General features: G+C 67.8%; 55 protein-coding genes (1 of these 55 cut by a window edge). 21 read left to right on the top strand and 34 right to left on the bottom strand.

The window, feature by feature from the left end; genetic code table 11:
* Positions 1–2179 (top strand): tetratricopeptide repeat protein (locus CW348_RS02215; protein ID WP_287462599.1); only part of this gene is annotated, 2179 nt, incomplete at its 5' end.
* Positions 2180–2384: 205 nt separating this feature from the next.
* Here CW348_RS02215 and CW348_RS02220 read toward each other — a convergent pair.
* The 13 genes from CW348_RS02220 to CW348_RS02280 all read right to left on the bottom strand — a co-directional run bounded on the left by CW348_RS02220 (position 2385) and on the right by CW348_RS02280 (position 15239).
* Complete coding sequence (locus CW348_RS02220) at positions 2385–2987, bottom strand: hypothetical protein (RefSeq protein ID WP_287462601.1); 603 nt, start codon at positions 2985–2987, stop codon at positions 2385–2387.
* A complete protein-coding gene (locus CW348_RS02225) occupies positions 2984–3640 on the bottom strand; it encodes a YcaO-like family protein (protein ID WP_287462603.1) in 657 nt (218 codons plus the stop codon). The genes CW348_RS02220 and CW348_RS02225 overlap by 4 nt, the downstream gene beginning before the upstream one ends.
* Positions 3637–6204, bottom strand: a complete 2568-nt coding sequence (gene lanKC, locus CW348_RS02230; protein ID WP_082797714.1) for a class III lanthionine synthetase LanKC — start codon at positions 6202–6204, stop codon at positions 3637–3639. Before lanKC ends, CW348_RS02225 begins: the two co-directional genes overlap by 4 nt.
* Positions 6205–6257: 53 nt before the next feature.
* Entirely contained in the window at positions 6258–7925 is a 1668-nt protein-coding gene (mpaP, locus tag CW348_RS02235; RefSeq protein ID WP_061783870.1) for a daptide biosynthesis intramembrane metalloprotease, read from the bottom strand.
* Positions 7922–8668, bottom strand: coding sequence for an ABC transporter permease (locus CW348_RS02240; protein WP_278459558.1), 747 nt, complete (start codon positions 8666–8668; stop codon positions 7922–7924). Before CW348_RS02240 ends, mpaP begins: the two co-directional genes overlap by 4 nt.
* A complete protein-coding gene (locus CW348_RS02245; RefSeq protein ID WP_061783872.1) occupies positions 8661–9395 on the bottom strand; it encodes an ABC transporter ATP-binding protein in 735 nt (244 codons plus the stop codon). Before CW348_RS02245 ends, CW348_RS02240 begins: the two co-directional genes overlap by 8 nt.
* On the bottom strand, positions 9392–9574 hold the full coding sequence (locus CW348_RS02250; RefSeq protein WP_061783873.1) for a hypothetical protein: 183 nt from the start codon (positions 9572–9574) through the stop codon (positions 9392–9394). Before CW348_RS02250 ends, CW348_RS02245 begins: the two co-directional genes overlap by 4 nt.
* Before the next feature lie 150 nt (positions 9575–9724).
* Positions 9725–9868 carry a daptide-type RiPP gene (locus CW348_RS02255; RefSeq protein WP_278459844.1) on the bottom strand — a complete coding sequence of 48 codons (144 nt, stop codon included), beginning with the start codon at positions 9866–9868 and terminating at the stop codon, positions 9725–9727.
* 48 nt (positions 9869–9916) lie between these two features.
* On the bottom strand, positions 9917–11134 hold the full coding sequence (gene mpaC, locus CW348_RS02260) for a daptide-type RiPP biosynthesis dehydogenase (protein WP_278459845.1): 1218 nt from the start codon (positions 11132–11134) through the stop codon (positions 9917–9919).
* Entirely contained in the window at positions 11131–12423 is a 1293-nt protein-coding gene (gene mpaD / locus CW348_RS02265) for a daptide-type RiPP biosynthesis aminotransferase (RefSeq protein WP_104613140.1), read from the bottom strand. The genes mpaC and mpaD overlap by 4 nt, the downstream gene beginning before the upstream one ends.
* Entirely contained in the window at positions 12420–13223 is an 804-nt protein-coding gene (gene mpaM, locus CW348_RS02270) for a daptide-type RiPP biosynthesis methyltransferase (protein WP_287462611.1), read from the bottom strand. Before mpaM ends, mpaD begins: the two co-directional genes overlap by 4 nt.
* 133 nt (positions 13224–13356) lie before the next feature.
* On the bottom strand, positions 13357–14280 hold the full coding sequence (gene mpaB / locus CW348_RS02275; protein WP_234351652.1) for a daptide biosynthesis RiPP recognition protein: 924 nt from the start codon (positions 14278–14280) through the stop codon (positions 13357–13359).
* Positions 14277–15239: an LLM class flavin-dependent oxidoreductase gene (locus tag CW348_RS02280; protein WP_011290650.1), complete on the bottom strand. Its 963-nt coding sequence runs from the start codon at positions 15237–15239 to the stop codon at positions 14277–14279. The genes mpaB and CW348_RS02280 overlap by 4 nt, the downstream gene beginning before the upstream one ends.
* Before the next feature lie 336 nt (positions 15240–15575).
* Between CW348_RS02280 and CW348_RS02285 the strand changes: the two genes are divergently transcribed.
* On the top strand, positions 15576–16139 hold the full coding sequence (locus tag CW348_RS02285; protein ID WP_011290649.1) for a hypothetical protein: 564 nt from the start codon (positions 15576–15578) through the stop codon (positions 16137–16139).
* A gap of 254 nt (positions 16140–16393) precedes the next feature.
* On the opposite strand, the gene CW348_RS02290 is transcribed toward CW348_RS02285, so the two are convergent.
* The 6 genes from CW348_RS02290 to dnaK all read right to left on the bottom strand — a co-directional run bounded on the left by CW348_RS02290 (position 16394) and on the right by dnaK (position 23925).
* Positions 16394–16588 (bottom strand): hypothetical protein, encoded by a 195-nt coding sequence (locus CW348_RS02290; protein WP_011290648.1) that lies wholly within the window; start codon positions 16586–16588, stop codon positions 16394–16396.
* Between the two features lie 283 nt (positions 16589–16871).
* Positions 16872–19475: an ATP-dependent chaperone ClpB gene (gene clpB / locus CW348_RS02295; RefSeq protein WP_011290647.1), complete on the bottom strand. Its 2604-nt coding sequence runs from the start codon at positions 19473–19475 to the stop codon at positions 16872–16874.
* A 96-nt stretch (positions 19476–19571) separates the two neighbouring features.
* Complete coding sequence (locus CW348_RS02300; protein ID WP_104613121.1) at positions 19572–20015, bottom strand: heat shock protein transcriptional repressor HspR; 444 nt, start codon at positions 20013–20015, stop codon at positions 19572–19574.
* 5 nt (positions 20016–20020) lie between these two features.
* Positions 20021–21157: a molecular chaperone DnaJ gene (gene dnaJ, locus CW348_RS02305; protein ID WP_016188055.1), complete on the bottom strand. Its 1137-nt coding sequence runs from the start codon at positions 21155–21157 to the stop codon at positions 20021–20023.
* A gap of 98 nt (positions 21158–21255) precedes the next feature.
* Complete coding sequence (gene grpE / locus CW348_RS02310; RefSeq protein WP_104613122.1) at positions 21256–22050, bottom strand: nucleotide exchange factor GrpE; 795 nt, start codon at positions 22048–22050, stop codon at positions 21256–21258.
* 33 nt (positions 22051–22083) lie between these two features.
* Entirely contained in the window at positions 22084–23925 is a 1842-nt protein-coding gene (gene dnaK, locus CW348_RS02315) for a molecular chaperone DnaK (RefSeq protein ID WP_011290643.1), read from the bottom strand.
* 440 nt (positions 23926–24365) lie between these two features.
* Between dnaK and CW348_RS02320 the strand changes: the two genes are divergently transcribed.
* A complete protein-coding gene (locus tag CW348_RS02320) occupies positions 24366–26516 on the top strand; it encodes a (Fe-S)-binding protein (protein WP_016188054.1) in 2151 nt (716 codons plus the stop codon).
* A 438-nt stretch (positions 26517–26954) separates the two neighbouring features.
* Here the strand turns inward: CW348_RS02320 and CW348_RS02325 are convergent, their stop codons facing one another.
* A complete protein-coding gene (locus tag CW348_RS02325; RefSeq protein ID WP_011290641.1) occupies positions 26955–27179 on the bottom strand; it encodes a hypothetical protein in 225 nt (74 codons plus the stop codon).
* Between the two features lie 1636 nt (positions 27180–28815).
* Positions 28816–29355: a gamma carbonic anhydrase family protein gene (locus CW348_RS02330; RefSeq protein ID WP_016188053.1), complete on the bottom strand. Its 540-nt coding sequence runs from the start codon at positions 29353–29355 to the stop codon at positions 28816–28818.
* Positions 29356–29694: 339 nt separating this feature from the next.
* Here CW348_RS02330 and CW348_RS02335 point away from each other — a divergent pair, with 339 nt between their 5' ends.
* Positions 29695–30861 (top strand): hypothetical protein, encoded by a 1167-nt coding sequence (locus CW348_RS02335; protein WP_011290639.1) that lies wholly within the window; start codon positions 29695–29697, stop codon positions 30859–30861.
* A gap of 74 nt (positions 30862–30935) precedes the next feature.
* On the opposite strand, the gene CW348_RS02340 is transcribed toward CW348_RS02335, so the two are convergent.
* Complete coding sequence (locus tag CW348_RS02340) at positions 30936–31385, bottom strand: GNAT family N-acetyltransferase (RefSeq protein WP_016188052.1); 450 nt, start codon at positions 31383–31385, stop codon at positions 30936–30938.
* 892 nt (positions 31386–32277) lie between these two features.
* Between CW348_RS02340 and CW348_RS02345 the strand changes: the two genes are divergently transcribed.
* The 3 genes from CW348_RS02345 (at position 32278) to CW348_RS02355 (ending at position 34675) form a co-directional block, all read left to right on the top strand.
* A complete protein-coding gene (locus CW348_RS02345) occupies positions 32278–32856 on the top strand; it encodes a C40 family peptidase (RefSeq protein ID WP_016188051.1) in 579 nt (192 codons plus the stop codon).
* Positions 32857–33018: 162 nt separating this feature from the next.
* On the top strand, positions 33019–34038 hold the full coding sequence (locus CW348_RS02350) for a sugar kinase (protein WP_011290636.1): 1020 nt from the start codon (positions 33019–33021) through the stop codon (positions 34036–34038).
* Positions 34039–34042: 4 nt separating this feature from the next.
* A complete protein-coding gene (locus tag CW348_RS02355; RefSeq protein WP_011290635.1) occupies positions 34043–34675 on the top strand; it encodes a bifunctional 4-hydroxy-2-oxoglutarate aldolase/2-dehydro-3-deoxy-phosphogluconate aldolase in 633 nt (210 codons plus the stop codon).
* On the opposite strand, the gene CW348_RS02360 is transcribed toward CW348_RS02355, so the two are convergent.
* Positions 34672–35034 carry a hypothetical protein gene (locus CW348_RS02360; RefSeq protein ID WP_016188049.1) on the bottom strand — a complete coding sequence of 121 codons (363 nt, stop codon included), beginning with the start codon at positions 35032–35034 and terminating at the stop codon, positions 34672–34674. The genes CW348_RS02355 and CW348_RS02360 overlap by 4 nt on opposite strands.
* Positions 35035–35275: 241 nt before the next feature.
* Between CW348_RS02360 and CW348_RS02365 the strand changes: the two genes are divergently transcribed.
* A complete protein-coding gene (locus tag CW348_RS02365) occupies positions 35276–35563 on the top strand; it encodes a DUF6412 domain-containing protein (protein WP_016188048.1) in 288 nt (95 codons plus the stop codon).
* A 108-nt stretch (positions 35564–35671) separates the two neighbouring features.
* Positions 35672–36397, top strand: a complete 726-nt coding sequence (locus tag CW348_RS02370; protein ID WP_011290632.1) for a membrane protein insertase YidC — start codon at positions 35672–35674, stop codon at positions 36395–36397.
* A 55-nt stretch (positions 36398–36452) separates the two neighbouring features.
* Here CW348_RS02370 and CW348_RS02375 read toward each other — a convergent pair whose 3' ends face one another.
* On the bottom strand, positions 36453–38213 hold the full coding sequence (locus tag CW348_RS02375; protein WP_104612989.1) for a BCCT family transporter: 1761 nt from the start codon (positions 38211–38213) through the stop codon (positions 36453–36455).
* A 116-nt stretch (positions 38214–38329) separates the two neighbouring features.
* Positions 38330–39082, bottom strand: a complete 753-nt coding sequence (locus CW348_RS02380) for a 3'-5' exonuclease (RefSeq protein ID WP_011290630.1) — start codon at positions 39080–39082, stop codon at positions 38330–38332.
* 124 nt (positions 39083–39206) lie between these two features.
* On the opposite strand from CW348_RS02380, the gene CW348_RS02385 reads away from it, so the two are divergent.
* Positions 39207–39425 (top strand): hypothetical protein, encoded by a 219-nt coding sequence (locus CW348_RS02385; RefSeq protein WP_016188046.1) that lies wholly within the window; start codon positions 39207–39209, stop codon positions 39423–39425.
* A gap of 89 nt (positions 39426–39514) precedes the next feature.
* Here the strand turns inward: CW348_RS02385 and CW348_RS02390 are convergent, their stop codons facing one another.
* The 4 genes from CW348_RS02390 to CW348_RS02405 all read right to left on the bottom strand — a co-directional run bounded on the left by CW348_RS02390 (position 39515) and on the right by CW348_RS02405 (position 43930).
* Entirely contained in the window at positions 39515–40855 is a 1341-nt protein-coding gene (locus tag CW348_RS02390) for a dihydrolipoamide acetyltransferase family protein (protein WP_016188045.1), read from the bottom strand.
* Between the two features lie 10 nt (positions 40856–40865).
* Positions 40866–41849 carry an alpha-ketoacid dehydrogenase subunit beta gene (locus tag CW348_RS02395; protein WP_011290628.1) on the bottom strand — a complete coding sequence of 328 codons (984 nt, stop codon included), beginning with the start codon at positions 41847–41849 and terminating at the stop codon, positions 40866–40868.
* The gene (pdhA, locus tag CW348_RS02400) at positions 41846–42958 is read right to left on the bottom strand and encodes a pyruvate dehydrogenase (acetyl-transferring) E1 component subunit alpha (RefSeq protein ID WP_016188044.1); all 1113 of its coding nucleotides are present in this window, start codon (positions 42956–42958) and stop codon (positions 41846–41848) included. The genes CW348_RS02395 and pdhA overlap by 4 nt, the downstream gene beginning before the upstream one ends.
* Before the next feature lie 372 nt (positions 42959–43330).
* Positions 43331–43930, bottom strand: coding sequence for a sigma-70 family RNA polymerase sigma factor (locus CW348_RS02405; RefSeq protein ID WP_011290626.1), 600 nt, complete (start codon positions 43928–43930; stop codon positions 43331–43333).
* Positions 43931–44383: 453 nt separating this feature from the next.
* Between CW348_RS02405 and purS the strand changes: the two genes are divergently transcribed.
* The 6 genes from purS (at position 44384) to CW348_RS02435 (ending at position 48136) form a co-directional block, all read left to right on the top strand.
* The gene (gene purS / locus CW348_RS02410; RefSeq protein ID WP_011290625.1) at positions 44384–44626 is read left to right on the top strand and encodes a phosphoribosylformylglycinamidine synthase subunit PurS; all 243 of its coding nucleotides are present in this window, start codon (positions 44384–44386) and stop codon (positions 44624–44626) included.
* A gap of 109 nt (positions 44627–44735) precedes the next feature.
* A complete protein-coding gene (locus CW348_RS02415; protein ID WP_038043097.1) occupies positions 44736–45179 on the top strand; it encodes an ATP-binding protein in 444 nt (147 codons plus the stop codon).
* 84 nt (positions 45180–45263) lie between these two features.
* On the top strand, positions 45264–46091 hold the full coding sequence (locus CW348_RS02420; protein ID WP_016188042.1) for an SDR family oxidoreductase: 828 nt from the start codon (positions 45264–45266) through the stop codon (positions 46089–46091).
* A gap of 121 nt (positions 46092–46212) precedes the next feature.
* Entirely contained in the window at positions 46213–46476 is a 264-nt protein-coding gene (locus CW348_RS02425) for a phosphoribosyl-ATP diphosphatase (protein ID WP_011290622.1), read from the top strand.
* A gap of 82 nt (positions 46477–46558) precedes the next feature.
* Entirely contained in the window at positions 46559–47413 is an 855-nt protein-coding gene (hisG, locus tag CW348_RS02430; RefSeq protein WP_011290621.1) for an ATP phosphoribosyltransferase, read from the top strand.
* Between the two features lie 6 nt (positions 47414–47419).
* Positions 47420–48136, top strand: coding sequence for a spermidine synthase (locus CW348_RS02435; RefSeq protein ID WP_011290620.1), 717 nt, complete (start codon positions 47420–47422; stop codon positions 48134–48136).
* 109 nt (positions 48137–48245) lie between these two features.
* Here the strand turns inward: CW348_RS02435 and trxA are convergent, their stop codons facing one another.
* Positions 48246–48626 (bottom strand): thioredoxin, encoded by a 381-nt coding sequence (gene trxA, locus CW348_RS02440; RefSeq protein ID WP_016188041.1) that lies wholly within the window; start codon positions 48624–48626, stop codon positions 48246–48248.
* Between the two features lie 201 nt (positions 48627–48827).
* On the opposite strand from trxA, the gene CW348_RS02445 reads away from it, so the two are divergent.
* Together CW348_RS02445 and CW348_RS02450 are read left to right on the top strand one after the other, a co-directional pair.
* Positions 48828–49202 carry a YidH family protein gene (locus CW348_RS02445; RefSeq protein ID WP_011290618.1) on the top strand — a complete coding sequence of 125 codons (375 nt, stop codon included), beginning with the start codon at positions 48828–48830 and terminating at the stop codon, positions 49200–49202.
* Complete coding sequence (locus CW348_RS02450) at positions 49199–49552, top strand: DUF202 domain-containing protein (RefSeq protein ID WP_011290617.1); 354 nt, start codon at positions 49199–49201, stop codon at positions 49550–49552. The genes CW348_RS02445 and CW348_RS02450 overlap by 4 nt, the downstream gene beginning before the upstream one ends.
* Before the next feature lie 48 nt (positions 49553–49600).
* Here the strand turns inward: CW348_RS02450 and CW348_RS02455 are convergent, their stop codons facing one another.
* The 3 genes from CW348_RS02455 to CW348_RS02465 form a co-directional block, all read right to left on the bottom strand.
* On the bottom strand, positions 49601–50560 hold the full coding sequence (locus CW348_RS02455) for an NAD(P)-dependent oxidoreductase (RefSeq protein ID WP_287462638.1): 960 nt from the start codon (positions 50558–50560) through the stop codon (positions 49601–49603).
* 82 nt (positions 50561–50642) lie between these two features.
* Positions 50643–51356: a PIG-L deacetylase family protein gene (locus CW348_RS02460; protein WP_011290615.1), complete on the bottom strand. Its 714-nt coding sequence runs from the start codon at positions 51354–51356 to the stop codon at positions 50643–50645.
* Between the two features lie 93 nt (positions 51357–51449).
* On the bottom strand, positions 51450–52157 hold the full coding sequence (locus CW348_RS02465; protein ID WP_038043096.1) for a WbqC family protein: 708 nt from the start codon (positions 52155–52157) through the stop codon (positions 51450–51452).
* Positions 52158–52526: 369 nt separating this feature from the next.
* Here CW348_RS02465 and CW348_RS02470 point away from each other — a divergent pair, with 369 nt between their 5' ends.
* Both CW348_RS02470 and CW348_RS02475 read left to right on the top strand, forming a co-directional pair.
* Entirely contained in the window at positions 52527–54068 is a 1542-nt protein-coding gene (locus tag CW348_RS02470; RefSeq protein ID WP_011290613.1) for a glycosyltransferase family 2 protein, read from the top strand.
* A gap of 160 nt (positions 54069–54228) precedes the next feature.
* A complete protein-coding gene (locus CW348_RS02475) occupies positions 54229–54654 on the top strand; it encodes a DUF3817 domain-containing protein (protein WP_011290612.1) in 426 nt (141 codons plus the stop codon).
* Here CW348_RS02475 and CW348_RS02480 read toward each other — a convergent pair.
* A complete protein-coding gene (locus CW348_RS02480) occupies positions 54624–55454 on the bottom strand; it encodes an SURF1 family protein (RefSeq protein ID WP_011290611.1) in 831 nt (276 codons plus the stop codon). The genes CW348_RS02475 and CW348_RS02480 overlap by 31 nt on opposite strands.
* 621 nt (positions 55455–56075) lie before the next feature.
* Between CW348_RS02480 and CW348_RS02485 the strand changes: the two genes are divergently transcribed.
* Positions 56076–56617, top strand: partial view of a serine/threonine-protein kinase gene (locus CW348_RS02485; protein WP_011290610.1) — the start only. It continues 1168 nt past the right edge of the window; only the first 542 of its 1710 coding nucleotides appear in the window; its start codon is at positions 56076–56078; its stop codon lies beyond the right edge, outside the window.

The raw sequence follows: 56617 nt of genomic DNA on the forward strand, positions 1-56617 counted from the left end.
CCTCGGCTGCGACCCCGGAGACGCACAGCGCCCCCCCGACGCACCCACCCCCCCGGGCCCCCCGGCCCTGCGCCCCGCCGCCCCCCCGGCCCCCGCTGCCCCGCCCGAACCCCCGCCGTCCTCCCCCTCCCGCGGCGTCACCCCCTACCAGCTCCCCACCGACACCGCCGACTTCGTGGGCCGCACCGAAGCCCTTGAAACCATCCGGACGACCCTGCTGAACAGCGACGGCGCCGTCGGCGTCGCTGTCCTGCTGGGCCGGCCCGGCGTCGGCAAAAGCGCCACCGCCGTGCACGCCGCCCACCAACTCGCCGCCGACCACTACCCGGACGGCCAGCTCTACTGCGACCTGCGGGCCAGCCGCGGCGCCCCGCTCCCGCCCTCCGACATCCTCGGCCGGTTCCTGCGCGCCCTCGGCGTCCCCGGTCAAGCCATCCCCGACGACCCCGACGAGCGGGCCGCAATGTACCGCGGGCTGCTCGCCACCCGCCGCGTCCTCGTCGTCCTCGACGACGCCGTCTCCGAAAGCCAAGTCCTCCCGCTCATCCCCGGCGGCCGCGGCTGCGGAGTCATCATCACCTCCCGCTCCCGGCTCACCGGCATCCCCGGAGCCACCCTGGTGGAACTCGACATCCTCAGCGGCGACCAGTCCCTGGAACTCCTCTCCCGGGTCGTGGGCGCGAAGCGGATCAACGCCGAACCCGAAGCCGCCCGGGCCCTCGTCCGCTCCGTGGGACGGCTGCCGCTCGCCCTGCGGATCGTGGCGGCCCGTCTCGCCGCCCGCCCTCACTGGACCCTCGCCTCCATGGTCGGGCGGCTCGCCGACGAACGCCACAACCTCGACGAACTCGAACACGGCGACATGACCGTGCGGGCCAGCCTGTCCCTGACCTACGACGGGCTCGACCCGCGCAGCGCCCGCGTCTTCCGGCTGCTCGGCCTCGTCGACGGGCCGACCATCCCCTGCTGTACCGCCGGAGCACTCCTCGACGATGCCCGCCCGTTCCCCTCCGACCTGGTCGACCCACTGGTCGACGCGCAGATGCTCGACGTGACCGGGGTCGACACTGCAGGGGAACCCACCTACCGGTTCCACGACCTGACCCGCGGCTTCTCCTGGGAACGGCTGGTCGCGGAAGAAGACGACGCCGACCGCCGCGCCGCCAGCGAGCGCCTGGCAGGCGGCTGGCTGGCCCTGGTCGACGAAGCCAACCGGCGGATGATGGGCGGCACCTTCCTCCAGCTGCGCGGGGACGCGCTGCGCTGGCACCTGCCGCGCCACTACCGCGACCGGCTGCTCTCCGACCCCGCCGCCTGGCTGGAGAGCGAACGCGCGAACCTGGGTTCGGCCGTCGCCCAAGCAGCAGAAGCGGGACTGGACGGCCACTGCTGGGAACTGGTGACCGGGTTCGCCATGTTCCTGGAACGCCGCGGCTACTTCGACGACTTCGACGAACTCCACTCCCGCGCGGTGCGCGCGGTGCAGGCAGCGGGTAACCGGCGGGGCGCCGCAGCCCTCGCCTACTCCTCAGTCACCCGGCTGCTCCACCAGCGCCGCCACAAGGAAGCGCGCACCGTCCTGAACCGTACGCTCGCCGAGTTCATCGACCTGGGCGACGGCTTGGGGCAGGCGCTGTGCCAGCGCCACCTGGCCTACCTGGCGTCCCTGTCCGGCGACGACCAGACCGCCCGCGAACTGTGCGAAAAAGCGCTGGCCGGCTTCTCGGCAGCCGACGACCTGGGCGGCCGGTGGCGCACCCTCATGCTCCTCGGCCATCTGCGGATCCGCGCAGGGGAAACGGAGGCCGGACTCGCAGACCTGGATGCGGCCCGCCACTACGCGGAACTGACGGGAGACCCGCGCGCCCGGGCCCAAGTGCTGCGCCGGCTTGCCCAAGCGGCGCTGCACCGGGGCGAACGGGACGCCGCACTGGACCAGTTGCAGACCGCTTTGGAGCTGGTCAGCGGCTTGGACGATCCGATCGGTGAAGCTCTCCTGCTGTACGAGTTGGGCCTGCTCCACCTCGCCGAAGGGAAACGGGACGCGGCACGCGGCCTGCTGGAGCGGGCCTTGCGCATCCGCGAACAGCTCAACGACAGCGCCGGTATCCGCGAGATTGCCTCGGTGCTGGACACGCTGCGGGACCAGGCTCCGGTGCCGGACCGCGCCGCCCGGTAGCGCCCCAGGCGCGGCCGGGTCAGCAGACTTCCCACGGGTCGCTGGAGCGGGCACCGGTAGCGACGATGACGGCCGGGTTCGTGGTCAGCATGGGAACCTCCTCACCAGGTGTTCCGCTTTGCGGTGGTGATTCCACTGTGGAATAACCGGCCGTCACCGGGCTATCGCCGGGCTATCCCCACCCTTCTCTGCGGTCCGGCGCTGGTCACGGCAGCGGATGCGGCGGCGCGTCGTCGTCCGCCGTGCGGCGGGCGGCCAGTCCGGTGCGCTCCACCGCTGAGGCCAGCCGCGCCCGATTCCAACTCCACGTGTGGCGTTCATCCATGCGCAACTGCTGGTAGCCCACCGGGACGACCTTGAGGGCGTGCCACCCCATGGCGCGCAGCGGCTCGGGCAGGCGCGCCGCCAAGTCCACGACCAGCGGGTCGCCGCCGTCAGCGAGAACCGCCGCGACCAGCTCCTCGGTGCCCACCCCTGGCGTCCACGCGACCTGTGCCGCGTCCCCGTCGCAGCCGGCCAGCCACTCGCGTACCGCCGCAGCCCCGGCAGGCGAAGCGAGGTAGGCGATCCGGTCGTCCTCGTCCACGATCTCCTCGGCCGCGACCGGGCGTACCCCGGATTCCCGTGCCCGGAGCAGCACGGAGCGCACCTGCCAGGCTTCCTGGAACGCGCCGAGCGCCGCCTCCCAGGGGCGGTCGGACGCTTTGCAGCCGATCGCGGCCAGGTCGCCGTCCGCGTCGTCCAGCCCGCCCACACAGCACCACACCGCGGGATGGGCGGTGGGCAGTACGACCAGGAACGGGGTCATCCCCTCACGGCGCGCCCGCTGCCACAACTCTCCCAGGGCCCGGCGGGAGCGCTCACCATCCCCGCCGGGTCGGCGACCCGGTAGGCCCGCAGACCGCGCTGCCAGGCCACCATCACCGCGTCGCGTTCCACCACTTCCAGCAGCGCGGCGCGCAACGCCATCTCCCAGCCGAGCCCGGAAGCAGCCCCCGAAGGCCCCGGGTCGAAGTAGGCGCTTTCCCGCGGATCGCACGGCCAGTCCACGAGCGGAGCAGGAACCATCACCTTGGCGCCGTCGCGCAGCCGCCGTGCCGGATACCAGTGCAGTTCCAGGTCGGCGGCGTGCGGCGCGCCGAGCGCAACCTCGGGACGGTGGAACTCCACGGCCGGCGCGGGCAAGCCGGTGCGGCGCCCCCGCACTGGTCCGGCGGCGCGCCCCGGGTGCAGGGCGAACCGTTCCACTGCTTCGCCTGCGCCGCGGACCAGCGCGTCGTTCCGGGCCAGCCCGCACGCACCCACCATCCGGGCGGACAAGGGCAGGCTGTTGTCGTCGGGGCCGGGGGAACGCAACTCCACTCCCGCAGTCCACAGCGGGTCGCGGGGGGTGGGCGGTTGCAGTCCGAAAACGCGGGCGATCCCCCCGGCCGGCCCTAGGGTCCGAGTGACGTCGATCATGCCGGGACCAGTCCTTTCTGCTCGGACACGCCGCCTCCTGCGAGCGCGGGCGCCGAATCGTCGAGGAACGGCAGCGGGCACGGACGGCCTTCCACCACCGTGTGCAGGGCCAGCACCACCCCGGAGGTTCCCGTGGCCAAGTCGGTGGAGAGCCGCAGACTCTGGTCACCGAGCAGCAGCAGGCCGGAGCCGACCCGCACCGCGTCCCACCCGAAAGCCGACAGGTGCTGGTCGATCAAGGCCACCGGCCGGTCGGACGGCCACTGGTCGACCAGGGCCAGCAGGGTCCCGGCACGTCCGTTGAACAGTCCGGGGAAGGACGACAGCTGCCGGGCAGCGGACCGCAGCAGCATCCGCCGCATCCGGTCAAGCTCCGGGTCGGGGCGGTGCCGCAGCAGGACCCGCAGCGCCAAAGCCATTCCGGGGCCGCCGCTCAGCCCGGCAGGACAGGCCAGCGCGCCCTCATCGACACCGGGCGGGATCACGGCCGCCACGTCGGCGCGGAGAGCCCGTTCGGCGGCGTCGAGCAGCTCCTCGCCTCCCCCGCCCTGCTCGTACAGCCGGGTCAGGAACAGCGCCTGCCCTGCCCCGCCGTGCAACAGTCCGACACGCCGCGCCGGGGTGCCTTCCACCAGCCACGGCCGGGCCACGTGGACACCGAGTTCCGCGGCACGCTCCAGAGCCCCGTCGCAGTCAGAGAAGTGCAGCAGTGCGAGGCCCAGTCCGGACAGACCGTCCAGCAGGCTGGCGTTGACGTGGTCGCGCGGACAGTCCCAGGCTGCGGCGAGCAGTTCGCGGGCCGTTTCCGGGCGGCCGATCCGGTCCAGGGCGTAAGCGATACCGCTGAGACCGTCGTAGAAGCCGGGCCCCATGCCCTCAACGTCGCGGACCCGGTCCACCAGCCAGCGCACATGCTCCTCCGGGACAGGCTGGCCGACCGTGTCCAGCGCCCACAGCACTCCTGCTGCGCCGTAGCCGAAGCCCAGTCCGGCACCGGGGGTGAGGAACTGGCGGATGTCCCCGGGGTAGAGCCGGTCCTCCCGTCCGGGGGTGGCAGCCTCTCGGATCCCGGACGTCAACGCGGTGGCAAGGGTCGGCCACGTCTGCCGGGTCGGGGCAGGCCACAGCGGTTCCGCGGGCCGCTTCACCGGCGGGGCGGACGGTCCCAGCCCTTCGCGGATCCGCGCCACATAGTCGTCCGGCAGCGGGAAACGCTCAGTCACCAAGCCGATGATCTGCTGGTATTTGTCTTCTCCCCAGCTGATGACATGGGTGAAGGGGACGAAGAGGCCGAGCCGCAGGCAGGCCAGCGCGAACAGGTCGACGTCGGGTCCGGCCATGTCCGGGGGTGCGGAGTAGCCGAGGGCGCCCATGGCCTGGCGCGCGCCAGAGTCGGCCGGGGAGGCGGTTTCCAAGTCGATGAAGACGATCGAATCGTCGGGGCGGACCAGGATGTTGCCGGGATGCAGGTCACCGAAGGCGATACCCCGGTCGTGCATGCCGCGGACTCCCTGTTCCACCTGGTCCATGATGTGCAGCGCCCACCGGGTGTAGTCGGCGTACCGTGTCGGGTCCGTGTCGCCTACGAGCAGGGGGTTGCGCTGCGCCACGACATGGTTGAGCGGAATACCGGGCACGTACTCGCGGGCCAGGAAGAGGTGCTCGTGCCCGCGGCGGTAGTCGATCAGCCGAGGCACGTGGGGCAGGTCGGCCAGCGTCTCCAGCGCCCACCGCTCCTGTTCCAAGCGGGTAGCGGCGTCCACCCTGTTGTTGTCCAGTCCGGCCATGGGCCGGGCCTCTTTGAGGAGCACGTCCTCGCCAGTGCGGATGTCGCGGGCCAGGTAGACCCCGCCACCGTTGGAGAAGTGCAGGGCCTTGTAGGGGCGGAACGGGAAGTCGCGAAGGGTTCCGGCCCGGCGCTGTGCGAGCGCCTCGTCCAGGAAGGAAGGCACTTCCACCCAGTCGGGGACCCGGAATCCGGGGCGGCGCTCGTCGGGGACGAGATTCCCGTCCGGGTCGCGTAGGCACGGCACCAGTTCCCCCGTGGGGGACGGGCCCATCATGAGGGTGAACCCTCCGTAGCGCACGTACAGCGGACCGGACCGCCACCGCAGGTCGCTGAGGATGTAGGGGCCGGGCGCGCCGCCGATCAGCTCGTCCAGTTCGCAGAGGATGCGTTCCAAGTGCGCCTCGTCGCGCGGGTAGATGGTGATGAACTTGCCGCTGGCGCTGCGGTCCCCGTACTTGCTGTTGCGGCGCTGCAGGACACGGAGGCTGCGGATGAACTTAAACATGATGCGCCGTTCCACGCAGTAGTCGAAGACAGTCCGCAGCAGCTCTTCCGCGTTGTCGAGGGTGGCTGAGACGTGCACCTTCCACCCCTGTTCGGGTATTCCGGGGTCCGGTGGGGTGAACACCGCCCACTCGCTGCCCAGGCTCCGCTCCCACCCTTCGGGGAGGTCGCCGTGGACCAGGGAAAAGTCGTTCTCGGAAGATTCGGCCGGCGGTTTCTCGTAGAAGTGGCCTGCGGTCAGGCAGAACTCGAGGTAGCGGAAATCGAGCACGGAGGTCTCCTCGTCGATCGGGGGTGGGGGTCTCGGGAAGGGGGACAGCAGAGTCACCAGTCCAGGAGCGGAACGAGATAGCTGCGGTAGAGGAACTCCCACAGCGGCAGGTCGGCAAGGTGGACGCGGGCGATCCCGAACTGGTGCGGGGGAAGGTCGGTGACGCGGATCTCGTAGCCGACGGCGGGCACGCGGACCTCAGGATCGAGGGTGATGGGGACGAACGCGGCGAGGGGAGCGGTGGTCTCCGCCCCGGTGGAGGACTCCACTACGGCCGCGCCGACCTGTGTTTCCACGACCATGCCGCCTTGGATGAGCTCGACCTGCTGCCCTGCGGCCACCTCGCCCGTCGCGGGGTCGGTGAGCAGCACCAGTTCAGCGCGGTCACCGTCCACGACGTAGGCGCCGGTCGCACTGCACGGGACGGGAAGCAGCAAAGCCAGTGCTGCGGCACCGCCGAGCAGGACGCTGCCTAAGGCGATCCGCCAAGGCCGGGCGCCGGTGCGACGAGCCTGACGGATGAGCCGCCGCACCCCGCGGAACACGGCGTAGCCCAAGAAGCCCAGGCCGCACACCACCAGGGTGATGCCCACGGCCCCGACCCGGTGGAACAGGTCAAACCAGAGAGCCAGCGCAGTGGTCACCAGATAGACGGGGAAGGCCATGCAGGCCAGGCCGAACGGGACCGACCACCAGCGGCCCAGCCCCGGCTCGCGCCGCCCGCCGAAGAGGATCCGGGCCAGGAACGCCCGGGCCTCAGCCATGGCCCGGTCCCGCAGGTAGGGCAGGTCGAGGTGGCTCATCAGGGCGAGGTAGCCGTCCAGTTTCACAAACGGGATGAGGTTGAGCAGCCCGGCTGCGTAGGCGACCACGGAGAACACCAGGATTCCAGCGCGGACGTCGGGGTGGTCGACGACGAAAGCGGTGAACGCTGCTGCCCCCGCGATCACGGCCTGCGTGGCTATACCGGCGAGGGCTACCCGCACCCGGTGTTCGCGGCGCAGCCGCCAGCCGTCGGAGACGTCGCAGAAGAACGCGGGCGCCAGATAGAACAGCATCACCCCGATCCGGGTGGGACGGCCGCCGTAGTAGGTGAGGGTCACCCCGTGCCCGAGCTCGTGCAGGGAGGTGGAGGCGAGGAACGCTGCCACCACGCCCGCGTAGACGCCGAGCGGCAGCGGCTCGCCCATGGCTCGACCGAGGTCGGCGGCCTGGGCTGCGAGGGCGAGCACGCCGCCCAGCGCGACCGCGGCTGCCAGGGTGGCGGTGACCCGGTTGGCCGCGGCGACGATGAGCGGGCGCAGCCACTGCAGCAGCCGCTCCGGCCGGACCAGGGTGAACTGGACGGTCATCGGGGGGACGAACACGACCCAGGGGGTCCGCCGCAGGACGCGGCCGTCGTCCAGCAGGCCGCGTTCGTGGAGGCTGCGGACAGCGGAGTGGACGTTCTCGGCGGTCCACGGGCGGCCGAGCCGGTCAGCGAGCCCTGCCGCGTCGGTCTGCCCGTCCAGGGCCTGCATCAGGCGGGCCACGTCGGCACCGATCCGGAAGTAGCGGCTGCCGCGCTGGACCACCCAGTGGGCTTCGCCGTCGGCGGGCGGGTGGACGACCACGTCCTCGGCGAGGCGCGGCCGCTCCGGAACGGACTGGGAGGTGTCGGACGGGGCCGGGCGGGTAGCGGCGGTGCGCCGGCCGGCCCCAGGGAGGGTGTGCGTCGTCATGTGATGTCCCTCGTACGGAGAAGCTGGTAGCCGGCCGCGCCCGTCGCCACGATCCATCCACAGATCACGGCCAGGGCAGCGGGCACGGAGAGCAGTTCAGGTTTGCCATCCAGGTAGACCGAGCTCATCGCGATGGTGAGCAGGTACTTGGCCACTTCGGGGACCGCGCGCAGCAGGTAGGGCTCCAGCCCCAGGGTGAGCAGGACGATGATGAGGACCGAAGCGACCTGGTGGCGGACAACCCAGCCGAGGGCCACTCCCCAGCAGGTACCGAGAGCGGTTACCGCGAACACGCCCAGCGCGGTCTGCCAGCCCACCGTGGTCCACTCGGGGGAGAAGTCAGCGAACGTCGGGATGAAGACGAGGGGGGAGAGCAGGGCCGCTCCGGCAGCGACCAGGCCGAACAGCACCCCCATAACGGTGCCGACGATCATCTTGGCGGCGAACAGGCGCCCTCGGCCGCCGCTGAGCAGGACCGAGCGGCTGATCGTACCGGTGTGGTATTCGCCTGCCACGAACACCGCGCCGAACAAGGTGGAGAACAGGTGCATGGTCATCCAGGCCCTGATGACCTCTTCGGTGACCGAAGCGCGGACTTGGGTGGTGACGGCCGCGGTGTCCTCCACGCTGGTGGCGTATCCGTACGCCACGGTCACGCCGAACAGGATGCCGCCGCCTAGCAGGTAGAGCCAGCTCCGCCCGGTGAGGGCCTTCCTCCCTTCAGCGAGCAGTACGTTAAACATGGACTACTCCCTTCGTTTCAGTGCCGATCAGCTCGAAGAAGCGCTCCTCCAGGCGGTCGCCGCTCTCGCGGACCAGGTCCTTAAGCGGACCGGCGTAACGCAGGGTGCGCTGGATAATCACGACGTCGTCGACGGTCTGCTCAACTTCGGAGAGCAGGTGGCTGGAGATGAGGATGGTGCGCCCTTCGTCGGCGAGAGAGCGGAGGAAGCCGCGCAGCCAGCGGATACCGTCCGGGTCGAGGCCGTTGACGGGCTCGTCGAGGATGAGGAACTCAGGGTCGGCCAGCAGAGCGCAGGCGAGGGCGTGCCGCTGCCGCATCCCCGTGGAGTAGTCCTTCACCCGCCGGTTGGAGCGGCCGTCCAAGCCCACCAGTTCCAGCACTTCGTCCACCCGGGAGTCGGGAAGTCCGAGCATCCGTGCCCAGATCCGCAGGTCGCGGTGGCCGCGCACAGTGGGGAACGAGTTGACGCCGTCCATGCTGACCCCGACCCGGTGGGCTGCCCGGTCGAGGCGGTGGTAGGGGGCGCCGAAGACTGTGGCTTCGCCTTCGGTGGGTCGGACCAGGCCGAGCAGGATGCGCATCGACGTGGTCTTGCCTGCCCCGTTGCTGCCGAGGAGGCCGGTGATGCGGCCGGGGCGGACGTCGAAAGTGAGGTCTTCGACTGCCGTGGTGGAGCCGAACCGCTTGGTGACTCCGCGGAATCGGGCAACAGCGTCCTGGCTCACTGCTGCCCCCTCTGGAGGTTGGTGCGGAACTTGGCTCCGATGAGGGCGGCAGCCACCGTGGTGACGGCGATGGCGGCGATCCGCGCGGTGCCGTCCAGGAACAGGACGCTGGCCGCGGTGAGTCCAGCGCAGACGGCGAGGATTCCGGTCAGGTTGGTGTTCGAGTCGAACCAGGACATGGTCTCTCCGTTTCGTCGTGGGGGTCGTCGGGGGTGAGGGGGCCGCCCCGGCCCCACGTCCCGACGCTGGTGCATCGGGGAAGTGTGGGGCCGGTGAAGGCGGCTACCTGGGGGGCGGAACTGTGTCCGCTGTTGGATGGGTGGACGGTTTTAGGTGAGGGTGGTGGCGAAGGAGGCGCTGATCACGGCGCTGAGAGCGGCTCCGGTCCAGAAGCCGGGCGCCTCCATCGCTTCCAGCTCCTGCATCTCCAGCTCCAGCGCAACCTCGTTGGGCTGCGGAGTGATGTCCTGCATCCGTGCTCCTTTCGTGTTTCTCGGTTTTCTCGGTGGTCCGCCGCCCGGTCAGGCGACGGAAGTCTGTGGTGTGCCGGGCGCGAGGGCTCTGTCGGCCACGGCGTCGGCAAGCAGTTGGCGGATCTCGGCTTGGGTAAGGCCCCCGAGCACGGGGAGTCCTGCACCCCACGCGTGGACGGCGCGGGCCGCCACCGTGTCGAGCTGGGCGGGGTCGGCGGTGATCCGGTGGTCGATCTGCCAGCGTTCGATGAGCGCAGCGATCCCTTCCGCCGGGTCGTCAGGCAGGCCGGGCGAGTTCTCTGCCAACCGCTGCCAGATCCGGACCAGCCGCGGAGCGGAGCCGATCCTGTGGTCCCCGTCAGCGATACGGCGCCACAGCGGCGGCAGCAGGGCGGCGATGGCGGGCATCTTGCGCAGCGACAGCTCCCAGGAGAGTTCGTTGGCGATCGCCCAGCCTTTGACCGCGTAGGGTTTGCGGCCCGCGTGGAGGTCTCCGAGCTGGCTGCGGCCGCTCAGTTCAGCGATCCGCAGCCGTATCTGAGGGCTGATCGGCTCGCCGCGGCGGCGCAGGCGGTTCACTTCGTCGCCGAGCCGCACCAGTTCGGCGGCGACAGCTTCGACCAGGGCGTCCTGTTCCGGCAGGTCGGCGTGGTCCCCGATGTAGGGGCTCACGGTGCGGAAGAGGGCTTCGAGCGTGCCTTCCGCGACCAGCTCGACCGGCAGGGTCTCGGTCGCCAACGGGTCGAGCACTGCCGCGTCTGGGCGGAGGCACAGTCCGCTGATGATCCGTTTGCCTTCGGGGTAGACCAGGCAGGCCACTGCGCTCAGCTCGGTGCCGGTGCCCAGCGTGGTGGGGATGGCGAGCAGCGGTGTCCTCCGCTCGACCGTGACCGGGAGGATGATGGTGCCGCTGCGCTGCGCGACGGTCAGCCGACCGCGGGCCTTGGGGTTGCCGCACAGGGTCGCGGCCAGTTTCACCTGGTCGATGACGGACCCACCGCCCACTCCGACCACCAGGTCGCAGTCGGCGAACCGGTCTGCGAGTCGGAGGACGGAGTCGAGGTTTCCGGCGTCGGGGAGGACGAAGAACCGGACCTGCACGCCTGCCGCGACGATCCGTGCCCGCACGGTGGCGAGGATCGGGGTGTCGGTGAGGGTCTGGTCGGTGACCAGGGCGACCGTTGTGGCGCCCTTCTGCCGCAGCCATTCGGTCAGGTGGCCGCAGCCGTACATGGGCCGGGGCGGGGCGGTGGGCAGGAGAGTCATGCGATCGTCTCCGCGGGGGTCGCGGCCTGTTCGGCCTCGTGGTGGGCAAGGATTCCGCGGCGGACGCAGTCCAGCAGTTCAGCCAGTTCAGCGTCGCTGTAGGTGAGTGCCGGGACGAGCTGCACCCCTGAGGGGCCGGGGTGGACGATCGCTCCTGCGTCGCGGATTGCGGCGACGAGGGCGGGCACCCGGTGCTGCGGGAGCGGTGCGCCGGAGGCGTCCGCGATGCGCAGCGAGCGGAAGCAGCCGACCCCGGTGGTGCCGATGATCTGCGGCATTTCTGCCATGAGCTCCGCGATACCGGCACCCAGTTTTTCGCCGAGCGCTTGGCCTGCGGCGACAGCGTCCAGTCGGCGCATTTCAGCGATGGTTGCGCTGATCGCCGCACAGGTGAGGGGGGTGGCGCCTTGGGTCTCGGCGTGGGAGAGCACCGCGTCGTGTTCGGTGAAGGCGTCCGCGACACGCTGGGAGACGATGACGGCCGAGGCCGGGCAGGTGCCGTTGGTGAGCCCTTTCGAAGTGATCAGCAGGTCAGGCTGTTCCGGCCAGCGCTGGGAGGCAAAGAAGCTGCCGGTCCGGCCGAACCCGGTGGCCACCTCGTCGGCGATGAGGAGGAAGCCGTGCTCGGCACGCAGCCGCAGGAGTTCCGCCACGTACTCGTCAGTGAGGGGGATCGTTCCCGTGCCTACGACCGGTTCGACGACCACGGCGGCGATCTGCTTGGCGGCGCGGGAGACCAGGGCGTTCAGTTCAGCGGTGTCGTTGGGCCGCACGTGGCGGACCAGCCGCTGGTCGACCCCGTAGAGCCGCTGCCCCAGGTCTTCGCCGGTGAGCGCGAAGCCGCCGAAGGTGAGGCCGTGGTAGCTGCCTCGCAGGCTGACGACGAGGGAGCGGCGGGTGCGGCCGAGGAGGGCGTGGTAGTGCCGGGCCACTTTCATGGCCGCGTCGTTGGCGGCGCCACCGGAGGAGGAGAACAGGACCCGGGAGTAGTGCTCGGGTCCGCTCACCTCGATCAGGTCGGCGGCGGCGCGGCGGGCGTAGACGTTCTCGTACCGGAAGGCGCTCAGGTAGGAGGCGTCGTGGAGGGCTTGGGCTACTGCTTGCGCGATCGCCGGGTTCCCGTAGCCGAGGTTGGCGTTCCACAGTCCGCTCGCCCCGCACAGCAGTTCGCGTCCGTCGGCGAAGCGCACCCGGTGGCCGCGGGCGGAGACCGCGCAGATGCTGTCGTCTCCGTGGGCGCTCGGCGGCAGCAGGTAGGGCCAGAGCGCGGTGCTGGTGGTGTGGCTCATCGCTGGATCTCCGCTTCGATCAGGGTCACCCGGTGCCGGCCTGCGTCTTCGAGCGGCGTGCGCCGCTGCTGGACGGTGAACCCGGCCTGGGTGAGCTCGGCGGCAAGGCGGTCTGGGGGGAGCACCCGTACGTGGCCGGTGCACACGGGCACTGGGCCGTCGGGCAGCTCGCTGGGGAGCACGGTGATGGTGCGGACGTCGGCACCGGCGGGCCAGTGTTCGTAGAGGCGGTAGGCGGTCCCGCTGGCCCCGGTTGCGGTGATCTCGACTTCCTCTTCGGGGGAGTCCGCGCCTCGGTCGAGGGTGGTGAGGAAGAACCGTCCGCCGTCGGCGAGGTGTTCGGCGACGCAGCGGTACAGTCCGGCGCGGCCCGCCCGGTCCAGCAGCGAGATCGAGGTGGTGCCGAGGACGATGACGGCGTGGCGGCGGGGGAGCCGGAAGTCCGCCATGTCGGCTTGGACCACCGTGCAGCGTTCCCGCAGGTGGGCGGGGGCGCGGTCGAGTTGCTGCCGGAGCAGCGCCAGCATGTCCGCGGACAGGTCCAACGCGGTGACCTCGCGGCCCAGGGCCAGGAGGGGCAGGGTGATCCGCCCCGATCCGGCGGCGAGGTCCAGCACCGGGCCCGGGTGGGGGCGGACCAGTCCAACCAGGTGGCGGACTTCGCCGGTGTCGCGGAGGGACATGTCGTGGTAGATGGGGGCCCCGTGCGGCCCGTACAGGTCGCACAGGCGGGCGCGGTCGCCGAGTTCGGCTACGAGCTGCCCGGCCCGGCCAGGGGGCAGGAGGGTGGTTGCAGCCATCACACAGCCACCTCCGATCCGATTCCGGTCAAGGTCACGCCGGATTCGGTGAAGAAGCGGTCCACGGCGGCCAGGCTGCGGGGCGACGCGTATTCGCTCGCCTGCTCTGCCGACCCGGTGACCAGGAGGGCTTCTACTGCTGTGGCGGCGGCCAGGTTGACCTGGAAGGTGCGTCCGCTGGCGGGTTCGTAGACGTATCCGCTCTCGTCGTTCCAGAACAGCAGGGGCGTGGCAGCGTCAGCCGAGTCGGGGTGGTGGTCGAGGGCGGGGTTGAGCCGCTGGCCGAACCCGGAGACGCGGAGTCCGACGATTTCGCGGGTGGCGAGCATCCGCAGGCCGTCGACAGCGGCCAGGTAGCGGCCGAGCCAGGGGCGGGCGAGCAGTTCCCGTGTGCGGTGCTTGCCGCGTTGCGCCGGTCCCAGTTCGCTCGCAGGGAGGCGAGCGTGTCGCCGACACGTCCGAGGCTGCAGCCACCGATCGAGGTGGAGATTTCGCCTTCGGCGTTGACGTAGAGGCGTAGCTGAGGACCGTCGACTCCCGGGCCTGCTCCCAGCCCGGGGAGGTCTGCGATGCGGACTGCGGGCACGACAGCGATGTCGGGAAAGACGCCTTCTTCGCGGGCCCGGTCGGCGTCGGCGAGGAAGAGTTCCAGGTCGTCGGGCCCGGTCACCCGGACCAGGGTCGGACCGAGGACCGACATGAACGGGCTGGTGGCGTAGTCCTGGGTTTGGAGGAAGAAGTCGTAGCCGATGGACATCTCGGCGTTGGGTTCGTCGAGCGTGCCCGCGAAGCCGACGACGCGGGAGGGGTCTGCTCCGTGCCCTTCGGGGGCGAGCACGACGGTGTTGTCGCCGACGAGGTCGGTGTCCAGGAGGTCTGCGAGGTGGGCCGGGTCGGCCACCACGATGGTCGAGCAGGAGTCCTGGTTGGCGGGGCCGACCTCGAACTGGCCGGTGCTCCAGGACATCAGGTGCCGCTTGATCCGCCGCAACTCGGTCTTGTCCATCATCGTGTTTCCCGTCGCTGTCGTGGGGTGGGTCGTCTGTGGGGTGGTCATCGCGTTACCGCCGCGAGGATCTGCTTGAGGTCGTCCATGGCTGCCTGGTGGCCGCACGCCTTGTACACGCCGGTCACGTTGAGGACGACCTCGTCCACGCCGGCTTCGCGGTAGCGGTCGAGTTCGGCGCAGACGGTGTCCAGGTCGCCGCTGACGAAGGCCCCGCCTTTGATCAGGGCGCGGGCGGCGTCCTGCGGGCTGCTGCCGTGGACGTGGACTCCGGCGCGGCGCAGCATGTCGAGGTAGTGGGGTCCTTGCAGGTGCGCGGCGTTGCTGGCGAGAGCTACCTCGGCGGGATCGGTGCCGGGCCGCTCCAAGGCCACCGGGACGATCGCGGTGACGGTCGGTGCGGGACGTCCGGCCTCCACCGCGCTCTTGCGGATGGCGGGCAGGAGGGTGTCCCTGATGTAGGCGGCGGGAGTGAGCCAGGTGATCGCCACGTCGGCGAGTTCTCCGGCGACTCCGGCCATTCCCGGCCGCAGCACGCCGAGGCCGAGCTTGACCTCGGGAGCTGCCGCGGGGGGCAGTTGGGCGTGGACGGTGAAGTATTCGCCGTCGAGCCGGACCACTTTCCCGGAGAGGAGAGCGCGGACCGCGGTGAGGTATTCGCGTGCCGCGGTCAGCGGACTGCGGTAGGGGGCGCCCAGGATGCCCTGCTGGAGGCTGCGCGCTCCCGGTCCGAAGCCGGCGATGGCGGGGTGCCCGGTGGCCATGGCCAGGGATCGGGCTTGGAGGGCCGCCTCGTAGGGGTGGCGGAAGGGCATCAGGGTGACGCCTAATCCGGCGGGGACGCGGAAGCCTGCCCCGGCCGCGTAGGCGAATCCCTGGTGGGGTTCGATCAGCAGGGCCTGCCCTTGCCACAGGCGCTCCGCACGGGTCCAGTTCACCAGCGCGGCGTAGGGCAGCAGTTGCTCCGGGCGGCGTGGGAGGAACGGGACGAGTACCGAATAGTCGGTCATGCGAGGCTCCTTGGTGTGGGCGGGCTGCCATAGCCCCGGGTTTCGTGGATCCGGTTGTGTGCCGTCTCCGGTGGACGGCACTGAATCTGTCAGTCGGCGATCGCCCGGGCTTCACACCGCTGTCGCACCCGCAGAATTTTTTGCTTTTCTCCGTTGTGCCAGGTCAAAGGGGGACTATCCGGGCGATGTCCTGTGGGGCTGGTGGTGCAGGCGGGAGTGATAGCCCGTGGATAGGCAGTGGATGCTGCTGCGCGGCACCGTGGTCCGTGGAGCCGACTTCGAGTGGCCTTCGCCGGGGCTGTGTCCCGGCGGCTTCCACGGATGCGAGGTGTGACGATGAACGATGCACGCGTAGTGGAGACGCTTGGCGGATGCCGGGTGGACGGGGTCCCGGTACGGCACGGCCGGGCGTTGGAGCTCGTGGCGGTGCTGGCGTTGGCGAAGGGGTCGGCGCCGCGGGACTGGCTGCTGTCCACTCTGTTCGAAGGCGACCCCGCCCCGTCGAGTTTGCCGACGCTGGCGCTGCGGGCCCGCAAACTCGGCATCGACGTGCGCTACGACCGCGACCGCTGCTGCTATCTGCTGGCGGGTGAGGTGCGCTGCGACGTTGTCGAAGTGCTGGAGCTGGTGGAAGAGGGCCGGCTGGCTGAGGCGGTCGCCCGTTACCGGGGGCCGTTCCTGCCGAAAAGCTACAGCCCGTTCGCGGTGCAGATGCGGGCGAGTCTGGAGGAGCGGCTGGTCCGCGCGGCTCTGCTCAGCGACGATGTCGCGTTGATGGCGTCGGTGGACCGGGTGGTCAAGCACCCGGAGCTCAGCCAGGAGCTGGTGCGCCGGGGAGGCGACGCCGTGGTGGTCTCGCTCAGCCGGTCGTGGCTGGCCGGTCTCGAAGCCGCGATCTAGGGGGGATGGCTGTGACGGCGCGGAGCCGTCCCCTACGCCGCGAGGGCGGCCGGAGCACTCCGGCCGCCCTCGCGGCGTAGGGGCTGGTGAAGGAAGCGGACGGTTTTTTCGGAAATCTGGAAAAGACTTCGGCCGCTCAGGTCCGCGGCGTGATCTTGTTCCGGGTTCTCGGCATTGCTGAGTACGGCCGCTTCCTGCAGAAAGGGATTCCGCGGGATCCAGTGGCTGGAGTCCGCGAAGGCTCCGCTGTGCGCTCAGGCGCGTCCGGCCTTCTTATTGGACGCCATCTGGTAGACGGCCCATCCGACAATGATCACGGTCAGCACGAGGACGACGATTTTGACGGTGTCGCCGAAAAAGAGACCGGCAACACCGTTGGCCACGGCAACAAAGCCGAGGAGACCTGCGAGGTTGGTGTTGTTGTGGTGCCAGGAACCGTTCTTCGCCATCACTATCCCCTTCGTATCACTCCGGCGTTCTCACAACAGAAAAGACTGTATTCAATTTATCACTTTCCGTGTCCTTACAGAGATATGTCCGATGATCCCCTGAAAATGGGTTTTCGGCCCCATCCGAAGGAAAATGCGACGTCACAGCTATTTCGGATTCCTTGGCGCCGAATATCTCCCCTGCACAAACCGCGCCGCGGTGGGCCGTTCTGGAAACCGGGGCAGAAAAAACAACCGGGGGCGGTGACAACGGCATGTCACCGCCCCCGGTTACGGTCACCGCTTATGCGGCGGACGCGGGCTCCTTCACCGGACCCACTGTCAACGAATCCTTGGACTCGTCCACATCCACGCGGACTGTGTCGCCCTCAACGAGGTTGCCCGCCAGCAGTTCCCGGGCCAGCGGGTCGCCGATCGCGGTCTGCACCAGCCGCCGCAGCGGACGCGCACCGTAGACCGGGTCGTAGCCGGCCAGCGCCAGCCACTCGCGGGCAGCCGGAGTGACCTCCAGCTTGAGCCTCCGGTCCGCCAGCCGCCGGGCCAGCCGATCCACCTGCAGGTCGACGATCTTGGTCAGGTCGTCGGTGGACAGCGCGTCGAACACGATCACGTCGTCCAACCGGTTCAAGAACTCCGGTTTGAAGGTGTTCCGCACCACCTGCATGACCTTCTCGTGCCGCTGGGCGTCGTCCAGCGTGGGGTCGATGAGGAACTGCGACCCCAGGTTGGAGGTCAGGATCAGCAGCGTGTTGCGGAAGTCCACCTGGCGGCCCTGCCCGTCGGTGAGCCGCCCGTCGTCCAAGACCTGCAGCAGGGTGTCGAAGACCTCGATGTGGGCCTTCTCCACCTCGTCGAGCAGCACCACCGTGTAGGGGCGCCGCCGCACCGCCTCGGTGAGCTGGCCGCCCTCCTCGTAGCCGACGTAGCCGGGGGGCGCACCGACCAGCCGGGCCACCGAGTGCTTCTCGGAGTACTCGCTCATGTCGAGGCGCACAATCGCGCGCTCGTCGTCGAACAGGAACTCGGCGAGCGCCTTCGCCAGCTCCGTCTTACCCACGCCGGTGGGGCCGAGGAACAGGAAGGAGCCGGTCGGCCGGTCAGGGTCGGAGATCCCCGCGCGGGCCCGCCGCACCGCATCGGAGACGGCGGCCACAGCGCGCCGCTGCCCGATCAGGCGCTTTCCGATCTCCTCCTCCATCCGGAGCAGCTTGGCGCTCTCCCCCTCCATGAGCCGCCCCACGGGGATACCGGTCCACGACGACACCACATCGGCCACGTCGTCGGCGCCGACCTCCTCCTTGACCATGGTGGCGTGCTCGGCCGAGTCTTCCTCGGAGAGAGCCTCCTCCAACTGCCGCTCCAGTTGCGGGATCTCCCCGTACATCAACCGGGAGGCTTCCTCGAAGTCGCCGTCGCGCTGGGCGCGTTCGGCCTGGCCCCGCAGCTCATCCAGCTTCTCCTTGAGCTCACCGACCCGGTTGAGCCCGGCCTTCTCCTGCTCCCAGCGGGCGATGAGCGCATTGAGCTGCTCCTCCTTGTCGGCGAGGTCGGCGCGCAGCCGTTCCAGCCGCTGCTTGGAGGCGGCGTCGGACTCCTTGCTCAACGCCATCTCCTCCATCTTGAGCCGGTCGACCACGCGCTGCAGTTCGTCGATCTCCACCGGCTGGGAGTCGATCTCCATGCGCAGCCGGGACGCTGCCTCGTCGATCAAGTCGATGGCCTTGTCCGGCAGGAACCGGGCAGTGATGTACCGGTCGGACAGGGTCGCCGCCGCCACCAGCGCCGAGTCGGCGATCTGCACCTTGTGGTGCGCCTCGTAACGGCCCTTGAGGCCGCGCAGGATCGCGATCGTGTCGGCCGCGGACGGCTCGTTCACCATCACCTGCTGGAACCGCCGCTCCAGCGCCGGGTCCTTCTCGATACGTTCGCGGTACTCGTCGAGCGTGGTCGCCCCGACCATGCGCAGTTCGCCTCGGGCCAGCATGGGCTTGAGCATGTTGCCCGCGTCCATCGCCCCCTCGGCCGCACCCGCGCCGACCACGGTGTGCAGCTCGTCGATGAACGTGATGATCTGCCCTTCGCTCTGCTTGATCTCGTTGAGGACCGCTTTGAGCCGCTCCTCGAACTCGCCCCGGTACTTGGCACCCGCCACCATCGCGGGCAAGTCCAGCGAGATCAGCCGCTTGTCGCGCAGCGACTCGGGGACGTCGCCGGCGACAATACGCTGGGCGAGGCCCTCGACCACCGCGGTCTTGCCGACACCCGGTTCACCAATGAGCACCGGGTTGTTCTTGGTGCGCCGGGACAGCACCTGGATCACCCGGCGGATCTCCGCGTCTCTGCCGATAACCGGGTCCAGTTTGCCTTCGCGGGCCCGCTGGGTGAGGTCCACCCCGTACTTCTCGAGCGCCTGGTAGGTGTCTTCCGGGGTCTCCGAAGTGACACGGGCGCTGCCCCGCACCCGGCTGAACGCGTCCAGCAGCGCTTCCGGTGTCGCGCCTGCCTCCCGCAGCAGGGTGGCTGCCGTCCCCCCGTCCGCGGCCAGCCCGACCAGCAGGTGCTCGGTGGAGACGTACTCGTCCTCCATCTGCTTGGCGCGCTGGGCCGCCGTGTTCAGCGAAATGATGAGCTGCCGGGAGCTCGCCGGCGCGTTGACCGTACTCCCCGACGCGCGAGGCAGTCGGGCGATCTCCTCTTCCACCTTGGTGCTGAGCCTGCCTGGATCGGCCCCCACCTCTTTGAGCAGGGGCCGGACGACTCCTTCAGCCTGGCCGATCAGGGCAGACAGCAGGTGCACCGGTTCGACCTGGGGGTTACCGTCCGCGGTTGCCCTCCGGATTGCCGCGGACAACGCCTCCTGACTCTTCCTGGTGAGCTTATAATCCATGTCTCGCCGCCCCCTTCAAGGCACAGAACAGGTAAGACGAATGCGCTGCCCCGCCGGAGGCTCGAAGGAGCCCGGGGCCGGGGCGGCCCAGGGCTACTACTGCGGCTCGGGGGGCTGGGTCGTGGTGCGGTTGAAAATAGTGATGCGAGTGCGGTGGACCGGGAGCAGTTCGCCGCCACTCCGGGATGAGGAGGAGTGGTCGCTGCTGGCCCGCCGGGCCGCCACCGCGGAGCGGGCTGCGTTCAGCTCGTTGTGCAAGTGGAAGATGTGCTCGCGCAGCTCCGCCACCTCGCGTTGCAGTTCGAGGATGCGTTTGATCCCGGCGAGGTTGATGCCCTCCTCCTGGGAGAGCCGCTGCACCTCGCGGAGCATCTGGATGTCGCGCATCGAGTACCGTCGGCCACGGCCCGGCGTCCGCCCCGGACGCACGAGCCCGAGCCGGTCGTATTGCCGCAGAGTCTGCGGGTGGAGCCCCGACAGTTCTGCCGCAACCGAAATGACGTAGACGGGAGTGTCCTCGCCGAACGTGGCGTCGTTCATGGTTCTCACGCCCCCTTCGCCCGGGCTTCCAGATCGGCGCGCGGGTTGTGGTCGGCTGTGGCGGCCTGGAATCGCTGCAACGCCTCCCGCGCCTCACTGTTGAGATTCTGCGGTACCGCCACCTCAACGGTCACTAGCAAGTCTCCAGTTGTGCCGTCCCGCCGGGTAGCCCCCTTGCCGCGGACCCGGAACACGCGCCCGTTGCGGGTGCCCGGCGGAATCCGCACGGTGACCGGTGGCCCGCTCAGGGTGGGCACGCGCACCTCCGCTCCGAACACGGCTTCGGGGAAGGTCACCGGGAGAGTGAGGGTCAGGTTGTCTCCGGACCGGCCGAACACGGGGTGCGGGGTGACCCGGACGGTCACGAACAGGTCGCCAGCGGGGCCGCCGCGTTCCCCTGGTTCGCCCTTGCCCCGCAGCCGAATCCGCTGGCCGTCGGACACTCCCGGGGGAATGCGGGCCTGCACGGTGCGAGTGCCCTTCACATTCCCCGTTCCGCTGCAGGTCAGACACGGGTCGTCGGCCAAGTAGCCGCGTCCCTTGCACAGAGCGCACGGTTCGGACAGGGAGAAGCCGCCAAGGTTGGTGCTCTCGTGCCCGGTCCCCGCACACCGGGGGCAGACCCGCGGGGTCGTTCCAGGCTTGGCCCCGCTGCCCCGGCAGGTGGGGCACGAGACGGTGGTCGTGAGCGTGAAGCTCTTCGTGGTGCCGGAGACCGCTTCGGTGAAGCTGAGCGTGGTCTCGGTTTCGAGGTCGGCGCCCCGCCGCGACTGGGTGGCGCGGCCGCGGCCGCCGAACAGTCCACCGAAGAGGTCGGTGAGCCGTTCACCCCCGGTCGTGGTGTGGCCGAACAGGTCGCCGAGGTTGAAGTCGCCGATACCGCCCCCGCCAGGCCGGTAGGCCCCGCCGAACAGCGACCGGGCCTCGTCGTACTCTTTGCGGCGCTTCTCGTCCGACAGGACGCTGTAGGCCTCAGAAATCTCCTTGAACTTCTTCTCGGCCTGCGCGTCGCCCTTGTTGGCGTCGGGGTGGTACTTGCGCGCGAGCTTGCGGTAGGCACTCCTGATCTCGTCCGCGGTGGCCGTCTTTGAGACTCCGAGGACCTTGTAATAGTCCTTCTCCAGGTAGTCCTTGGTGCTCATCGACGTCTGCTTCTCCCCGCTCGTGCTCTGTGCCCAGTGGTGACTGAGTCGGGTGTCCCAGGCCCGAGCCTGGGACACCCCTTCTCCTACCGCTCGCGCTACTGTTCGTCCGCGGTGTTCTTGTCCGCGGTGGCGTCAGACAGCTCCGTGGATTCCGCGGCCTCCGCCGACTCGGACGCTTCAGCAGGTTTCGCCTCGTCGTCTGATTCGGACGGTGCGGCAGCCTCCTCGGTTGCAGCCTCTTCCTTCTTCTCCTCTTCCGAGGCGGACGTGTCCTCCTCGGCTGGCCCTGCCACGACCACGCGGGCCGGACGGACCACCCGGTCACCGATGAGGTATCCGGGCTGGAACACCTCGATGACGGTCGGGACGGTCACGTCAGTCGAGGGCACCATGGACAGGGCTTCGTGCACGGTCGGGTCGAACTCGTCGCCCTTCTCGCCGTACTTCTTCAACCCCATCCGAGCGACCAAGGACTCCAGCGCCTCGCCCACGGACTTGAAGCCACCGACCAGTTCGTTGTGCTGCCGGGCTCGGCCGATGTCGTCCAAGATCGGCAGCAGCTCGGTGAGGACCTGGACGAGTGCCTGCTCCCGCATTGCGGCGCGGTCCCGGTCGACCCGCTTGCGGTAGTTGATGTACTCCGCCTGCAGCCGCTTGAGGTCGTCGGTGCGTTCCGCGACCTCTTGCCGCAGCCGGATCAGCTCCGCGTTCTCCTCGTCGGTTGGCTGTGCCGTCGTGGATTCGGCTGCCGCAGCCGCGGAGTCCTCAGAGGGCGACGCGGCCTCCCCCTCTGGAACGCGCGGCTGGCCGGTTTCGGGGTCGATCCGCCGCTTGTCGCGGATCACCGGCCCCTGCTTGTCCGTGCTGTGCTCGTTCTCCGGCACCGCCATTGAGTTACGCCTCCTCTATCCAGGGCCCGGTCTTCACGAGTTGCCTTCGCGCTTGGGCTCCTCGTCGACGATCTCCGCGTCCACGACCTCCGCGTCCTCGGCGTTCTGCTGGCCGCCCGCCGCTGCGCCGGAGGCCTGCTGGCTCTGGCTGTAGATGGCGGAGCCGATCTTCTGGCTGGCCAGGGCAACCTTCTCGCTGGCGCTGCGGATCGCCTCGATGTCGCTGCCTTCGAGCGCCTTCTTCAGCCCGTCCAGCGCCTCCTTGGTCTCGTTCTTGACGTCCTCGGGGATCTTGTCCTCGTTCTCGGAGATGACCTTCTCGGTCTGGTAGACCAGCGACTCGGCGTTGTTGCGGGTCTCCGCTTCCTCGCGGCGCTTGCGGTCCTGCTCGGCGTACTCCTCCGCCTCGCGGATCATCCGCTCGATGTCTTCCTTCGGCAGCGCGGAGCCACCGGTGATGGTGACCGACTGCTCCTTGCCGGTGCCGAGGTCCTTCGCGGTGACGTTGACGATGCCGTTGGCGTCGATGTCGAAGGTGACCTCGATCTGCGGCACACCGCGCGGCGCCGGCGGGATGCCGGTCAGGTCGAAGACGCCGAGCTTCTTGTTGTACTTAGCGATCTCCCGCTCACCCTGGTAGACCTGGATCTGCACCGACGGCTGGTTGTCCTCGGCCGTGGTGAAGATCTCCGAGCGCTTGGTCGGGATGGCCGTGTTGCGCTCGATGAGCTTGGTGAAGACACCGCCCTTGGTCTCGATGCCCAGCGACAGCGGGGTCACGTCGAGCAGCAGCACGTCCTTGACGTCACCCTTGAGCACACCGGCCTGCAGGGCCGCGCCGACCGCGACGACCTCGTCCGGGTTGACGCCCTTGTTGGGCTCCTTGCCGCCGGTCAGCTCGCGCACCAGGTCGACCACGGCGGGCATCCGGGTGGAGCCACCCACCAGGACCACGTGGTCAATCTGGTCGACGCTGATCCCAGCGTCCTTGATGACCTGGAAGAACGGGCCCTTGGTGCGCTCGAGCAGGTGCGACGTGAGCCGCTGGAACTCGGCGCGGGTGAGCTTCTCGTCCAGGTGCAGCGGACCCTCGGCGGAGGCGGTGATGTAGGGCAGGTTGATCGAGGTCTCCGTGGAGCTGGACAGCTCGATCTTGGCCTTCTCCGCGGCCTCGCGGAGCCGCTGCATCGCCATCTTGTCCTTGGACAGGTCGATGCCGTTGCTGCTCTTGAACCGCTCGACCAGCCAGTCCACGACGGCCTGGTCCCAGTCGTCACCACCGAGGTGGTTGTCACCGTGGGTGGCCTTCACCTCGACCACGCCGTCGCCGACGTCCAGCAGCGAGACGTCGAAGGTACCACCGCCGAGGTCGAAGACCAGGATGGTGGCCTCGCCCTCTTTCTCCAGGTGGTAGGCGAGCGCAGCGGACGTGGGCTCGTTGATGATGCGCAGGACGTTGAGGCCGGCGATCTTCCCTGCGTCCTTGGTGGCCTGCCGCTCAGCGTCGCTGAAGTAGGCCGGGACGGTGATGACGGCGTCGGTGACTTCCTCGCCGAGGTAGGCCTCCGCGTCCCTCTTCAGCTTCTGCAGCACGAAGGCGCTGATCTGCTGCGGGGTGAAGTCCTTGCCGTCGATGTGGGTCTTCCAGTCGGTGCCCATGTGGCGCTTGACCGAGCGGATGGTCCGCTCGACGTTGGTGACCGCCTGGCGCTTGGCGATCTCACCGACGAGCACCTCACCGTTCTTCGCGAAGGCGACGACGGACGGAGTGGTCCGAGCTCCTTCGGCGTTGGCGATAACCGTGGGTTCGCCGCCTTCCAGGACCGCGACGACAGAGTTTGTCGTACCAAGGTCGATGCCGACCGCACGTGCCATGAGTGCTTCCTCCGTCAAAGTTGAGTCTGCCTAACGCAATGTTGCTTCGTCACAGACTCACTGTCAAATCAATTGAGTCGCCTAGGCTCAAGTTTCTTTCGCGCTCATGACAACGCGGAAGACACATCGATTGTTCCCTGGCGACCGTCACTTCTGATCACGGTTCTTGAGAAGCCAGGGACATCCCAGGGAAGGCCCAGTACTCTCCTCCGAGAAGTCCCCGAGCCCGAGGCCCGCACCGCCATCCCCCGACCGGCTACCCAATGGAGATGACCACATACCCTCTTCACTAACCTTGACAACCAGCCATCCTGTCCAGTCGGTCAATGGGTGGGACCGGCGGAGCGTTGACCCGTCGGTTATTACTCGCTAGTAACATTGGGTGGACCCCTGGTGCGCCGTGCACCAGGACACGACAGCACGTTGGGAGGCCGCGGGCGATGCTCTACCTGATACTGGGGATCATCACGACCGCCTTCGCCGTGGTCGGGGTCGCCGTGTGGGCCTATGGCATCAGCCGGATGGTCCGCATCCTGCGCGTCGGCCGTCCGGTGGAAGCCGCTCGAAAGGCAGACTTCGGGCGACGCATCACGAACACGCTGATCGAGACACTCGGTCACACGCGCATGCTCAAGTGGCGCTGGATCGGCATTGCCCACTGGTTCATCATGGTGTCGTTCCCGGCCCTGGTCTTCACAGTGGCCGAAGCCCATGGTGAAGTGTGGGATCCCCACTTCCAGCTGCCGCTCATCCACGACTGGACGATCTACGGCCTGTTCATTGAGGCCATTGCCGCACTGAGCCTCGCGGGCATCGTCGGGCTCACCATCTACCGGCAGCTGCGTGGACCGCGTGTCCTCGGCCGCAAGTCCAGGTTCGCCAACTCCAAGCACTGGACCGCTTACTACGTCGAGGCCTACATCATCGCCCTGTTGGTCTCGATCTTTGTGATCCGTGGCGTCAAGGTCGCCATGGGTGACTTCCCCTTCCCGGTGTGGGCTACCCCGATCTCGCACGCCTTCGGCGCAATCCTCCCCGCCAACGAGTACCTACTGGCCTCTGTCGCGGCCTTCAAACTGATCATCTCTTGGCTGTTCTTCATCGCCATCGGCGTGTTCCTGACCATGGGCGTGGCCTGGCACCGCTTCACCGCGCCGGTCAACATCTTCTTCAAGCGCAACGCCGACGGCTCGGCCGCGCTCGGCCCGGCCAAGCAGATGCTCAACAAGGACGGCGAGCCGCTGGACTTCGAGGAAGCCGACCCGGACGAAGACCCCTTCGGTGTCGGCAAGATCGAAGACTTCACGTGGAAGGGCCTCCTCGACTTCACCACCTGCACCGAGTGCGGCCGCTGCCAGTCGCAGTGCCCGGCCTGGAACACGGGCAAGCCGCTGTCCCCCAAGAAGCTGGTCATGGACCTCCGGGAGCACGCCTACGCCAAGGCTCCCTACCTCATGCAAGGGATCACTGAGGAGACCCCGGACATCCACGAAGACGTGCTGGCCCTGCTCAGCCGCCCCCTCGTGGGCACGGAGGAGGAGAACGGCGTCATCCACCCCGACGTCCTGTGGTCCTGCACCAACTGCGGCGCCTGCGTCGAACAGTGCCCCGTGGACATCGAGCACATCGACCACATCCTCGACATGCGCCGCTACCAGGTCATGATCGAGTCCAGCTTCCCCTCCGAGGCCAACACCCTCCTCAAGAACCTGGAGAACAAGGGCAACCCGTGGGGGATGAGCGAGTCCAAGCGCATGGACTGGATCTCCGAAGTCGACTTCGAGGTCCCCGTTGTCGAGGACAAGCTCCCCGAAGGAACCGAGTACCTCTTCTGGGTGGGCTGCGCGGGCGCCCTGGAGGACCGGGCGAAGAAGACCACCAAGGCCGTTGCCGAACTCCTGCACATCGCCGGCGTCAAGTACGCCGTGCTCGGCGGGATGGAGACCTGCACCGGCGACTCGGCGCGCCGGCTGGGCATGGAGTTCATCTTCCAGATGCTCGCCCAGCAGAACATCGAGACGCTCAAGGAAGTCGGCGCGACCAAGATCGTGGTCACCTGCCCGCACTGCTTCAACACGATCGGCAACGAGTACCGGGACCTGGGCGGCGACTTCGAAGTGGTGCACCACACCAAGCTGCTCGCCCAGCTGGTCAAGGAAGGACGCCTGGCGCCGATCGAGCGGGTGGACCGGAACGTCACGTACCACGACCCGTGCTTCCTGGGCCGCCACAACAAGATCTACGAGCCGCCGCGTGAGCTGATCAACGGCGTGCCGGGAGTGTCCGCGACCGAGATGCCGCGCAACCGGGAGCGCAGCTTCTGCTGCGGTGCGGGTGGCGCGCGCATGTGGATGGAGGAGCGCATCGGCAAGCGCATCAACACCGAGCGCGTCGAAGAGGCGCTGTCCACCAAGGCGGACCTCATCGCTACCGGTTGCCCGTTCTGCCAGGTCATGGTGAGCGACGCCGTCAACGAGAAGAAGTCGAAGAAGGAAGCGGCCGAGTCCGTGGAAGTGATGGACGTCGCGCAGCTCCTGCTCCAGTCGGCGAAGCAGAAGGAAGAGGGAGAGGCCGCCAAGGAGACGGTCTAACCCTCCCGGTGCCACGGGCTTCCGGCACAACCGGATCGGGGCCGCGGCCGTCGGGGTGATCCGCCCCGGCGTCCGCGGCCCTTGTGCGCTACGGCGCCGGTGAGGAGGCATGGCGCAGGAAAGGCTCGGGCAGCCCCGAGAACAGGACCGCAGGGAGCGTCAGGAGCTCACCGCGGGGCAGCCGGGGCAGGCAGGGCCGGGCCCTCTCTTTGGGGCGCGTGGCGGCCGTGGCGTGATGCGGGGAGCGCCCCCGAACTGGCGCATCCGCGTCTCCCGCTCGCGCGTAGTGAGGTATGTGTCGTTCGCCGCGGGACAGCACGTCCGTATCCCGGTTGATGGACGCGGTCCAGAAGTGCTGGTCCGACCCAGTGTCCGCCCCGCACTGGATCGCGCAGCCGCGCTCGCGCCGCGGGTATCTCGTCCGACCGCGCCGGGCGGCTAGCAGGAGAGTTCAGGCGTTTCCTGGCTGACTGGCTCGTCGAGGACGAGCCGCATCGGGGAGGCGGACTGGGCGGTGCGGGGGCGCAGTCCCAGGACCCGGTCGAGTTCGTCGGTCGTGAGTGGGGCATCAGCTTCCCCCACCGCGGCCAGCACGTCGGTGTACAGGTCGATCTCCGCTAAAGCCACGGCGTCGTGGAGAGGTACGTGAGGATCGATGTCCATCCGTGTCACCTCCGGTCCGAGTCTGTCCTCAGAGCTTTCCTCGTTCCGGACATGTCCGGACGAGCCCTCCCCACCGTCTCACCCCAGATTACGTACCGGTAGCCGACAGACCATGGCCCATCGGGACCATTTTTCAACCGCGGAGCGATCTAGTTACTCAATGTCAGGGATTCCGTGTTTCCAATGACCGAACGGACTAGTTCAATCGCTCTTCTCTCCCCACCGGCCACTGCCCTCACATAAATATGACTTGAAAATGACTAATAACATTTTTGATCCACCTCCATAACAAAGAGAGAGCATCAGGAGGTTTCTCTGCACACCGCCCGCACCGCCCCTGCAGCCGCGCGGCGGCACGGCTCGGACCCCCCGCCGCCACCCCGGCTTCCCCACCCCGACCAGGCACTCTCCGCACCTGTCTACCAGGAGATAGTGACTCTTTGTGACGGCCCGGGGACCGCTGCTTTCCTCCTTGCACTGTCCTCAGCCTTCTGGCCGCACCTCCCCAGCCGCGAGGCGTTTTTACCGCCTTCCGGAACCCCGGGAAGGATATTTCCGAAGAGAAAAACAACTCCACTCAAGTGCTTTCTCGCCCCAGAGGCACACCCGAAATACAGGAAGATTTGCGGGACGGGATCTCTATTTTTTATGAACCGCCCCCGGACTGCACGAGTTCTCCGCACTCTTAGGAAAAAGCGTGGAAAAAATACGGAGAACACCCTCGGGAGTCCGCTATTTCTGCCGTCGCTTCGACGCGTAGCTCGGTGCCCGAGGTGCTCCCGCTCCGCGCCGCACCACGGCTGTTCCGCTTCTCCCGGGGCGCGCGGGCACGAGGCAGGTATGGCAGCGCGACAGCCGAGACTTATCGCAATCCTCTCCCGCCGACACCATGGGCGGAATATCCCCGGACAACGGCGAAGGAAACCGAACGCAAGCCGTGCCCTGCACCGTCTTCTTCCGGGGAAAACCGGAGTCCCGGGCAACCCCGGAAACCGTGACTGAAGCGGCAGAAAAGAAAACCGGAGCGAGAAGCCGCTAGTGGCATGGACCGGTGGCGCTCATGCCCCATCCAGACTTTTCTCCTCGCTTCACGCTTCGGAATAGATGCGTCACACAGGGAAACTGCACGAGATACGCTCCGTCGGCCTGCCCCGCCGGAGCGCCGCCTGGGTGTTCTGCCCGGCGCCGCGGCCCTGCGCCGTCGAGCGCACATCCGGCGCCGCCGGGTCACGGCTGCCCCGAAAGAAGATGCCAGTCGGTGACCTCATTGCCACGCTCAGGTGCGCCCTGCCCAGGCGGGGCGCAGTCCGCTACCGGATCGGTCTATGCCGGGGTAGCCCGTTGTGCCTAGGACCCCGCGGATGCGCGGATACTGCCTGCGCAGCACAGTCCGGCAGCTCCCGCATGGCAGCAGGGTCCCCGGCCGGGCAGTCCGCCGCCGAAGTCTGAGCAGATCCGGCCGTATCCGCAGCAGATGCACCACGGCACGCCTTCGAACCCGCGGTACCGGGGCCGGGACCGCGCACCAGCTATTCCCGAGCGCCGCCCCGCGAAGCCACGGTCCGAGCGCCGTCTCCCGCATGCGAGGGCTCAGCCACGCACACCCGCTCTCAGCGGGCAGCGCCCCTGGTGCGGCTCAACGCCACGTCACGCCGCGGTGCTGCGCGGCATACCCCACGTACCGTTCGGCGGTGCCCACCAGGTTCTCCCGCTCGGCGTCGGTCAGCTCCCGGATGACTTTGCCTGGCACGCCCGCCCACAGGGTGCCTGCGGGCACCCGCCTCCCCGGCGGCACGAGGGCACCGGCAGCGACCAGCGCTCCCGCCTCCACGGTGGCCCCGCCCAGGACCACCGCGTTGATCCCGATCAGCGCGCCGTCCTCCACGACCGCGCCGTGCACCATCGCCTTGTGGCCGAGGCTCACCCCGTTACCGAGGATCGCAGGCTCTCCCGGGTCCGCGTGCAGGCAGCACAGGTCTTGAATGTTGCAGCGTTCCCCCACGATGATGTCCTCGGTGTCGGCGCGCAGCACTGAGCCGTACCAGACACTGCTGTGGGCCCCGATACGGACCCTGCCTACGACCACTGCTCCCGGCGCGATCCAAGCGTCGGGGTGGATCGTCGGCTCGCCGAACTCCGCAGAGCCGATGTGCGGTCGCTCTCCGCTACCGGACATGGCATCTCCTCCCACCCACAGGCACGTGCGGACAGCGAAGATGACCGATACCGTCCATGCACGGGCACAATCGCCCATACTTTAGTGGGATGGCTTCTGGGCGGCTCTGTGAGGTCGCCGCACGCCACTGCCGAGCGGGCCTCGGAACAATGTCACCACCGGGACGCGCCGCTGCCCCGGGGCCACCCCGCACACTGTCCGTTCCCCGCTCGCCCCTCGCGTTCCCCCACCTCAGATGAGGATTCCCACATCTCGTTTCAGAGGTGTTATGGGAACGATAGACAAGAGCAAAAATCCATCCCTCCAGATCCGATCATTGTCGACCTGGTAACCGAGGACATGAACGAACGCATTCCTGAGATATTCCCGAACCTGCTGCGCGAAGACGCCTTCCCCACCGTCCGCAAGGGCGGCTACGACAAGCGTCAGGTCGACGACTTCGTCGTCCGCAACCACAACCAGCTCCGCGACCTCCAGGAGCGCCTCGCCCGCGCCCACGACGAGCTGGAGCAGTTGCGTCGCGAACTCGCCGAGGCCAAAGCCAAGGCCGCGGTCAAGCCGGAACACGAGCAGATCAGCGAGCGGCTGGCCAACATCCTGCGCATCGCGGAGGAAGAGGCCGCTGACAAGCGAGCTCAGGTCGACAAGGAAGTCAAGGAGATCCGGGCCAAGGCCGAGGAGGAGGCCAAGGCCAAGATCAAGAGCGCCCAGGAGCAGGCGGAGCGGATCGTCAACGGCGCTCGGGACGAAGCCAAGGAGCTGCTCACCTCCACCAAGCAGGAGGCCGAGCGGCTGCGCGAGGAGGCAGCCAAGGAAGCGGAGCGCAAGCTGAACGAGGCCGAGGCGCGGGCCAACAAGATCCACGATGTCGCGGACCGGCGGCTCAAGCGCCTGGTGGCCACGCACGGGGAGGCGGTGCGCCGCCTCAACGACATGCGCGACACCCTGGCGGAGCTCCTCAAAGCCGAAGCCAAGGCCGGTGCGCTGGACGCCGGGCTCAAACGGTCCGACTTCGAAGGCAGCACGGACAAGGAGTCGGCCTCCGCGGCCTCGAGCAAGCAGTCCTCCCCCCAGGCGGCGGAGCCCGAGGGTGCGGCCAACGCCCAGCGTCCCGCTTCCCCTGACAACGAGCCCACGGCCCGCCTCAACCCGGCCGACAAGGAGCCCACGGCCCGCCTCAACCCGGCGAGCAGCGGAGCCGCGGCGGATGGGAAGGCGGAGAACCAGGTGAAGAGCGCCCCGGCCGCGCAGGGAGCGCGTCCCATTCCCGGGCGTCCTCAAGGGTTTCGTTACGCGGGTCCAGCACCGACTGACGCGGGCAGCTCTCCTACGCCGCCGCCTCCGTCCACGGAACTGACCGGCGTGTACCAGGCGTCCGTGCCTGCAGACTCCGCCAGCTCTGCGGACTCGGGAAGCTCCGCCGGCTCCTCGAACGCGGGAAGCTCCGCGGGCTCCTCGGATTCGGGAAGCTCGGGAGGCTCAGACTCCTCCGGCGGCGGCTTCTAGCCGCGTGCCGTAACGCAGCACGGTGAGGGGGGTGGAACGTGCCATGTTCCACCCCCCTCACCGTTGGATGCGGCTTACAGGTAGCGGCGGAAGCCTTCGGTGGCGATAGTGAATCCCATTGCGCGGCAGAATTCGTAGGCGCTGCCCTGGCTTTCGTGGGTGAGCATTTCGATCTTGTAGCACCCGGCCTGGATGGCGCGGTTGATCGCCTCCTCCACCAGGGCCCGGCCGATTCCGGTGCGCCGGTAGGCCGCGTCCACCACCATGTTGTCGATCACCGCCCACGGCTGCGCGTCGTGGGTGAGGTTGGCGATCATGATGAGGTCGAGGGTGCCGATGATCTGTCCGCGGCGCTCGGCGACCAGCACGGTGCGCTCCGGGTCGTTCTCGATGCGCGTCCAGGCCCGGACTGTGGCTGAGGACATGCGAACGGTGCCACCCTGCGCTGGGGCCTCCTCCCCTAGTTCACGCAGGAGGCGCAGGATCGCACCGAGGTCAGACCGAGTGGCCTCACGGATAATCATGGCTTCCGAAATCGTAGCCCACAGCGGTGAAATACCGGACGATGCCCCATATTGGGGCATACACGGATAACGGTCTGTGCCGGTGGGGACAGTTCCGGTCATGCTCCTCGCCATGGAGTGTGCGGGGGAAATCCGCTGGACGGGTGCGCGTTCCCGGCCGCCGCGGCAGCGGCCCCTTCCAGGGTGGTGGAGAGGGGCGGCGCGTTTCCGCACCCTTGCCGGCTCCGCAGTTTTCGCCTGCGGCTCAGCCGCGCCTTTGCCCCGGTCCTCCGCTTCCCCCTGGACCCATGGGCGAACAATGCCGGTTCCGGCACGGAGCACTTTTGGAATCGGCTGAGACCACGGCCTTCTCCCGGCCATCCCGCACACGTTCCTCCCGGACTCCGCTAGTTGACAACCTTTTCTACGATTGCCGGAAATATCATTTCCCCTGGTTTTGTCGACGCCAAGAAGTAGTCAATAAATTCCAGAAAGCGATTTTTTTCCGGCGCGCACCATCGACATCGATCTCGGGACTCCGGTGACAGATTCGGATCAGCCGACACGCACACAATTCATAGGATGATCGGATGTATAAAGTCTGCGTTAACTCTGCCCGTGACCTCTCCGTGACATCGCGGGATGTGCTTACTAGCAAGGCTTGCCCCGATAACGGACGAACCGGCTTCCCCTCCCCCTTCCCGACCGCCACGCCGCCTTCCCCGCGCCGCCACCCCCGACTCCCCGACGTTGCGATTCATTCGCCGACAGCCGTTTCCAGCAATTGATTCGGCGTGACACGCCGATCTGCTTTTTATATCCGTCGTCGCAGTGTCCTTGTGTTTCGGTTGGCAGAGTCATCCCCTTCCACACGACGAATGTGTCCTTTGTCTACATATCGAGGGAAGACACCATGCTCTGCAACGAGGGTTTCGGTCGGTCTCCACGAGGCAACGCTTCGCGTCTCATCGGCCGGGCCGCCACGGCCTTCTCCGCCCTGGCGTTGGCCGCCACGATCAGCGTCGCGAACGCCACCCCGGTCACCGGTGCCGCACACCGCGTGGACCCGGCAGCGGACTCCTCGCAGGAAGACCAGCACGTTCGCAGCGGGAAGGGCAGCGGGAAAGGCAGCCAGAGCATCGCCCAGGAGGCGGTGCGCTATGCCGAAAGCAAGATCGGCGCCCCCTATCGCTGGGGGGCAGCCGGCCCGGACGCTTTTGACTGTTCCGGCCTCGTGCAATGGTCATACAGACAGGTGGGGGTGACCCTCAAACGCACGACCTACGACCAGGCCACCCAGGGCAAACCGGTATCCCGTTCCCAGCTCCGCCCAGGTGACCTGGTCTTTTTCTACTCCGGGCCGAGCCATGTCGCCCTCTATGTCGGCGACAACCAGATCATCCACGCGCCCGGAAGCGGCAAGACCGTCCAGATCGTCTCCATGTCCGGCCACTACGAGGAGAACTTCAACTCCGCGCGCCGGGTCGTCTAAGCCACCCAGGAAAACGCCCGTCACCCCTGCATCCGAGCGTTGCCGAGTCGCCCGGAACAGCGGTTCCTCGACGGGCACCCCGCACCGCTGCCCGCCCCGCGCCGCCCGGCAAGGACACAAGGCGCTAATGTTGCGGGCAGCGGTGCGGAGGGTGGTGGTACGGTGACCGAAACCGATTCCTACGACGTGATCTGCATCGGCGAGACCATGGGACAGCTCTCTCCTGCCTCGGCAGTCCCGCTGGTCGAACAGCCGCCGCTGCTCCCGCGGATCGGCGGCGCAGAGTCCAACGTGGCCTGCGGCCTCGCCGGACTGGGCCACCGGGTCGCCTGGATGAGCCGGGTAGGAGACGACCCCTTCGGGGCGATCATCACACGGACCCTGGCCCGCTACGGGGTGGACACCAGTCTGGTTGAGGTCGACCAGGAGCGCCCCACCGGCCTCTACCTCAAAGACCCTGCGCCCAAAGGCACCCGGGTGTACTACTACCGGCGCGAATCTGCTGCCTCCGCGATCGGCCCCCGCCTGGCGGAACGGCCGGAGCTCCGCACCGCCCGGCTCCTCCACCTGTCCGGTATCACCCCGGCCCTCTCCACCAGTTGCGCCGCGTTCGTCCAGCGGCTCTTCGTCTCCCGGCCCGCGCACGGGCCGCTGCTCTCCTTCGACGTCAATTACCGTCCTGCCCTATGGCCGGCCGACGACGCTGCCCCCGTGCTCCTCGACCTGGCCCGCGCAGCCGACCTCGTCTTCGTCGGCCGCGACGAAGCGGAACAGCTCTGGCAGGCCTCCACCGCCGACCAGGTGCGGGCGCTCCTGCCAGACGTACCGCTCCTCGTCGTCAAAGACGCCGACGTGGGCGCCACCTCCTACACCGGGGCCCGGCGGGTCTTCGTTCCCGCGCCCCGCGTCGACGTGGTGGAAGCCGTCGGTGCCGGAGACGCCTTCGCGGCGGGCTTCCTCTCCGGTCTGCTGGACGACCGCACACCTGAGGAATGCCTGCGGCTAGGGCACATCATGGCCGCGGCCACCCTGCTCAGCGTCGCAGACCTGGCTCCGTTCCCGCCCCGGGAGGCTCGAGAGCGTCTGCTCGCCCTGTCCCCGGCCGCCTGGGCGGCCCTCTGCATCCCCGACCCGGACCTGTTCCCCCTCGACCCGTCCGACCCCCTCTTCTCCGGAGCGTGACCTCGTGGACTTCGCCGACCTCTTCGCCGGCCAGCAGGTCATGGCGATCCTGCGCGGCCTGTCCGCACAGGACACTGTCGCCCACGCCCACCGCGCTTGGGACCTGGGCATCGCCCTCGTGGAAGTTCCCATCCAATCCCCGGACGCGCTTCCCGCGCTGCGCGCCGCAGTCGCCGCGGGGCGCAGCCGCGGCCGCCCGGTGGGGGCAGGAACCGTGACCACCCCGGACCGGGTGGCAGCGGCCGCCGACGCAGGAGCCGCGTTCACCGTGGCCCCCGGCTTCGATGGAGAAGTCCTCGCCGCATCGTTGGCAGCAGGGCTGCCGCACCTGCCCGGCGTCGCAACCCCCAGCGAGATCCAGCAGGCGCTCCGCCACGGTGCCACCTGGCTCAAAGCGTTCCCGGCCACCGTGCTCGGCACGGGATGGTTCGCCGCGATGCGCGGTCCGTTCCCCGAGGTCAACTTGGTCGCCACAGGAGGGGTCTCCGCGCACAACGCCGCGGACTATCTGGCAGCGGGGGCCCGCGCCGTCGCTGTGGGCTCGGCTCTCGCCGACGAGACCCAGTGGGAGGCGCTCGCCGCCCTCGCCGCCTCCTCAACCGGACCGTGGGGAAGCGGGAGCGGACCGGCCGCTTAGCGGACGCGCAGCGGAATGCGGTCCGCGCGGGGCGCCGCATCCTCGATCAGAATCGTGGCCGCGCAGATCGGGGCGGCGAATTCTGTCCGCCCGCGGCCCGAGCCCACGGCCAGGGTCGGGTGGCAGGCCGTTCCCGCGTAGAGAACGAAGCCGGTATCCGCGCTGGTCTCTACCGCAACCACCCCGCCCTGGTCACGGCGGAGGCGGTGGGCGGGGGCCGCACACACCTGCCGGTGGCCCGACTCGTAGCAGATCGTCACCGGCCTTACTGTCCGCCCAGCAGTCCGGTGCACAGCAGTGTCCACGGTCGGCGCGAGAGTGGCGAACATGACGGTGAGATGGTGCGGGCGCAACGGCACGGCTTGTTTCCTACCTCCTGAAACACAAGACCCCACCAATAGTCACCGGTTGGAAACCCCGTGTAAATGAAGGTGGGGGCGGCGTGTCTCCTGTTCTTCCCGACCGGGGCGGCAGGCCCGCAGCCTGTCCCGGCCCCGTCCTCAGAACAACCGTCCGCCGGCGGGAACTCTCTCCCCGTCCCGTGCGTCTGTGTCAACGGACCGACAGAAAGATCCGGTGCGGATACCGACGGGAGGTGCTGTGGCGTTCCTGATCTTCCTCGCCCAGTCCTTCCTGGTCGGGGTGGACAGTGTCCCACTGGACCCGGCTTCGCTCACCGTGGCGGCCACACTGGCCGTGGGCGCGGCCCTCCTGTGGCTGGCCCTTCCCGCGCGCCCGGTCCGGACCGAATCCGCAACCGAACCCTATGCCCGGACGAGTGCCCTGCGCCGCTGGCAGCAGCGCGTCGGCGTGGTCGTCTCCGCGGCTCCTAACGTGCCCGGTAAACCCCGGTCTCGGGCTCCCGGCGCGGCCGCTACGGCCGCGTGACCGCACCGCCCTTCCTTCTCTTCTTCCGGGGACAGGGCTGCTGTCTCCTGCCTCGCGCGGCCTTTCGCTGATCACCCGTCTCCTTCTCACGAAAGGCCCTGGTTCACTGTGTTCGGTCTGTTCTCTGCGTTCCTTGCCGCTGCCCACGCCTTGACCATGGCGGTCCACAGCACCCTGGCCGTGTTCCTCGGTCCGGTGTCCGCCGCAGCAACGATTGCCTTCCTGACCCTCGCCGCCCGCGTACTCACGCTTCCCCTCAGCTACCTCCAGGTGCGCGGGGAGAAAATCCGCGCCCGCCTGGCGCCCCAGCTTTACGCGCTTCGGGAGCGTTACGGCCACAACCCGGAGCGCCTCGTCGCGAAGACCCGGGAACTCTACGCCCGCGAAGGCGCCTCACCGTTCGCCGGATGCCTGCCTGCGCTCGCCCAAGCACCGATGTTCACCCTGCTCTACACCCTGTTCACGGTTCCGGAGATCGACGGCTCCGCCAACGCGCTCCTCGCGCTGCCGTTCGCGGGAACCCCGCTGGGGTCGACCCTGCCGCGCATCCTCGCGTCCGGTGACCTCGGAGCTCTCCCCGTGTTCGCTGCGCTGCTCGCCGCACTGGCCGCGGTGGCGTGGGCCAACCGACGGTGGTTGACCCTGCCCGCACTCTCCGCTGCCCCGGCTGCGGGACAGCCCACCCCCGTGCCGGCGTTCGTCACCTACCTGCCGTTCCTGACCGTGGTCATCGCCGCGTTCGTCCCCTTGGCCTCCGGGATCTACCTGGTGACCTCGACCACGTGGACAGTGGTGGAACGCCTCACGCTGCGCCGTCTCGTCCGCGTTGACTAGGCGCGGCACGAAGGTTCAGCGCTGCATGCCGCTCCCGGCGTCCTTGAGGCGGCGACTACGTTTCGGAGGCGTCCCCGTCACCCTTCCGCGGCGGCGGTGGCGCCTCCTCCCGCCGCGCCGGCGCCACCGGGAACTGGAACCCGCTCTCCCCGTAGGTGCGGGCCCCGGTGATGACCGCCTCGTCCATGAGCTCCCTGGCTTTGCGCTCCCGCACCGCCAGAGGATCCCGCCGCAGCCCTTTCAGCAAGGCCACACACAGCAGGAGCATGACGATCGCCCACGGAGCAGCCCCGAGGATGGTGATGTTCTGCAGCCCGTCGATCGCGGTGCTGCCGCCCTCGCCGACGAGCAGCATGATCGCGGCCACCGCCGCGATGAGCATCCCCCACAGCACGGTCATGGCCAGCCGCGGCTTGTCCACTCCGCCTTGGGTGAGCGTGCCCATGACAATGGATGCCGAGTCCGCGCCGGTGATGAAGAAGATCGCGACCAGCACGGCGAGCACCACGTTCACCACGCCGCTCCACGGCAGGTTCTGCAGCATCCCGTAGAACTGCGCCTCGATCTGGTTGGACGCGGCTAGATCAACCCCCGACTGCTGGAAATGGATCGCCGTGCACCCGAAGATGACGAACCAGATCAGGCTGACCACGCTCGGCACCACGATGACACCGGCCACGAACTCCCTGATCGTGCGGCCGCGGCTGATCTTGGCGATGAACAGCCCCACGAACGGGGTCCACGAGATCCACCAGGCCCAGTAGAACACGGTCCATGTTGACAGCCACTCCGCGGTGTTGCCGCCGACCGCCTGAGTGCGTCCCGCCATCTCAAAAAAGTCCTGGAAGAACGTGGCCACCGCGCCCGGCACGAGGTCCAGGATGTACACGGTCGGCCCGGTGACCAGCACGAAGACGAGCAGCAGCACGGCCATCACCATGTTGGTGTTGGACAGCCACTTGATCCCCCGCGCGATTCCGGAGACCGCGGAGACCAGGTAGCAGGCCATGATGGCCGCGATGATCAGAAACAGCAGGCCGAACGTCGTCTGGCTCGTCCACCCCAGGGTCTGGAACCCTCCCGCGATCTGCAGCGCCCCCAGCCCCAGCGAGCAGGCAGACCCGAACAGGGTGGCCAGGATCGCGATCACGTCGACCACCTTGCCGAGCGGCCCTTTTGCGGCCCTCTCCCCGAACAGCGGGATGAACGCGGCGCTGATGAGCTGGCTGTGCCCCCGGCGGAAGGTGGTGTATGCGATCGCTAAGCCGACCACCGCGTAGATGCCCCACGGATACAGGGTCCAGTGGAACAAGGTGGTGGCGATCGCGGTGAGAGTCCGCTGCGATTCACTCGCGGCATCCGTGCCCGGTGGGGGAGTGACGTAGTGGGCCAAGGGTTCTGCCACCCCGTAGAACACCAGCCCGATCCCCATACCGGTGGCGAACATCATGGCGACCCACGACACCGTCGTGTACTGGGGCTCCTCCCCCTCCCGGCCGAGGGGGATCTGCCCGTACTTGCTGAAGGCCAGCCACAGCGCGAACACCACGAACACTCCGGCGACCAGCACAAACGCCCAGCCGCCGTAGCGCATCAACCCGGCCAGCAGGTTCTCGGCGACCTGGGCCAGCGTCTCGTCAGAGATCGCCCCCCACGCGACGAAGGCCAGGGTGAACGCTGCTGCGGTGAGGAACACTGCCCAGTCCGTCCGCGGCGGCCGCTCCGCTTCGAGGACGGGAGGCGGTTCCCACAGCAGGTCTTGGTTGTCGGCCGAGTTGGTGGTCGTATCGGATGATCCGTGAGTTGGTCGTACCACGACGTCTTGGCGCGGAGTCGCGCCACCCCCCTCTACAAGCACGGTGCACGACGAGTGTGCACCTTTCTGTTTCCGCAGCGGGGGGTTTCATGCGTTCCGTCGGGGTTTTCTCCAGGTCAGATGAGCTTCGGCTGCGTGCCAGGGACGGGAACCAGAGGCCATGCCCGGGTGACCCTCTCCGGACTCAGTCCTTTCCTGCGGAGGAACGCCGCCAAAGACTCGGCCTGCTGGGCAGCTGCGGTCACCTGCAGTTCGTGGAGCTCCCGAGGGGACAGGGCAGCCACGTGCGCCGCGGCGTGCCCGATCCCCCGGGCCACTGCTGCAGCTGCTACCGCGTCCGCGCTCGCCTCATGTGAACCGTCGTACGGGACCCCGTAGTGGGCGCAGAGCGCTTCCAGAGTGCGTTTCCCCCTGCGGTAGCGGTCGATGTGCCGGTCCAGGATCAGGGGGTCGATGACCGGGGCGACCGTGTCAAGCCGCTCCGACAGCGGCACCACCCCGTAGCGGCGGCACTCCCGGTCGAGGATGGTGAGGTCGAAGGGAGCGTTCATGATGACCAGCGGCGTTCCCGACTGGAGTACCTGCTCCAGCAGGTCGGTGATCTCCGCTACGGCAACGGGGGCGGGGATTCCGTCGGCCACCGCCAGTTCGGTGCTGATGCCGTGGATCGCCACGGCCTCGGGGGGAATCTCGACTCCGGGGTTGACGAGCCAGGTCCGCCGGGTCCGCTGGGAGCCGTCAGCAGCCGTTTCGATGATCGCGGCAGTGACGACACGGTCCTGTTCCAGGTTGATGCCGGTCGTCTCGATGTCGAAGCCGACCAGCGGGCCGAGGTGCCAACCGGGAGCGGCTGCACGGTTATCCGTCATACCGCGACTCTACTGGCCTGCACTGACGAAACCCCTGTTCACCTTGGCCAGGCGGGGGCACGCTACACACACGGGACGGTCGGTGCTGTCCCGCCCACCGCAGGAACCAATCCCAGGGGGAGTCATGCACGTCGGGATTCAAGAGGCGCTCCGCCAGCTCCAGCAGGCGATCCACGACGCTCGAGTGTCGTTTGACTGTATTGCGCTGGAGGACTTGGAGCGCGCCCACATCCACGCGATTACCGCCCGGACTGCGCTCGACGCTGCGGAAAACGCCATCCGGACTGCCTTGGACGAGCAACAACGCCCTGAGGCGTCTACCGACGACAGCAGCCCCTCCTGACCCTCGAGCACGCTGAATCGGAATAAGAGACCGGCCCTGGGCACTGGAGGACCTCCAGTGCCCAGGGCCTCACGCACCGGCAAGGCCGATCAGCCCCATGCCAGCACCATCTCCTCGGGGTCTTCCAGGATAGTGGCGACGTCGCGCAGCACTTTCGATCCCAGTTCCCCGTCGACCAGCCGGTGGTCGAAGGAGAGCGACAGTGTCGTCACTTTGCGGATCTTGATCTTGCCCTTGTGCACCCACGGCATGTCGCGGATCTGCCCCAGGGCCAGGATCGCAGCCTCTCCCCGGTTGAGGATGGGGGTTCCGCCGTCGATCCCGAAGACGCCGATGTTGGTGATGGTGATGGTGCCGCCGGTCAAGTCCGCGGGGGCGGTCTGTCCCGCCCGCGCCTTCTCGGTGAGGTCGGTCAACGCCCGCGCCAAGTCAGGCAGCGGCAGCCGGTCGGCGTCCTTGATGTTGGGCACCACCAGGCCCCGATCCGTGGCCGCCGCGATGCCCAGGTTCACGTAGTGTTTGACGACGACTTCCTGGTTGGCCTCGTCCCAGGACGCGTTGATCCGCGGGTGCCGCCGCACCGCGATAAGCAGTGCCCGGGCGACCAGCAGCAGCGGGGAGACCTTCACGTCCGCGAACTCCGGCCGCTGTCGGAGCTTCTGCACGACCTTCACGGTCTTGGTGACGTCCACCTGCAGAAACTCGGTGACGTGCGGTGCGGTGAACGCGCTGTCGACCATCGCCGCCGCCATGTGCTTGAGCACCCCCTTGACCGGGATGCGCTCTTCCCGCACGTCCCGCTCGGGAGCAGGCGACGCAGCCGGTGCGGGCGCCGCCGGCTCGGGCACGCGGGGCGCTGAGGGCTGCGGCTGGTTCTGCTCGGCGTGGCGCCGCACATCGTCTCGGGTGATGACCCCGTTCGGCCCGCTGGGCACGACCGTACGCAGGTCCACCCCCAGGTCTTTCGCCAGTTTGCGCACTGGAGGCTTGGCGAGCACCACGGTGCGCTGGCCGACGGTCTGCGCCGGCACGGCCGAAGGGGTGCGGCGGCGGGCCCGGCGCTTGGTGGCCCCGCTTTTGACGCCGTAGCCGACGAGGACCGGTTCCCGCTTCTCCTCCGCTGGCGGTTCCGCCGGGGCTGCGGCGGGAGCAGGCTCAGGCCGCGGCTCGCCCGCGGCACCGCCGGTGTCCACCGCGATGATCGGAGTTCCGACCGGGACGGTCTCCCCGGCCTCGACCAGCAGCGCCTCGACGCGACCCGCAAACGGGCTGGGGAGTTCCACGACGGCCTTGGCCGTTTCGATCTCGCAGATGACCTGGTTGACGTCAACCTGGTCCCCTGGCTGCACGTGCCAGGTGAGGATCTCGGCCTCGGTGAGGCCTTCGCCCACGTCGGGCAGCACAAACTGTTGGATTCCTTGGTGAGTCATGCCCAGCCCTCTAGTACGCGAACGTGCGGTCGACACCGTCGAGGACCCGGTCCAGGTCCGGGAGGTAGTACTCCTCCAACCGGGACGGCGGATAGGGGGTGTCGAATCCGCCGACGCGAATGACCGGGGCTTCCAGGTGGTAGAAGCAGGCCTCGGTGACCCGGGCAGCGATTTCCGCGCCCAGTCCGCTGGTCACCGGGGCTTCGTGGGTGACGACGAGCCGTCCGGTGCGGCGGACCGACTCGTAGACGGTGTCGTAGTCCACGGGAGAGAGCGACCGCAGGTCGATGACCTCGATGGACCGCTCGGTGTCCGCTTCAGCAGCGTGGAGCGCGACCTTGACCATCGGCCCGTAGGCCACCAGGGTCACGTCGGTACCGGGGCGGACGATCCGCGCTTCCCCCATCGGGGTGGCGGTGTCCACGCTGCCGTCCGTGCGGACGGGGGCCTTGTCCCAGTAGCGGCGTTTCGGTTCGAGGAAGACCACCGGGTCCGGGCAGGCGATGGCCTGCTGGATCATCCAGTAGGCGTCCTCGGGGGTGGCTACGGTGACCACCCGCAGGCCGGCAGTGTGGGTGAAGTAGGCCTCGGGCGACTCACTGTGGTGTTCCACCGCACCGATCCCGCCGCCGTAGGGGATGCGGATCACGACGGGGAGGCTCAGCCGTCCCTCGGAGCGGGCCCGCAGTTTCGCGAGCTGGGTGAAGGTCTGGTCGGCGGCGGGGAAGAAGAACCCGTCGAACTGGATCTCGCAGACCGGGCGGTAGCCGCGGAGCGCCAGGCCGATCGCGGTGCCGATGATGCCGGATTCTGCGAGCGGGGTGTCAATGACCCGGTCTGCGCCGAAGTCCTTGTACAGGCCGTCGGTGACGCGGAAGACCCCGCCGAGCCGTCCGACGTCCTCCCCCATCACCAGGACTTTCGGGTCGTTCTCCATGGCGCGGCGCAGTCCCGCGTTGATGGCCTTGCCCAGGGTGAGTTCGGTTCCGCTCATCGGGCCGCTCCCTCCGCCCCCTCAAACGACGCCAGGTAGTCCGCGAATTCGGCGCGCTGCCGGTCGAGCTCGCGGTGCGGTTCCGCGTAGACCTCGCGGAAGATGTCCAGCGGTGCAGGGTCGGGCAGGGCGCGGCATTCGGCGCGGACCTGCTCCCCGAGCTTCTCCGCCTCGGCTTCTACCGCGTCGAAGAAGCCGTCGTCGGCTTTGCCTTCGCGGACCAGGTAGGCCCGCAGCCGGGCGATGGGGTCCTTGCGGCGCCACTCTTCGATCTCTGCGGACGTCCGGTAGCGGGTGGGGTCGTCGGAGGTGGTGTGCGCGCCCATCCGGTAGGTGAACGCTTCGATCAGGGTGGGGCCTTGCCCTTCGCGGGCGTGCTGCAAGGCTTTGCGGGTCACCGCCAGGCAGGCGAAGACGTCGTTGCCGTCCACGCGAATCCCGGGGAAGCCGAAGCCGGCTGCCCGCTGGTAGATCGGCGCTTTGCTCTGGCGGTCGTTGGGCTCGGAGATGGCCCACTGGTTGTTCTGGCAGAAGAACACGACCGGGGCATTGTTGACCGCGGCGTAGTTGAAGGCTTCGTTGGTGTCGCCCTGGCTGGTGGCTCCGTCGCCGAAGTAGGTGATGACAGCGGTGCCGTCTTCACCGAGTGCCCCGTCCCGCTGCACACCCATCGCGTACCCGGTGGCGTGCAGCGTCTGGCTGCCGATGACGATCGTGTAGAGGTGGAAGTTGTGCTCGTACGGGTCCCAGCCCCCGTTGGTGACGCCGCGGAACATGGCCAGTAGGTCCCGGGGGCGGACTCCCCGGCACCAGGCCACCCCGTGCTCCCGGTAGGACGGGAAGGCCATGTCTTGCGGTTCGAGGGCGCGGGCTGAACCGATCTGCGCGGCCTCCTGGCCCAGAAGGGAGGCCCACAGGCCCAGTTCGCCTTGGCGTTGCAGGGCCACGGCTTCGGCGTCGAGGCGCCGCACGAGGACGAGGTCGCGGTAGAGGTCGCGGACCTGTGCCGTGGCGGGTTCGAACGGGTAGTCAGGGTGCGGGACGTACTCTCCGTCGGGGGTCAAGAGCTGGATCAGCTCAGGCTCTTCACGAACGGTGCTGTCGGACACCTGTCGCTCCTCGGTCTCGGGGCCGACTGACGGGGTACCGCTGGTCGGCCTGTTGCCTGCCCGACCCGTCCCGGGGTAACGGGTGGGGTCGAACAGCCCTACCACCCATCGTGACAGATATCACTATGGGCAGCGCAAGACCCTGCGACACCTCACGTCGTCCGACTTATCATCCCGCAGAAAAAGAAAAACCCCAATTACCAGGACTTCCTAGAAAATATAAGGGGTTCCAAGTAAAAATTAGGCCACCCTAGTACTTTTTCTCCGCCGCTGTCGGAGAAGACAGACCGCACTGCCGCGCATCAGCGCAGCATACTTCAGCCACCGGGTGCCCAGGAGGGTGCGCGGGCGTGCAGGGGACCGGGCACGCGGTCAGTCCGCGTACAGGCCACGCTCCTTGGCGTAGTCCGCGAGCAGCACGCGAAGCTGCCGGCGTGCCCGGTGCAGCCGCGACATCACCGTTCCCAACGGGGTGTCCATCTGCTCCGCCACTTCCTTGTAGGAGAAGCCCTCGACATCGATCAGGTAGATGACCATGCGGAACTCTTCCGGCAGCTGGGCGAGCGCGGTGCGTATCGCGGAATCCGGCAGCCGGTCGAGGACTTCGGCCTCCGCCGACCGCGACCCGGTGGACGAGTGCGCGTCGGCCGCCGCCAACTGCCAGTCCTTGATCTCGTCGGTGACTTCCTGGCGCGGCTCCCGCTGCTTCTTGCGGTAGCCGTTGATGAAGGTGTTGGTGAGAATCCGGTAGAGCCAGGCGCGCAGGTTCGTGCCCGCACGGAACTGGTGGAAGTTAGCGAACGCCTTGGTGAAGGTCTCTTGAACCAAGTCTTCGGCATCCGCCGAATTCCTCGTCATCCGCAGGGCTGCCGGGTAGAGCTGGTCGGCGTACGGCCTGACTGCCTCTGCAAAGTCGAGACCCTCCGCAGTGACGGTGGTCTCTGCGGGACGGTCGAGTTCAATGGTCGCCAAAATTTCCCCCTCAGGACGACCGGGGATACTGCTACTTGGTGAGACGCATGCCAAGTCGATTCACGATGCATAGTCATGAGGTGATTAAGGACACGAATCCCCCTCTCCGGGTGTGGTTTACAGCAAGGGTCGGGTAAAAAGAGGAATTTTGCTTTCGTCTCTTCCAAAGTGATCCGCGGCGTCGCCACCGCCGCGACGCCCCGGAAGGCCTTATCCGTAGCGGCCCGGGACGTTACGGTTCCGCTTCCCCACACGGCGCGTCGCACACATCACCGGCCTCGGGAACAGCCGGTTTCCTCCCCGCGTGGCCGGTACCGTACGCTCTGGACTGTCCGGCTGGCGCCGAGCCGCGGCCAGGCCCCTGGCTGCGCTCGCCCCGGCCCTGCGTCCCGTGTCCGCCTGGACACCAGCGACGTCGTCACCACCGGTGCGGTACAACTCCTGGAGGACCCCGTGGCCCGCGTCATCGTCGATGTCATGCTCAAGCCCGAGATCCTGGACCCCCAGGGCCAGGCCATCCTGGGCGCCTGCGAACGGCTTGGCTTCTCCGGGGTGACCCAAGTCCGTCAGGGCAAGCGCTTCGAGATCGACCTCGAGGGCGAAGCCGACGAGGCCCGTCTCGCCGAAATCCGCAAGCTCGCCGAGACCCTGCTCGCCAACCCGGTTATCGAGGATTTCTCACTCCGCGTAGAGTAATGAAGCACCACGAGGCCCCATAACCGGGACCCGTCCGAAATCGCGCGGTTTCGCGTGAATAGCCTCGGGAAGGTTTTTAACGGTACCGAGGTTCGGGGGGCTGACTCTGATGGAAAGGCGATTCCAGGTCGCACTGCCGAGGGCGGCGTACACGGTCCCCGTTCTGCGTAGCTTCCTAGGCTGTGCCCTGCACGTCCACGGTGTCTGCCCCGAATGCCAGCGCGACATCCTGGTGGCGGCCTCGGAAGCCTGCGCGAATGTGATCGACCACGGCGCTCCGGCATCCGGCTACCAGGTCTCGGTCAGCATTGAGCAGGCCTGCTGCGTCATCCGCATCACTCATAACGGCCGGCATTTCACTCCGACGATCGCCCCGCCCCGCCCTGCTCCAGATTCTGAGTCAGGTCGGGGTATTTTCCTCATGCACGCCCTCATGGACGAGGTCGTGTTCGACGTCGAGCCCGACGGGCGGACCACGGTACTGCTCGTCAAACGGCTCTGCCTGCTGCCGGCGGCGAAACGCCCGCTCACCCCGGCCGTGGCCAGCGGGTGAGGCAGCCGCCCGCCCCGCTGACCTTCCCGGCCTTCGGGACATCCACCTCGCTTCGGGGGCGAGGCGGCGATACCATCCGGGACCATGAGCGACCACCACGCACACCCCCGTACCGCCCTCATCACCGGCGCGTCCACGGGAATCGGAGAAGAATACGCCCGGCAACTGGCCGAACGCGGCTACTCTCTGGTGCTGGTGGCGCGCAGTGCCGACCGGCTCGCCGCGCTCGCCGCGGAGCTCACCGACCGCTACGGCGTGCCCGCGCAGTGCCTGCCCGCCGATCTCACCGACGACAAGGACCTCGCCACGGTCGAAGAGCGGCTGCGAGTCACCGGTGACACCGCTGACGCCCCGATCGACCTGCTGGTCAACAATGCCGGACAGGCGCACGGCGGCGATTTCGCGACGATTCCGGTCAGCGCGATCGAGGACACGCTCGCACTGAACATCCGTGCGCTCACCCGGCTGGCGCACGCGGTACTCCCCGTGCAGATCGAACGGGCCCGCCAGCTCCGCGAGGCAGGGAGCTCCCGACCGCTCGGCATGATCAACGTGGCGTCCATGGCCGGACTGCTGCCGGCCGCTCCCGGCGGCGCGGTCTACTCCGCGTCCAAGGCCTATGTGCTCTCCCTCACCGACACGCTCGCGGTCGAAGCGGCCCGGCACGGCGTGCGGGTGACCGCGGTCCTCCCCGGCTACGTCCGCACCGATATGACCCGGTCCTTGCAGGAGAAAGGGGCGCCCGATATCGCGTTCGTCCCGCGGGAGCGCGTGGTGACCGACTCGCTGCGCGGCTGGGCTTCGGGCCGGACCCGAGTCGTGCCGGGCGCCCAGTACAAGGCGGTCAACGCCCTGCTCCATGCCCTTCCCCCAGGGCTGTTCCACGCGGTCGCAAAACGCACCAGTGCGTGACCACCCGCGGCACGCCCCGGACAGCTCCCCGCAGTGTTCACTTCCGCTTCGACCGCCTCCACTTTCCGTCTCCGACCGGCTGCGCCTACCCTAGGAGAGCACGCAGTCAAGGAAAGAGATCATGAAGACCTTCGAAGAGCTGTTCACCGAGCTGTCCGAGAAGGCGCGGACCCGCCCGGCAGGATCGAGGACGGTCGCCCAACTGGACGCCGGGGTGCATGCGATCGGCAAGAAGGTCGTCGAGGAAGCGGCTGAAGTCTGGATGGCCGCCGAATACCAGAGCGACGAAGAAACCGCCGAAGAGATCTCCCAGCTCCTCTACCACGTCCAAGTTCTGATGCTGGCGCGCGGCCTCCGTCTGGAAGACGTCTACCGGCATCTCTAGGTCGGTTCCCGCGTCGTCACGCACGCGAGACCGACCTGTCCCGACGTCCCATGCCGGAATCCGTGAGCCGAGGAAGCATCCCATGACCGATCTGCTGCGCATCGCCGTGCCCAACAAGGGCCAGTTGTCCGAGCCTGCCATCGCCATGCTGCGCGAGGCCGGGTACCGCCAGCGCAAAGATTCCCGCGACCTGGTCCTGCTCGACCCCGACAACGGAGCCGAGTTCTTCTTCCTGCGCCCCAAGGACATCGCCGTCTACGTCGGTGAAGGCATCCTCCACGTGGGAATCACCGGCCGCGACATGCTCATCGACTCCGGCGCCCCCGTCGAAGAAGTGCTGGCGTTGGGCTTCGGCAATTCCACGTTCCGCTTCGCCGCGCGCAACGGCTCCTCGATGACGGTGGAAGACCTCGCTGGGAAGCGGATCGCCACCTCCTACGAAGGGCTGCTCACGTCCTATTTGAAGAAGCGCGGCATCGAAGCCCGGGTCATCCACCTCGACGGCGCTGTGGAGAGCTCGATCCAGCTGGGTGTGGCCGACGCGGTCGCTGACGTCGTGTCCACGGGCACGACCCTGCGCCAGGCCGGACTGGAGCCGTTCGGGGAGCCCATTCTGGAATCCGAGGCGGTCGTCATCCGTCGCAAAGGGGAACCGGACGACCCGAAAGTCGAGCAGTTGCTGCGCCGGCTGCGCGGTGTGCTCGTCGCCCGCGACTACGTGATGATGGACTACGACGTGCACGCCGAGCACTTGGAGGAGGCCATCGCTCTCACCCCCGGCATGGAGGGGCCCACCGTCTCGCCCCTGCACCGGGAAGGCTGGGTGGCGGTCCGGGCCATGGTGCCGCGCCGCGACGCCCAGCGGATCATGGACGACTTGTGGGAGATCGGGGCCCGCGCCATCCTCGTCACCGATATCTACGCCTGCCGACTCTGAAGCACGATGGACAGGTCCGCACAAGGAGTACCGGGGTTCTCTGACACCGCTGCGCCCGTGGTGGTCGACCGGACCCAGGGGGTCAGCGGCGGGGACCTGGTGCTGCGGCGGGTCGGCACCGACTACGAGATCATCAGCAACGGCGTGTTCCTCATGGACACCCGGGACGGCCGCTCCGAACGTGAACTGGTCCGCGCCTGCCTGCGTGTCCTGCCCGCGGACCAGACTGGACTGCGGGTCCTCGTCGGCGGGCTCGGGGTGGGATTCTCCGCGGCGGAGGCGCTGGCCAGTCCACGGGTCGCCCACGTGCGGGTGATCGAAGTGGAGCCGGCGGTCATCGCCTGGCATTCCGGTCCGCTGGGCGAGGCCGCGGGGCGTCCCACTGACGATCCGCGCTGCCAGGTGGTCTGCGCTGACCTGGTGGAATGGTTGGCTGAAACAGCGGAGACCTTCGACGCGGTGTGTCTGGACATCGACAACGGTCCCGACTGGACCGTGGTGGACAGCAACCGCCGGTTGTACAGCCCGGACGGTCTGGACCGGTTGGCGCAGCTCACCGCTCCGGGCGGGGCCTTGGCCGTGTGGAGTGCAATGCCCGCCCCCGACTTCGCCCTGCTGCTTGACCGCCGATTCGGCGCGGTCGAGGAGATCCGGGTGCCCGTGCGGCGGGGCGCTCCCGACGTGGTGTACCTGGCGCGCCCCCACGGCCCACACCGCCAGTGACCGGCGCCCTGCGGGACAACCGCGGGCTGTGGCGGCCGCTCCACGACGAAGGGTGGCGAGGATCACCGCGGTACGGCCCCCTCACCGCCCTCACCGGTCAGCCTGAGGTCTACTCCGACGCTTGGCCGTTGCCCTGCTGCTCGGCGATCTGCCGGCGCACTTCGTCCATGTCGAGGTCGCGGGCCTGCTGGATCAGGTCCTCCAGGGCCGCTTCCGGCAGCGCGCCCGGCTGGGCGTAGAGCACAGTCCGATCCCGCACGATCATGAGCGTCGGAATCGACTGGATGTTGAAGCTCGCGGCCAGCTCCTGCTGGGCCTCGGTGTCGACCTTGGCGAACACCAGGTCCTTGTGCCGTTCTGACGCCCGCTCAAAGATCGGAGCGAACATCTTGCACGGCCCGCACCAGGAGGCCCAAAAGTCGATGAGGACGAAGTCGTTCTCTTCGAGCGTCTGATTGAAGTTGTCCTTGGTCAGTTCGATAGTGGCCACAGGCTCTCCTGATCGTGGCGTCAGCAACGGTCTTCTCCCTTGTACAGCGGTTGAGGCCGCTGCTTTGTTCCGCATTCGGGGCATCGATGCGTCCACCCCTCCCCAACACTCGACAAAATCCCAGTTCAATACCGGTTTGTACGGAAAAACGTTCGTCCGTAGATTCGTGAGGGAAGCAGTGTCACCGGGGAAGGGGGGACCGTGGGCGCACTGTCCAGAGCGAAACGGCGGGCCAACGACGGCGGGGACGGGAAAGAACCGGACTACCGTTTCACTCTCGCCAACGAGCGCACGTTCCTGGCCTGGATCCGCACCGCGCTCGCGCTGGTAGCGGGTGCGGTCGCAGTGCTGCACCTGGTTCCGCTGCGGTGGCATGGCGGCACCCAACTCTCCGTGGGGCTGGCCCTGGCCGCCCTGGCCGTGGTGATCACCTGCTACGCCCCCATCCGGTGGATGCGGGTCCAGCGGGCGATGCGGCACGACCAGCCGCTGCCGACCACCCCGCTGCCGCTGATCACAGCGCTCGGTATCGGACTGATCTGCCTGGCCGTGGTGGTGGGGAACTACCTGCCATGAGCGGCCCCCGCGAACGCGACCCGGGCTTGCAGCCGGAACGGACCCTGCTGTCCTGGCAGCGCACTCTGTTCCTGCTCGCTGTGGTGACCCTGCTGTATCTGCGGGTCCCGCCCGAGGACACGCTGGCCGGTACGGTCGGCCAGCTCATCGCGGTGGGCATCCTGTTCGGCACGTCCACCGTACTCGCCGTGCACCTGCAGAAACGCTGGCGGCAGACCGACCACGGCCGGCGTGCCGACGGCTCCTTGCGACCGCCCGCGCCCCTGGCCCGCCCGTGGGCGCTCGTCGCCGTGAGCCTCGCCGTCCTGGGGATCAGCGTGATCGCTATCGTCTCTGCTTTTCCCGCGTAACCGGCGGTGGCCCCTGGAAGTTCCAGGGGCCACCGTGGTCTCTGCCGGTCAGGCCTGCTTGGCTTCGATGATGGAGTTGATGATGTCGTCGAGGCGGCGCGTCGGCTCGTAGCCGATGAGCTTCTTGGCGAGCGACGTGTCCGGCATGCGGCGGCGCATGTCCTCGTACCCTTCGCCGTACGCCTTCTCGTACGGGATGTACTCGATCGTGCTGCTCGAACCGGCCAGTTCGATGACCCGTTCCGCCAGGCCGCGAATGGAGATCTCCTCCATACCGCCCAGGTTGACCGCCTGGTTGTAGGCGGCCGGGGTGTCCATGAGTTTCACCACGGCCGGAACCACGTCGAAGACCGAGCCGAAGCACCGCCGCTGCGTGCCGTCACCGTAGACGGTGATCGGCTCGTTGGCCAGCGCCTGGCTGACGAACCGCGGCACCACCATGCCGTAGCGTCCGGTCTGCCGCGGGCCGACGATGTTGAAGAACCGGACGATGACCGTCGGGATCCCGGTCTCCTTGCCGTAGACGTAGGCGACCAGTTCGTCCAGTCCTTTCGCCGCCGCATACGACCAGCGGCTCTTCAGCGGGGAGCCGAGGATGCGGTCGGCGTCTTCGGTGAGACCATCCGCGTCGTTCTTGCCGTACACCTCGCTCGTGGAGGCCACCATGATGCGGGCCCCGTGCCGGGCCGCGGCTTCCACCACGTTCTCGGTGCCGTGCAGGTTCACCCGCAGGGACTCCAAGGGCTTGTCCACAATGGTGTGCACCCCGACCGCGGCAGCCAGGTGGAACACGGTGTCGCAGGAGCCGACCAGCTTGTCGACCAGCGCGGTGTCCAGAATGGAGCCCTCGACGAACTCGAAGTTAGGGGCGGCAGCAAGCTGCGCCAGATTCTCCTTGGAGCCGGTGGACAGGTCATCGAGCACCGTGACCTGGTGGCCTTGGGACGTCAGGTAGTCGCACAAATGGGATCCGATAAATCCGGCGCCCCCCGTAACCAGGGCTTTCACGCTGTTTCTCCTTTGCAAAGACACGGCCGCAGAAGGGCTCGGGTGTTCCTGTTTGCTGCGTGACGGCACCGCGCCTGGAAGGTCAGGCGAGCCACCGCATCATGTGGTAGGCCTCTGCGTAGGGCACTCCGGCGTGCATGCCGCGCAGGGTGGCCAGGCTGCGCAGCGTCTCGTCGGAGCGGGTGTGCGGGTGGTCGTGGCTCTGGGTTCCGTACAGGTGCATCGCGTGGATCTTGGCGTCCACCTGCTCTTTGGTGAGTTCGACGAAGAAGTTGGGCGACGGTGCGGCGTCGTAGCGCCACTGGTCGGCGGCCTGCTCGTAGGCGAGGACCAGGCGCGGGTGGTGGCGCCGTTGGGTGTTGGACGGCCGTAGCGCGGTGTGCAGCGCTTCAGCGGTGATCTGGTGGTCCTGGTTGTAGCTGGTGCGGTGCGGCGCGATCACCGTGGTCGGTTTGAGCTTGGCGATGGACAGCGGGCTGCCGCGCTCGATCGCGTTGGTGAGCTCAAAGCGGGGCACCGCGTCCAGTTTGAGGTGGTACGCGTCACCGGGAAAGGCAAAATGCCAGTCGTCCCAGCCGTAGAATTCCGCGACTTCTTTGACTTCTTGGTAGCGCTCTTCGGCGGTGGACAGTCCTTTAGGCGAGTTGTCAGCGGTGTCCCCCACGGTCATGAACTGGATGTAGACCTCGGCCCCCGCATCCTTGGCTTTGCGCATGAGCCCTCCGCAGCCGAGCGTCTCATCGTCAGGGTGCGGTGCGAGGATGAGGATCCGCTCGCGAGACCAGTCGATCATCATTGGATGTCCTCGATTCAGTAGGGCCTGAGGCAGCACCGAGCCGCTTCAGGCAGGTCGCAGCGTTTCGGTTCTAGGGAAGAGCGTGCGGGCCGGTCAGTCGGCGATGCGCGCCTGGCGCACCAGGTCCATTCCTTCGGGGCCGACGTTGAGCAGCAGGTCTATGGCTGCCATGCGGGGCAGGAATTCCTGTCCTTTCCGGTTGTGCTGCGGGTACTCCGGGTGTTGGAAGTTCTGCCACTCGACGGCGATCCCGTACCGGTCGAACACGTCCTTGTCGAGGTAGGCGCGGGCACCATCGCCGGAGAGCATGGTGGTCGCCCCCACTTTGGCGCTGATCTGCGCGAGCAGTTCACTCTTCTGTACGGTGAACTCGCCCAGTTCGCTCGAGCGCACCATGGGAGTGGTGATTCCGAACGCGTTGAGCACGAACTCGGTGGTCGCTAGAGAAAGGTCGACCAGTTGTTCCCACCGGCGTTCGTAGATGGCTGTGATTTCAGCGCCGAACTCGTCCCAAAAAGGTGCCTTACGGTAACAGTGTTGCGCCAGTGTTCTACTGTGTTTCTCCCACCACGGTGAACTATTGTTCACCGATTTGTCCATGATCCGCTCGTCCCGGCTGCGCTGCACCACCGGAACGGTCAGCAGGACCGGACCATTCTTCGATGCCACATAGTTACGGTGCTGCCACCCTTTCCTCTCAAACTGGACATGATCGAGGACAACAAACAAGTCACAGCGGTCGATCTTGTCCAGTAGGCCCAGCCATGGCAGGTAGTGCGGCTGGTGCATGGCAACACGCACAGTCAATTCCCCTTCACGCAAACGGTCGAGCGCCGTGGTTCCTGGTTGAGGGTACGAGATTCCTCCTCCGGCCGTCCTCTTCTTGACCGGACTCAGGCTCTTTCATCGATCAAGTCATATATTCGTAACCTGAACGATAGCCACCTCCCCAATTACGACGATGTTTTGTTCGGAACAATCCATACGGTGAGGCGGTGCTCCCGGATTACCAAAGCAATGGTGCAGACTTGCGGTCGATCCACATACACAATTTTTCGTAATCCGGTTTTCGTTGATCGCCCCAGGACAACTCACCGTGCCGTTGAAACGTCCATCTAACGGTAGTTTTATGCCACCCGCTGTCACCCCAACACTCTGCGGAGGTCCCTAGTGCGCACTGCCCGTTTCATCGGGAGCTGGTTGGCGGGCCTGCTCTCGTTGGCAACCGCAGCACTTCTCTTCATGCTGTGGCTCAGGTTCGTCCTCGGCTCCGGTAACGACACCCCGGTTGCCTTCCTGCTGATCATCGGGGTAGGCCTCAACCTCATGGTCTGGTCGCTGATCGGCCTGATCAGACTGATCGATGAATGGATCCATAAACTACTCGGCCGCGATCCCTTCGGCTCCCGCCGGGAGCTTCCACGCCGTGCGAAGGCTCGGATCCGGGACGAAGACAAGCGGGTCACCTTCGCCGCCCGGTCCCGAAGCGGTGCGCGGCGCGCCCGCCGCACTCCCACCCCGGTGCTCAACCCGGACACCGGGGAATTCGAGATCCCCAAAGTCAACACCGACCCGGAGACCATTTCGCTCGCGGTCATCATCCCGGCGCACAACGAAGAACCCGTCATCGACGGCGCTATCCGTTCCGCCCTTCGACTCTTCGACCGCTGGGACATCTACGTGGTGTCGGACAGTTCGAGCGACGCCACCGCCGAAATCGCCGCCCAGACCGGTGTCAACGTCTTGGAACTGCTGACCAACCGCGGTAAGGCGGGCGCGATCGAAGCGGTCATTCAGGAATTCGACCTCATCGACAACTACGACGGTGTCGTCATCCTCGACGCCGACACCGAGCTCGACGAGAACTACGTCAAAGGCGTCCGCGACCAGTTGCGGGACCCCACGGTCGCCGCTGTCGCCGGATTCGTTGTCGCCGAGTGGAAGCCGCAGCAGCGCACCGTCATCGGCCGCCTGATCGCCGCCTACCGCGACCGGCTCTACTGGCTGATGCAGTACATGCTCCGGTTCGGCCAGACCTGGCGATTCACCAGCGTCACCTTCATCGTCCCCGGGTTTGCCAGCACCTACCGCACCAGTGTCCTGAAGCACCTGGATATCAACCCCGAGGGCCTCGTCATCGAAGACTTCAACATGACCTTCGAGGTGCACCACAAGAAGCTGGGCCGCATCTCGATGCGTCCCGACACCAAGGCCTACTCCCAGGACCCCTTCACGCTAAGCGACTACAAGAGCCAGGTGCGGCGGTGGAGCCTCGGCTTCTGGCAGACCGTGCGGCGTCACGGTATTTGGCCGAGCCTCTTCTGGTTCTCGCTGTTCTTCTACATCCTGGAGATCGTTCTGGTCGCGGCCCTGCTCCTGCTGACCGCGCTGATCTTCGTGTTCGTGCTTCCTCCGGCCCTGTTCGGGGAGGAAGTGCTCGTCGTGGAGTGGTACGCCGCAGGCTACGCCGCGGTGACCTCGGTCCTGCCGCTGAGCACGGTGGCGGTCGGCCTCTTCGTGCCGGACTACATCCTCACCTGCGTCGTCGCGATGATCCGCCGTCGGCCGAGCTACCTGTTCTACGGCCTGTTCTACCTGCCGCTGCGGCTGCTCGACTCCTACCTGATGCTCATCACCATTCCGCAAGCGTGGACGACCAAGTCCGACGGCCGGTGGAAGAGCCCCACCCGTATGCCGGTCAAGACGCCGTGACCACGGCACAGCCGGCATCCCGACCCGGGTCACGGGCGTCCAGCACAGCGCTTAGTCTCAAAGAGGAAGCGGAGAACACGGGCCCGGTTGTCCGGCGGCCTCCTGGGCGGTGCCGCCGGACAACCGGGTCCGATCACGAGGTCGAAGCCGAGGTGCCCAAGTGGAGAACAAGCGTCTTCCTCTCACGGTCTACCGTGTCCTGGCCTACGTCACTTCGACGTGGCTGCTGCTGTTGACGTTCGTGGCGATGCCCGCCAAATACCTCGTCGGGGAGACCGCCCAGTTCTCCGTGGTTCCCGCCCCCGCCGGCTTGGAGCAGTGGTTCGGTGCGGAGACTCCGCTGATGATGTACATCGCGATCCCGCACGGCTACATCTACATGGTGTTCGTGCTGTCCGTGCTGTGGCTGGCGCTCAAGCGCCGGTGGAACGCGCTCCGGACCGTCGGGGTCATGCTGTCCGGCACGATCCCGGTCGTGGGATTCTTCGTGGAACGCAAGATCGCAGCCGAGGAGCAGGCCGCGATCGACGCGGAAGAGCAGACGTCCGGTGCCGCTCAGTCGGCGACCATCTCCGCCGACGGCTGAGCCGGTTCGGCAGGGCCCTCGGCCGCCGCACCGCCGTCCTGCCGCGCCTTCCGGTGGTCGTCCAGCTCCCGCCGCATCAGGGAGACCCAGAACACGATGGCGGCCAGCCCGAACACCCACCACTGGGCGGCATAGCTGAGGTTCCGGAAGTTCCACACGATCCCCTGTGGCGGGTCCGGCGGCGGGAACTCTTCCAACGCACTCCCCGCTCCGGCGGGCGTCGGCGGACTCTGCTCCCCTAGCGTGACGTACCCCTCATAGAGCTGGTAAGGCCACTCGTTGACCAGCAGGGCGGAGGAGATCCGCGCGATCTGCCCCTCCGGGAGGATCGCCGAATAGCCGCGTGACGCCTCGTCCTGCGGCAACTGGAGCCAGCCGCGGACCGTGACCTCGCCGTCCGGCGGGGGAGGAACCTCGTCGGCGGCGTCGAGGGGGATCCACCCCCGGTTCACCGCTACCGCGACGCCGTCCTCGGTCACCAGCGGAATCACCACGGAGTACCCTTCAGCGCCGTCCGGGGACAGCGCCGGGGAGAGCAACTGGTGCTCGGCGTCGTAGGTCCCCGTCACGACCACGGCCTCGTTAGCGAGGTCCTGAGGCATGTACTCGCCGGGACGGAGCAGCGTGCTGATATCCACCGCCGCGGCAAGATCCGCAACCGGGTTGGTCACCGTCTCACGGTCCGGCCGCTGCGCCCGTTCGTACTGCCAGTAGCCGAACAGGGTGCAGGTGAGCACCGCGAGGAGCGCGAGCAGGTGGATACCGAGCCAGCGGGGTCGCAGAAGGAGTGGGACACGCACGCTTCCAGGCTATGCGCGCTGCTGCGCGGCCGCTCAGCACCCCCGCGGCACGGCGGGAGTTGACTGTGCGCAAAGGAACGAATAGCCATCACTTTAAGTGTTCATCAGTGACTCACGGTTGTTTCAGCAGATGAGCATGGGTACTCTGGATATCACCACGGGAGAGAACCACGGCCTCCCGTGACGTAGGCCATTCCGAAGGTCGCCGGCTTCTGGGGGGAGGAGTCGGCGGCCGTTCCCTAGCGAAGGCCGCCTCCGTGCTTTGAGGGGGGACACGGGGGCGGCCTTTGCGCTGCCCTCGCCACTGGACCCCGTGATCTCGCTCTCCTTTTCCTGATGACCGACTCTTTCGTGTTGTCAGCCAATGCCCGAAAAGGGTTTTCGGTCTTTTCGACAGAACCAACTCTTCTGTGATTTCGTTCATCTGTTCCTGTAGGTGCGTCACGTTCCAGGGAACGGGAATGTGCTCTGGCGGAACCGCCCACGGTGTGGTTCGCTGATGGAGCATGATCGTTCCAGTGGCCATTCACCTAGCCTGCCCGCTCATTCCCGGACGGTTCCCGACATGACGCGGTTTGGAGCCATCCAGTGCCCGGCGGAGTGGAGGGAGAGAACAGTCGTATGACAAGTCCGCTACGGCCTGAGGACCCCACTCGGGTCGGGGATTACGACCTTGTTGCCCGTATCGGCAAGGGCGGCCAAGGCGTGGTGTACCTCGGCAAAGCTCCCGACGGCACCCGCGTCGCCGTCAAAGTCATGGAGACCTCCTGGGCCTCCAACAGCCGAGCGCGCAGCAGGTTCGCCAAAGAGATCGAAGCGGCCTCCAAAGTCGCCCCCTTCTGCACCGCGGCGCTTTTGGACTCCGACATCAACGCGGACCCGCCCTACATCGTCAGCGAGTACATCGAAGGCCCGTCGCTCCGCGACGCCGTGCTCCGTGACGGGCCGCGGACCGGGGCCGCGCTCGACCGGCTCGCTATCTCCACCGCCACCGCCCTCGTGGCGATCCACCAGGCAGGCGTGATCCACCGCGACTTCAAACCGGCCAACGTCCTGCTGGGACCGGACGGCCCCAGGGTGATCGACTTCGGGATCGCCCGGCACTCCGAGGCCACGGTGACCGCGACCGACTCCATCGTCGGCACCCCCGCCTACATGGCCCC

Source organism: Thermobifida sp. (genome assembly GCF_017577275.1).
Classification (GTDB): Bacteria; Actinomycetota; Actinomycetes; order Streptosporangiales; family Streptosporangiaceae; genus Thermobifida; species Thermobifida fusca.

Bases quoted from the DNA above. Each gene is read 5' to 3' on its own strand.
- CW348_RS02340 (WP_016188052.1), bottom strand. From the start codon at position 31,385: ATGATTATCCGTGAGGCCACTCGGTCTGACCTCGGTGCGATCCTGCGC.
- CW348_RS02385 (WP_016188046.1), top strand. From the start codon at position 39,207: ATGCACGTCGGGATTCAAGAGGCGCTCCGCCAGCTCCAGCAGGCGATC.
- CW348_RS02250 (WP_061783873.1), bottom strand. From the start codon at position 9,574: ATGTCCTGGTTCGACTCGAACACCAACCTGACCGGAATCCTCGCCGTC.
- CW348_RS02240 (WP_278459558.1), bottom strand. From the start codon at position 8,668: ATGTTTAACGTACTGCTCGCTGAAGGGAGGAAGGCCCTCACCGGGCGG.
- CW348_RS02395 (WP_011290628.1), bottom strand. From the start codon at position 41,849: ATGAGCGGAACCGAACTCACCCTGGGCAAGGCCATCAACGCGGGACTG.
- clpB (WP_011290647.1), bottom strand. From the start codon at position 19,475: ATGGATTATAAGCTCACCAGGAAGAGTCAGGAGGCGTTGTCCGCGGCA.
- CW348_RS02225 (WP_287462603.1), bottom strand. From the start codon at position 3,640: ATGATCGACGTCACTCGGACCCTAGGGCCGGCCGGGGGGATCGCCCGC.
- CW348_RS02220 (WP_287462601.1), bottom strand. From the start codon at position 2,987: ATGACCCCGTTCCTGGTCGTACTGCCCACCGCCCATCCCGCGGTGTGG.
- CW348_RS02325 (WP_011290641.1), bottom strand. From the start codon at position 27,179: ATGGACATCGATCCTCACGTACCTCTCCACGACGCCGTGGCTTTAGCG.
- CW348_RS02255 (WP_278459844.1), bottom strand. From the start codon at position 9,868: ATGCAGGACATCACTCCGCAGCCCAACGAGGTTGCGCTGGAGCTGGAG.
- CW348_RS02420 (WP_016188042.1), top strand. From the start codon at position 45,264: ATGAGCGACCACCACGCACACCCCCGTACCGCCCTCATCACCGGCGCG.
- dnaK (WP_011290643.1), bottom strand. From the start codon at position 23,925: ATGGCACGTGCGGTCGGCATCGACCTTGGTACGACAAACTCTGTCGTC.
- CW348_RS02320 (WP_016188054.1), top strand. From the start codon at position 24,366: ATGCTCTACCTGATACTGGGGATCATCACGACCGCCTTCGCCGTGGTC.
- dnaJ (WP_016188055.1), bottom strand. From the start codon at position 21,157: ATGAGCACCAAGGACTACCTGGAGAAGGACTATTACAAGGTCCTCGGA.
- CW348_RS02390 (WP_016188045.1), bottom strand. From the start codon at position 40,855: ATGACTCACCAAGGAATCCAACAGTTTGTGCTGCCCGACGTGGGCGAA.
- mpaP (WP_061783870.1), bottom strand. From the start codon at position 7,925: ATGACGACGCACACCCTCCCTGGGGCCGGCCGGCGCACCGCCGCTACC.
- CW348_RS02290 (WP_011290648.1), bottom strand. From the start codon at position 16,588: ATGGCGAAGAACGGTTCCTGGCACCACAACAACACCAACCTCGCAGGT.
- CW348_RS02330 (WP_016188053.1), bottom strand. From the start codon at position 29,355: ATGTCCGGTAGCGGAGAGCGACCGCACATCGGCTCTGCGGAGTTCGGC.
- CW348_RS02280 (WP_011290650.1), bottom strand. From the start codon at position 15,239: ATGACCGACTATTCGGTACTCGTCCCGTTCCTCCCACGCCGCCCGGAG.
- CW348_RS02425 (WP_011290622.1), top strand. From the start codon at position 46,213: ATGAAGACCTTCGAAGAGCTGTTCACCGAGCTGTCCGAGAAGGCGCGG.
- CW348_RS02450 (WP_011290617.1), top strand. From the start codon at position 49,199: ATGAGCGGCCCCCGCGAACGCGACCCGGGCTTGCAGCCGGAACGGACC.
- CW348_RS02380 (WP_011290630.1), bottom strand. From the start codon at position 39,082: ATGACGGATAACCGTGCAGCCGCTCCCGGTTGGCACCTCGGCCCGCTG.
- mpaM (WP_287462611.1), bottom strand. From the start codon at position 13,223: ATGGCTGCAACCACCCTCCTGCCCCCTGGCCGGGCCGGGCAGCTCGTA.
- grpE (WP_104613122.1), bottom strand. From the start codon at position 22,050: ATGGCGGTGCCGGAGAACGAGCACAGCACGGACAAGCAGGGGCCGGTG.
- CW348_RS02435 (WP_011290620.1), top strand. From the start codon at position 47,420: ATGGACAGGTCCGCACAAGGAGTACCGGGGTTCTCTGACACCGCTGCG.
- CW348_RS02335 (WP_011290639.1), top strand. From the start codon at position 29,695: ATGAACGAACGCATTCCTGAGATATTCCCGAACCTGCTGCGCGAAGAC.
- CW348_RS02460 (WP_011290615.1), bottom strand. From the start codon at position 51,356: ATGATGATCGACTGGTCTCGCGAGCGGATCCTCATCCTCGCACCGCAC.
- mpaC (WP_278459845.1), bottom strand. From the start codon at position 11,134: ATGACTCTCCTGCCCACCGCCCCGCCCCGGCCCATGTACGGCTGCGGC.
- CW348_RS02345 (WP_016188051.1), top strand. From the start codon at position 32,278: ATGCTCTGCAACGAGGGTTTCGGTCGGTCTCCACGAGGCAACGCTTCG.
- CW348_RS02415 (WP_038043097.1), top strand. From the start codon at position 44,736: ATGGAAAGGCGATTCCAGGTCGCACTGCCGAGGGCGGCGTACACGGTC.
- CW348_RS02300 (WP_104613121.1), bottom strand. From the start codon at position 20,015: ATGAACGACGCCACGTTCGGCGAGGACACTCCCGTCTACGTCATTTCG.
- mpaD (WP_104613140.1), bottom strand. From the start codon at position 12,423: ATGAGCCACACCACCAGCACCGCGCTCTGGCCCTACCTGCTGCCGCCG.
- CW348_RS02285 (WP_011290649.1), top strand. From the start codon at position 15,576: ATGAACGATGCACGCGTAGTGGAGACGCTTGGCGGATGCCGGGTGGAC.
- hisG (WP_011290621.1), top strand. From the start codon at position 46,559: ATGACCGATCTGCTGCGCATCGCCGTGCCCAACAAGGGCCAGTTGTCC.
- mpaB (WP_234351652.1), bottom strand. From the start codon at position 14,280: ATGACCACCCCACAGACGACCCACCCCACGACAGCGACGGGAAACACG.